The 51,590-nt window shown below is 48.2% G+C and carries 49 protein-coding genes, 1 tRNA gene, 1 pseudogene and 1 riboswitch; of the genes and pseudogenes, 33 read left to right on the forward strand and 18 right to left on the reverse strand.

Annotation, left to right across the window (positions count from 1 at the left end):
- Positions 1 to 123 precede the first annotated feature (123 nt).
- The gene (locus MJ768_RS08780; protein WP_239290499.1) at positions 124 to 588 is read left to right on the forward strand and encodes an MEKHLA domain-containing protein; all 465 of its coding nucleotides are present in this window, start codon (positions 124 to 126) and stop codon (positions 586 to 588) included.
- Between the two features lie 316 nt (positions 589 to 904).
- On the forward strand, positions 905 to 1,279 hold the full coding sequence (locus MJ768_RS08785) for a hypothetical protein (RefSeq protein ID WP_239290501.1): 375 nt from the start codon (positions 905 to 907) through the stop codon (positions 1,277 to 1,279).
- Positions 1,280 to 1,561: 282 nt separating this feature from the next.
- Here MJ768_RS08785 and MJ768_RS08790 read toward each other — a convergent pair whose 3' ends face one another.
- The 5 genes from MJ768_RS08790 to MJ768_RS15420 all read right to left on the reverse strand — a co-directional run bounded on the left by MJ768_RS08790 (position 1,562) and on the right by MJ768_RS15420 (position 5,119).
- A complete protein-coding gene (locus MJ768_RS08790; protein ID WP_239290503.1) occupies positions 1,562 to 1,990 on the reverse strand; it encodes a DUF3293 domain-containing protein in 429 nt (142 codons plus the stop codon).
- Between the two features lie 397 nt (positions 1,991 to 2,387).
- Positions 2,388 to 2,747, reverse strand: coding sequence for a DUF1428 domain-containing protein (locus MJ768_RS08795; RefSeq protein ID WP_239290505.1), 360 nt, complete (start codon positions 2,745 to 2,747; stop codon positions 2,388 to 2,390).
- 273 nt (positions 2,748 to 3,020) lie between these two features.
- The gene (locus MJ768_RS08800; protein ID WP_239290517.1) at positions 3,021 to 3,371 is read right to left on the reverse strand and encodes a PepSY domain-containing protein; all 351 of its coding nucleotides are present in this window, start codon (positions 3,369 to 3,371) and stop codon (positions 3,021 to 3,023) included.
- A 301-nt stretch (positions 3,372 to 3,672) separates the two neighbouring features.
- Positions 3,673 to 4,707, reverse strand: coding sequence for an IS630 family transposase (locus MJ768_RS08805; RefSeq protein WP_239290519.1), 1,035 nt, complete (start codon positions 4,705 to 4,707; stop codon positions 3,673 to 3,675).
- Between the two features lie 181 nt (positions 4,708 to 4,888).
- Entirely contained in the window at positions 4,889 to 5,119 is a 231-nt protein-coding gene (locus MJ768_RS15420) for a hypothetical protein (protein WP_445082984.1), read from the reverse strand.
- A 297-nt stretch (positions 5,120 to 5,416) separates the two neighbouring features.
- Between MJ768_RS15420 and MJ768_RS08815 the strand changes: the two genes are divergently transcribed.
- Together MJ768_RS08815 and MJ768_RS08820 are read left to right on the forward strand one after the other, a co-directional pair.
- Positions 5,417 to 5,755, forward strand: a complete 339-nt coding sequence (locus MJ768_RS08815; protein ID WP_239290521.1) for a hypothetical protein — start codon at positions 5,417 to 5,419, stop codon at positions 5,753 to 5,755.
- A 97-nt stretch (positions 5,756 to 5,852) separates the two neighbouring features.
- Positions 5,853 to 6,677 carry an alpha/beta fold hydrolase gene (locus MJ768_RS08820; RefSeq protein WP_239290523.1) on the forward strand — a complete coding sequence of 275 codons (825 nt, stop codon included), beginning with the start codon at positions 5,853 to 5,855 and terminating at the stop codon, positions 6,675 to 6,677.
- Positions 6,678 to 6,956: 279 nt separating this feature from the next.
- Here MJ768_RS08820 and MJ768_RS08825 read toward each other — a convergent pair whose 3' ends face one another.
- Positions 6,957 to 7,181, reverse strand: coding sequence for a hypothetical protein (locus MJ768_RS08825; RefSeq protein ID WP_239290525.1), 225 nt, complete (start codon positions 7,179 to 7,181; stop codon positions 6,957 to 6,959).
- 99 nt (positions 7,182 to 7,280) lie between these two features.
- The gene (locus tag MJ768_RS08830) at positions 7,281 to 7,556 is read right to left on the reverse strand and encodes a hypothetical protein (protein ID WP_239290527.1); all 276 of its coding nucleotides are present in this window, start codon (positions 7,554 to 7,556) and stop codon (positions 7,281 to 7,283) included.
- A 176-nt stretch (positions 7,557 to 7,732) separates the two neighbouring features.
- On the opposite strand from MJ768_RS08830, the gene MJ768_RS08835 reads away from it, so the two are divergent.
- The 8 genes from MJ768_RS08835 (at position 7,733) to MJ768_RS08870 (ending at position 14,104) form a co-directional block, all read left to right on the forward strand.
- The gene (locus MJ768_RS08835) at positions 7,733 to 8,200 is read left to right on the forward strand and encodes a DUF1993 domain-containing protein (RefSeq protein WP_239290529.1); all 468 of its coding nucleotides are present in this window, start codon (positions 7,733 to 7,735) and stop codon (positions 8,198 to 8,200) included.
- A gap of 405 nt (positions 8,201 to 8,605) precedes the next feature.
- Positions 8,606 to 8,845, forward strand: coding sequence for a hypothetical protein (locus tag MJ768_RS08840; RefSeq protein ID WP_239290531.1), 240 nt, complete (start codon positions 8,606 to 8,608; stop codon positions 8,843 to 8,845).
- 214 nt (positions 8,846 to 9,059) lie between these two features.
- Positions 9,060 to 9,800 (forward strand): glycine zipper family protein, encoded by a 741-nt coding sequence (locus MJ768_RS15235; RefSeq protein WP_320415728.1) that lies wholly within the window; start codon positions 9,060 to 9,062, stop codon positions 9,798 to 9,800.
- Between the two features lie 581 nt (positions 9,801 to 10,381).
- On the forward strand, positions 10,382 to 10,807 hold the full coding sequence (locus MJ768_RS08850; protein ID WP_239290533.1) for a DUF1924 domain-containing protein: 426 nt from the start codon (positions 10,382 to 10,384) through the stop codon (positions 10,805 to 10,807).
- Between the two features lie 14 nt (positions 10,808 to 10,821).
- Positions 10,822 to 11,340, forward strand: a complete 519-nt coding sequence (locus MJ768_RS08855) for a diheme cytochrome c (protein WP_239290535.1) — start codon at positions 10,822 to 10,824, stop codon at positions 11,338 to 11,340.
- Positions 11,341 to 11,352: 12 nt separating this feature from the next.
- Positions 11,353 to 12,018 carry a cytochrome b/b6 domain-containing protein gene (locus MJ768_RS08860; RefSeq protein WP_239290537.1) on the forward strand — a complete coding sequence of 222 codons (666 nt, stop codon included), beginning with the start codon at positions 11,353 to 11,355 and terminating at the stop codon, positions 12,016 to 12,018.
- A 72-nt stretch (positions 12,019 to 12,090) separates the two neighbouring features.
- The gene (locus tag MJ768_RS08865; protein ID WP_239290539.1) at positions 12,091 to 12,771 is read left to right on the forward strand and encodes a response regulator; all 681 of its coding nucleotides are present in this window, start codon (positions 12,091 to 12,093) and stop codon (positions 12,769 to 12,771) included.
- A 1-nt stretch (position 12,772) separates the two neighbouring features.
- Entirely contained in the window at positions 12,773 to 14,104 is a 1,332-nt protein-coding gene (locus tag MJ768_RS08870) for an ATP-binding protein (RefSeq protein WP_239290541.1), read from the forward strand.
- An 86-nt stretch (positions 14,105 to 14,190) separates the two neighbouring features.
- On the opposite strand, the gene ligD is transcribed toward MJ768_RS08870, so the two are convergent.
- A complete protein-coding gene (gene ligD, locus MJ768_RS08875; protein ID WP_239290543.1) occupies positions 14,191 to 16,707 on the reverse strand; it encodes a DNA ligase D in 2,517 nt (838 codons plus the stop codon).
- A 414-nt stretch (positions 16,708 to 17,121) separates the two neighbouring features.
- On the opposite strand from ligD, the gene MJ768_RS08880 reads away from it, so the two are divergent.
- The 4 genes and pseudogenes from MJ768_RS08880 to MJ768_RS08900 form a co-directional block, all read left to right on the forward strand.
- Positions 17,122 to 17,616 carry a Cache 3/Cache 2 fusion domain-containing protein gene (locus MJ768_RS08880; RefSeq protein WP_239290545.1) on the forward strand — a complete coding sequence of 165 codons (495 nt, stop codon included), beginning with the start codon at positions 17,122 to 17,124 and terminating at the stop codon, positions 17,614 to 17,616.
- Positions 17,617 to 17,813: 197 nt separating this feature from the next.
- Positions 17,814 to 18,200, forward strand: coding sequence for a DUF4372 domain-containing protein (locus tag MJ768_RS08885; protein WP_239290547.1), 387 nt, complete (start codon positions 17,814 to 17,816; stop codon positions 18,198 to 18,200).
- A gap of 68 nt (positions 18,201 to 18,268) precedes the next feature.
- Complete coding sequence (locus tag MJ768_RS08890) at positions 18,269 to 18,490, forward strand: hypothetical protein (RefSeq protein WP_239290549.1); 222 nt, start codon at positions 18,269 to 18,271, stop codon at positions 18,488 to 18,490.
- 161 nt (positions 18,491 to 18,651) lie between these two features.
- Positions 18,652 to 18,990 (forward strand): annotated as a pseudogene (locus tag MJ768_RS08900) (transposase); the annotation flags it as partial.
- A gap of 2 nt (positions 18,991 to 18,992) precedes the next feature.
- Here MJ768_RS08900 and MJ768_RS08905 read toward each other — a convergent pair.
- Positions 18,993 to 19,409: a thermonuclease family protein gene (locus MJ768_RS08905; protein WP_239290551.1), complete on the reverse strand. Its 417-nt coding sequence runs from the start codon at positions 19,407 to 19,409 to the stop codon at positions 18,993 to 18,995.
- A gap of 106 nt (positions 19,410 to 19,515) precedes the next feature.
- On the opposite strand from MJ768_RS08905, the gene MJ768_RS08910 reads away from it, so the two are divergent.
- A complete protein-coding gene (locus MJ768_RS08910) occupies positions 19,516 to 19,686 on the forward strand; it encodes a hypothetical protein (protein WP_239290561.1) in 171 nt (56 codons plus the stop codon).
- Positions 19,687 to 19,802: 116 nt separating this feature from the next.
- Complete coding sequence (locus tag MJ768_RS08915) at positions 19,803 to 20,129, forward strand: hypothetical protein (protein WP_239290563.1); 327 nt, start codon at positions 19,803 to 19,805, stop codon at positions 20,127 to 20,129.
- Between the two features lie 281 nt (positions 20,130 to 20,410).
- Here the strand turns inward: MJ768_RS08915 and MJ768_RS08920 are convergent.
- A tRNA-Lys gene (locus MJ768_RS08920) sits at positions 20,411 to 20,486 on the reverse strand.
- A 353-nt stretch (positions 20,487 to 20,839) separates the two neighbouring features.
- On the opposite strand from MJ768_RS08920, the gene MJ768_RS08925 reads away from it, so the two are divergent.
- Complete coding sequence (locus MJ768_RS08925) at positions 20,840 to 21,247, forward strand: RNA-binding S4 domain-containing protein (protein WP_239290565.1); 408 nt, start codon at positions 20,840 to 20,842, stop codon at positions 21,245 to 21,247.
- A gap of 125 nt (positions 21,248 to 21,372) precedes the next feature.
- On the opposite strand, the gene MJ768_RS08930 is transcribed toward MJ768_RS08925, so the two are convergent.
- Genes MJ768_RS08930 through MJ768_RS08945 form a run of 4 tightly spaced genes read right to left on the reverse strand, consistent with a single transcriptional unit; the run spans position 21,373 to position 24,881 of the window.
- The gene (locus tag MJ768_RS08930; protein WP_239290567.1) at positions 21,373 to 22,050 is read right to left on the reverse strand and encodes an ABC-type transport auxiliary lipoprotein family protein; all 678 of its coding nucleotides are present in this window, start codon (positions 22,048 to 22,050) and stop codon (positions 21,373 to 21,375) included.
- On the reverse strand, positions 22,047 to 22,982 hold the full coding sequence (locus tag MJ768_RS08935) for an MlaD family protein (RefSeq protein WP_239290569.1): 936 nt from the start codon (positions 22,980 to 22,982) through the stop codon (positions 22,047 to 22,049). The genes MJ768_RS08930 and MJ768_RS08935 overlap by 4 nt, the downstream gene beginning before the upstream one ends.
- Positions 22,967 to 23,758, reverse strand: coding sequence for an ABC transporter ATP-binding protein (locus MJ768_RS08940; protein ID WP_239290579.1), 792 nt, complete (start codon positions 23,756 to 23,758; stop codon positions 22,967 to 22,969). Before MJ768_RS08940 ends, MJ768_RS08935 begins: the two co-directional genes overlap by 16 nt.
- A gap of 1 nt (position 23,759) precedes the next feature.
- Positions 23,760 to 24,881 (reverse strand): ABC transporter permease, encoded by a 1,122-nt coding sequence (locus MJ768_RS08945; protein ID WP_239290589.1) that lies wholly within the window; start codon positions 24,879 to 24,881, stop codon positions 23,760 to 23,762.
- 780 nt (positions 24,882 to 25,661) lie between these two features.
- Here MJ768_RS08945 and MJ768_RS08950 point away from each other — a divergent pair.
- The 3 genes from MJ768_RS08950 to MJ768_RS08960 all read left to right on the forward strand — a co-directional run bounded on the left by MJ768_RS08950 (position 25,662) and on the right by MJ768_RS08960 (position 30,652).
- Complete coding sequence (locus MJ768_RS08950; protein WP_239290591.1) at positions 25,662 to 26,591, forward strand: SEL1-like repeat protein; 930 nt, start codon at positions 25,662 to 25,664, stop codon at positions 26,589 to 26,591.
- 934 nt (positions 26,592 to 27,525) lie between these two features.
- Positions 27,526 to 27,601: riboswitch (cyclic di-GMP riboswitch) on the forward strand.
- 74 nt (positions 27,602 to 27,675) lie between these two features.
- Positions 27,676 to 29,541: a S8 family serine peptidase gene (locus MJ768_RS08955; RefSeq protein WP_239290609.1), complete on the forward strand. Its 1,866-nt coding sequence runs from the start codon at positions 27,676 to 27,678 to the stop codon at positions 29,539 to 29,541.
- Positions 29,542 to 29,785: 244 nt separating this feature from the next.
- Positions 29,786 to 30,652 carry a choice-of-anchor N protein gene (locus tag MJ768_RS08960; protein WP_239290611.1) on the forward strand — a complete coding sequence of 289 codons (867 nt, stop codon included), beginning with the start codon at positions 29,786 to 29,788 and terminating at the stop codon, positions 30,650 to 30,652.
- 283 nt (positions 30,653 to 30,935) lie between these two features.
- Here MJ768_RS08960 and MJ768_RS08965 read toward each other — a convergent pair whose 3' ends face one another.
- Together MJ768_RS08965 and MJ768_RS08970 are read right to left on the reverse strand one after the other, a co-directional pair.
- Positions 30,936 to 31,883, reverse strand: a complete 948-nt coding sequence (locus MJ768_RS08965) for a DUF5996 family protein (protein WP_239290613.1) — start codon at positions 31,881 to 31,883, stop codon at positions 30,936 to 30,938.
- A 364-nt stretch (positions 31,884 to 32,247) separates the two neighbouring features.
- Positions 32,248 to 32,967: a pirin family protein gene (locus MJ768_RS08970; RefSeq protein ID WP_239290615.1), complete on the reverse strand. Its 720-nt coding sequence runs from the start codon at positions 32,965 to 32,967 to the stop codon at positions 32,248 to 32,250.
- Positions 32,968 to 33,229: 262 nt separating this feature from the next.
- On the opposite strand from MJ768_RS08970, the gene MJ768_RS08975 reads away from it, so the two are divergent.
- The 7 genes from MJ768_RS08975 (at position 33,230) to MJ768_RS09005 (ending at position 42,081) form a co-directional block, all read left to right on the forward strand.
- Positions 33,230 to 33,805, forward strand: a complete 576-nt coding sequence (locus MJ768_RS08975; RefSeq protein ID WP_239290617.1) for a LexA family protein — start codon at positions 33,230 to 33,232, stop codon at positions 33,803 to 33,805.
- 6 nt (positions 33,806 to 33,811) lie between these two features.
- Positions 33,812 to 35,050: a DNA polymerase Y family protein gene (locus MJ768_RS08980; RefSeq protein ID WP_239290619.1), complete on the forward strand. Its 1,239-nt coding sequence runs from the start codon at positions 33,812 to 33,814 to the stop codon at positions 35,048 to 35,050.
- 247 nt (positions 35,051 to 35,297) lie between these two features.
- On the forward strand, positions 35,298 to 35,708 hold the full coding sequence (locus MJ768_RS08985; protein ID WP_239290621.1) for a DUF883 family protein: 411 nt from the start codon (positions 35,298 to 35,300) through the stop codon (positions 35,706 to 35,708).
- A 47-nt stretch (positions 35,709 to 35,755) separates the two neighbouring features.
- Positions 35,756 to 36,124: a phage holin family protein gene (locus MJ768_RS08990; RefSeq protein WP_239290623.1), complete on the forward strand. Its 369-nt coding sequence runs from the start codon at positions 35,756 to 35,758 to the stop codon at positions 36,122 to 36,124.
- Entirely contained in the window at positions 36,121 to 36,474 is a 354-nt protein-coding gene (locus tag MJ768_RS08995; RefSeq protein WP_239290625.1) for a hypothetical protein, read from the forward strand. Before MJ768_RS08990 ends, MJ768_RS08995 begins: the two co-directional genes overlap by 4 nt.
- Positions 36,475 to 36,713: 239 nt before the next feature.
- A complete protein-coding gene (locus MJ768_RS09000; RefSeq protein ID WP_239290627.1) occupies positions 36,714 to 37,952 on the forward strand; it encodes an aspartate kinase in 1,239 nt (412 codons plus the stop codon).
- Between the two features lie 832 nt (positions 37,953 to 38,784).
- The gene (locus tag MJ768_RS09005) at positions 38,785 to 42,081 is read left to right on the forward strand and encodes a VanZ family protein (RefSeq protein ID WP_239290629.1); all 3,297 of its coding nucleotides are present in this window, start codon (positions 38,785 to 38,787) and stop codon (positions 42,079 to 42,081) included.
- A gap of 80 nt (positions 42,082 to 42,161) precedes the next feature.
- On the opposite strand, the gene MJ768_RS09010 is transcribed toward MJ768_RS09005, so the two are convergent.
- A complete protein-coding gene (locus tag MJ768_RS09010; RefSeq protein ID WP_239290638.1) occupies positions 42,162 to 45,227 on the reverse strand; it encodes a transglycosylase domain-containing protein in 3,066 nt (1,021 codons plus the stop codon).
- A gap of 610 nt (positions 45,228 to 45,837) precedes the next feature.
- On the opposite strand from MJ768_RS09010, the gene MJ768_RS09015 reads away from it, so the two are divergent.
- From MJ768_RS09015 to MJ768_RS09025, 3 genes are all read left to right on the forward strand, one after another.
- A complete protein-coding gene (locus MJ768_RS09015; RefSeq protein ID WP_239290640.1) occupies positions 45,838 to 47,883 on the forward strand; it encodes a thioredoxin domain-containing protein in 2,046 nt (681 codons plus the stop codon).
- A gap of 66 nt (positions 47,884 to 47,949) precedes the next feature.
- Positions 47,950 to 48,498 carry an NUDIX domain-containing protein gene (locus MJ768_RS09020; RefSeq protein ID WP_239290642.1) on the forward strand — a complete coding sequence of 183 codons (549 nt, stop codon included), beginning with the start codon at positions 47,950 to 47,952 and terminating at the stop codon, positions 48,496 to 48,498.
- A gap of 197 nt (positions 48,499 to 48,695) precedes the next feature.
- A complete protein-coding gene (locus MJ768_RS09025; RefSeq protein WP_239290644.1) occupies positions 48,696 to 49,907 on the forward strand; it encodes an ammonium transporter in 1,212 nt (403 codons plus the stop codon).
- Between the two features lie 429 nt (positions 49,908 to 50,336).
- Here the strand turns inward: MJ768_RS09025 and MJ768_RS15425 are convergent, their stop codons facing one another.
- Complete coding sequence (locus tag MJ768_RS15425; protein ID WP_445082983.1) at positions 50,337 to 50,915, reverse strand: midcut-by-XrtH protein; 579 nt, start codon at positions 50,913 to 50,915, stop codon at positions 50,337 to 50,339.
- 501 nt (positions 50,916 to 51,416) lie between these two features.
- Between MJ768_RS15425 and MJ768_RS09030 the strand changes: the two genes are divergently transcribed.
- Entirely contained in the window at positions 51,417 to 51,566 is a 150-nt protein-coding gene (locus MJ768_RS09030) for a hypothetical protein (RefSeq protein WP_239290646.1), read from the forward strand.
- The last annotated feature ends 24 nt before the right edge of the window (positions 51,567 to 51,590 follow it).

The following is a 51,590-nucleotide window of genomic DNA, read 5'->3' on the forward strand; positions in this document are numbered from 1 at the left end:
AGCTCGCCACCTAAATTCACTTACAAAAGTTGCACTTCAGAGTTGAATCCGCCTCGTAAAACGATGAGCTATACTAAGTCATTAGCTGTTGCACCTCGAACTTGAATCTGCCTATAGTTGTCTATGACATACGAAAATAAATTAACCTTCCTAACCCATCATGTTGAAATCCTGCGCTCCAGCTATCAACACTGGACTGGGATACCCAATTTTGATAGCGGCATCAGTCAAGAAAATGCTGTTGAGGCACTTTTTTTGGCGCCATTTGCGGTTCTTTCCCACGGCATCGGGGTAGACCCAATATTCAATTATGGTAACCAGCGAGCGCTGGATATGTTCGAAATGAGCTGGGAGGCGTTTACTGTCCTGCCATCACGCCTATCGGCTGAAACAGTAAATCAAAAAGAGAGGGTTAAGCTGCTGGATGCAGTTACCAGACATGGATACATCAATAACTATTCTGGTATCCGTATCTCGAAGTCCGGTCGGCGTTTCATGATCCGTGACGCCACAGTATGGAATTTGATGACACCAGATGGTCAGTTTTATGGCCAAGCTGCACTCATCCGAGACTGGGAACACCTTTAATTTCTACGATGGCACCGTTAAATACTTCACAGGCTTTCTCTCAAATCGCTCCTATTAGGTAGTTGATTCGCAATAACGAGGCAGCAGATTTTTATCGTTATGCTACAAGAGGTACTGCCTTTTACGGGTAGCGTCGAAAATACTCACAGTCCGATGGAATGCTGATTAGAAACTGCGACCATTGAAATTCATGAATACCTTCATTAACAAGAAATATTTTTTAACTTTAAACATTCTAGACCGATAACAAGTTCGTGGATATCGAACTTGAATCCACTTAATTAAAACTTAGACAATTAAGGTGCGAGGATTGGATATGGATAGCAAAATTACATTTATCAAAACCAGCAAGGGTGAGGAAGAAAGTAAAAGGATAACTAATTATTTATCCAATGATATCAAGCGTGCATTCTGTTTAATTGATAACAGGTCCACTGTGAAAGAGCTGATGAAACGGGCTGCGCCCAGCTTACGTGAATCGCTTAAATATATGCTACAGGAACTGATCAATGGAGGCTTTATTCAAGACAAAGACAAGGTGGATTGCATTGCTAATATTGCGATTCCACGCGATAGACGTGTGAATAGTGCTGACAAGATTCATATTGGCCGAGATCGGCGGAAGGCGACACCGTTACGACTTAGTGAGTGCCAGATAAGCTCACAGAAACAGAAAATACGGCCTGGTTAATTAATGCAACAAAACCATAGTGACGACAAACGGTCGTATATCGGCCACTCTCGTGGCGATCGAGCTTGAGCGTCTGCCATAAAATAGTACGATTAGTCATTCCCACGAAGGCTGGAACCCAAATGTTCTAATCAATCTATTTTGATGGCTAACTCTATAATTTTTCCGCCGTTGGCTACCATGATGGAGAAGTGCACCCGTCTTCTGCCCAACGACCAACAATTATTTCAACGATTCCAAACATTTCATTATTAGCAGCATGCACTAACCGACCAAATTCAATTACTTCAGCAGAACTAGCTGTGGCAGAGCATCGGAGCCGCACCAGACAATGGCGTTTTGTTCGTACTCTTTTCCAAGAGCTTTGGCAGCCTCAAGTGAAAGGCCAAGAATCAGATAACTTGCCTCACCAGGCCAGTCACCTAAAGGATGCTTGCCTTCTCCTTGAAAAAATTTCAGACCACGGCGTTGAAGTTCTAGACCCAGTTCATTATGCCGGTCCGCGTTGGCTGCAGCGCTCAAGCTCTTGCTGTACGGATTGCAAGCCGTGATGTAGGCACACGAATCCACCTTGTTGGATATATATAGGCGAGATAGTGACTCGTTGTGCTTGGCAATACGCAGGACAAAAGACTGTTCACCGGTAACCCGGTACTCAGTCTCGCGGTATGCCTGAATCGTTTCTGGCTGAATTACTGATTCTGAAAACAAAAAATCCTTCCTCTGCTGGGTGGCTGACGCATATCGCGTTTGGTTGGCACCTCAGTAATCGACAATATCTTCAGGCGCTTAAATAGGATGCGTTTCAGGCATCGTCAAATTAAAAAATTAAAGGGGCAAGAGTTAAAGGCGCCAGGCACGGATTATTCACGAATATTCATGGTGCTTGTAATCATAATCCCAATTCCCCTTGTTCTACGTCGCGCGCTGGGGTGCGAAAAGCGCGCGAACCAGCAGCCAGCCTAGGAGAGGCATCCTGGTATTACTTCGCCATTAACCTTAGCTTGGTCTTTTCACAGGCAACCAATTAAGCAATGATGAGAGGTGCGCCAATTTGTGCACTAGACCTGTCAGTACACTTCTCCAGCCAAGTTCACTTCGTATCTTTTTAAAGATCAACCAATACCTCAAACCCACCATAAATCAATCGCTTTCCATCAAAGGGCATGGAGGCTGGTTTCATCATGTCGCTCATGCGTGGATCTTTCATTACTTTGTCATTAACCTCGTCGCGGTGGGCGCGCGATTCATACACGATCCAGGAGAAAATGACGGTTTCGTCGGCTTCGAGATTCACACTTTGCGGGAACGAAGTAAGCTTGCCAGGCTTCACGTCCTCAGCAATACACTCGCGGTATTGCAGCGCGCCATGCTCGCGCCAGATCGCGCCGCATTTACTGGCAACTTCACGGTAAGCCTCTATATTCTTTTTTGGAAGCGGCAAAACGAAACCATCGACATAGGCCATTACATTCTCCTTAACAAATAAATCTTTTGAACGGACGGTGCATGTGCTGCTTGTTTCGGTCAACTTGGCATGAACCGAACTGGAGCCGAACTTAAACTGTTAAAAATTGCACTGTTTTACTGAAATTTTAATCAAAAACAACAAATTATGAATAACGTCTACCGAGCGGGTACTGAACTATTCACGGACTTGCCGCCGTTCTAGTGGAACCGAAGTTGCAGGGTGGCCCAGAGAAGTCTGCTCGGAGTATTGGATGGGGTCCGTTTATAGGTATTACCTCTTCTCTTCTTTTTCGCCTTCCTTCTTGTCTTTCTTCTCTTCCTGGTCTTTTATTACATCACCAGTAGCGGCATCACATTTAACTTCCCATTTTTTTTCGTCTTTACCCTGGACCTCAACTTCAAATATGAACTTATCATCTTTATTTTCAAATTCCACCTCGATTACACCGCCAGGATGTTTCTCTAGTGCAGTTTTAATACATTGATTCATATTTTTATTGTGTTCATCGAAGTTGTTGATCTTTATATTTAATTTAGCCTCTGATCCTTGATCAGAATAGACTGGTGCGACACCTAGTCCCAATCCACTTAAAACAACTATTACGCTCATCAGTTTTTTCATTGTCAGTTTCCTCGTGATTTAGCAAAAATTTAAATGCTCTCCATTTTTAGGCAGGAGTATGGGAGTACTCAAAAGCTACCAATAAACATAGTTAAATATTTGCACTCATAGTCAAAATGGGGAGCGCTCAAATATTAAATTTTTTCACTTCAGGTCATCTGTGCGGTATCGAACTCATATCTTTAAAAAGCTTATTTCTTAGGAGGTCAGTGCCATGCGTGTTGCCAAGCCAATCCAGTTGAGTTCCGACGATGATCGCCGCCTACGAATTCTTTCCTATTGACTCGGCCATTAAATAGTTTCAAGCGGCATATTTTACGCGTGGGTCTTGAAAGTAAGAAGTGACGCGTCTTGGGTTGCTCTCCAGCATCGTCATATGATCGTTGGCAGCGGCACGCAATTTTTCCTTGGTACGCACCTGCACTTTCGATCCGATAGCCTGCTTCAGGTCTGAATTTAACCGCTCTTCCGGATTCAATTCCGGACTGTAGCTGGGCAAATAAAAGCATTCGATTTTTTCCTTGTTTTTTTCCAGCCAAGCCTTCATGGGTTTGCTGTGGTGCACTCTCAAATTATCCAGAATCAAGAACACTTTTCTCCCCGCATCCTTGATCAGTAGTTCGAGGAATTCAATGAGTCGCTCCGAGTCGAAATTCCCGTCGATAATCTGCCAACGTGCACAGCCTTTGTTGGTTACAGTGGCAATCATCGACAGCCGCTGCCGCGTACCGGGTGCATAGGCCACCGGCGTCTTTCCCTTAGGCGCAAAACCACGCCCGCGTACATCGGTATTAACCAGTGCCGTCTCATCACCCCAGTGAATTTCTCCGCCCTCGGTACGGGCACGCCTGGCAATCTCCGGATACTGCTCGTCGAGCCATTGCTTTACCGCCTCAGGTCGCTGTTCGTAAGCTTTCTTGATCGGCTTTTGCGGTGTAAATCCCCAACGTTTGAGATAATGTCCCACCGTCCGGATCGGCATGGAAATAGGGCACTCCTGCTTGATTAACTGACTTACCGCAGCACGATTCCACAACGCAAAATCCATTTTCATCTGCTCAGGGCGCTTCTCGCAAATGAACCGTTGCAATAACCGCTCTTGTTCTTCCGTCAGGCTGCGGTTCTCACCTGTACGACGGCCTCGCTTACCAGGTTTTATTCCAGCCACGCCGCCTGTTTCATAGAGTCGTATGATCTTCCTTACAGCAGGGTAGCTCAACTCCGAAACTTGAGCTATTTGCGTGGGGCTGCCACCACGCTTATGTAGTCGGATGACTTGCCTGCGGCGTTCATGCAGTGCTTCGTCTTTGAGGGTTCTTGCATCTATTTTTTCCATGCAACTATGGCATGCAAAATCACCAAAAGCTCAAACTATTTAATGGCCGGATCTATAGCGCAAACGTGTTGAAGCGCGCGTTCAAATTCGCAGTTGCATCGTGCTGTAAGCTGCGGCCGGGATGACGGACAAGGACATCGCGCAGAAGCTTGACATACTAGAGCACGTGCACCTTGGCTGCTCACTTTGGCACCAGCGCTTCTGCCGTCGCCCGCATCTGGCGCCCCATGGACTCAAGCCGCATCGGGTCGAGTCTTTCAAACGTTCTAACGATACACATTTTATTGAAAAACTTGAGGGCATCGTTGGCCTGTACTTGATCCGCCCGAGCACGAACATCAAAGACAAACGCATTCGTCGTGCATAACGCCAAACCGAAGCCGTTTATCTGTACAACAAAGGCCAGCAACATGCTCGCCACGGTCACCCGCGCTCGTACTACCTTGAATAAATACACTTCTGATTGACGCACTACACTAGCGCACGGCCTACTCCCGAAATTCTGCGTATAAGTCCTTCTTGGTATCCGTTGGATCTCAGCCCTCCGTTTCAGTATTTTACAAAAACGTCGAACCCCATTTTTCCAGCCTACCTCAAACAAACATAATGTACGCCACCGTACAGACGTAATTACTTTTCCTGATTAAATTTGAAAAAGCATGAAGCGAACTTATTTCAAATTTATATAGCGGCGAAGGCGGGTGCTAACGTGAAGATTGTGGTGCCCAAGGTAGGTGGCACGAAACTTGCCGATGGCTCGATGCTGGTGGCTAATGGACAACTGGCTGCTACGCCTTCTGTGTTATTCGACGCAGTCGCCATCATTCTCTCCGACGAAGGCGCAAAAGCACTGTCAATGGATGGCGCCACGATCGGTTTCGTACAAGATGCTTTCGGTCGTCTCAAGGCAATGGCCCTTGACAAAGGCGGTCAGGCGCTTTTGAAAATAGCGAATATCGGACAAGACGCGGGCATCATGGATTCCAACGACAAGGACGCATTTATTGCTGCGGCAAAGACGCCAATGGGATCGGGACAAGTCTGTTAAGAAATTGACATAGCATACGGTTGTACAACGTCTGAAAGCTGGCGTTAGACGTACACGAGAGGTCGGCGACCTCCACTAATAAACAAGGAGACTAACAATGAACACTATCACGACGAAAGACGGTACGCGGATCTATTACAAGGACTGGGGCACAGGACAGCCTGTAGTATTCAGTCACGGCTGGCCCCTCAGTGCGGATAGCTGGGAGGCTCAGATGCTCTTCTTGGCCTCCAGCGGCTATCGTTGCATTGCCCATGACCGTCGCGGTCATGGCCGGTCGAGTCAGCCCTGGACTGGCAATGAGATGGATACCTATGCTGACGATCTCTCGGAGCTCATTGAAGCGCTCGATCTAAAGAGCGTCGTCCTGATCGGCTTCTCTGCGGGTGGCGGCGAAGTTGCCCGCTATATCGGGCGCCACGGCACGAAACGGCTAGCCAAGGCTGCGTTGATCTCAGCAGTCCCGCCGCTAATGCTGAAGACAGCAGCCAATCCCGCCGGCTTGCCGATTGAGAAATTTAACGAAATTCGCCAAGGCTCTATCGCCGACCGCTCGCAGCTCTATAAGGATATCGCCAGCGGCCCTTTCTTCGGAGCCAACAGACCTGGCGCCAAGGTTTCGCAGGGCATGATTGATTCGTTCTGGCTCCAAGGAATGCAGGCCGGTCACAAGAATACCTTCGATTGCATCAAGGCGTTCTCCGAGACGGATTTTACCGAAGACCTCAAAAAGTTCGACGTGCCAACTCTGATCCTTCATGGCGACGACGACCAGATCGTACCGATCGGTGCCGCAGCTCTCTGCTCATCGAAACTTGTCAAGAACGCTACCCTGAAGATCTACACGGGCGCACCCCACGGGCTCGCTGACACACACAAAGATCAACTCAACGCTGATCTGCTGGCATTCATCAAAACATAAGATCGCTTTGCCTGTGCCTGTTTGGCTGGCTTGGGGCAAGTGCTAGCCGCACGGCCTTACTTTATCGACAGTCCGGGTCCGGGCTGTGTTCGGATCCAGTGTGCAGTTTAAGTCACTTGCTTTCCATACTTTCTGCACCGTTGCGTTGCTGATACCCATCAACTTCACCGGCATGCGCGAATTCAAATGCGTTGCGTCTTCTGACTCGTTTGGATCGTCAATCATACAAACCCGGCAACATCAATTTTCAACTTGCGACCGCACCGTGGCAGATCGGATTCAATGGCGGTCATGGTTGTGGCCATGACGCGGCTCGATGCGATATATTTCAACTGTTCTCTGCGGAGCATGGCGTGACAACCAGATCGTGCGGCATACTCGTGTGCTCAAGCTCAGAGGGGGTGGCTCACCTGGCAAACGCCATTCGATACCGTGATCTTCGAGCAGCGCGATCAGGCGGGCGTTTTCGCCTTGCAGTGCGGCCAATTGATCGCGTTCAATCATCGGCCCCCATACTCGGCAAGCAGTTCCTCCATGACATCGCCGACGCAGTAGCCGAAGTTGTGGCTGATCCGGCGGACCTCATTCAGGCGTGCCCAGAATTCAGGCTTCTGAACCTCCGGCACGCTGGCGATGGCTTTCAATGCCTTGCTCAAACATCCGCACCAGCGCGTCGAAGTAGCCCTCATCCTGTAGGCCGACATCATTGCTGAACCGCGCTGCCCGTTCGCAATAGAACACCATCAGTTCGGCCAGCTCTTCCGTTTGGCCGATGGCTTTCTTGTAATCGGCGATAGGCTTTTTTGTCTTGGCGACAGAGGTGTCCTGATTCTTGAACACATCGGGCCACAGCCAGCGGTTGATGGTGGTTTCAGGCAAGTCAGTTTCATCGTGCGTACCTTTTCAGCCGCGACCAGCGCTATCTCACAGAATGTATATGCTCACCCTATTCGAGAAGATGCCCTTGCAGCAAGCGTTTCCGGGTGGCGACTACATTCCACCAGAGGGCGTGCCTCACAACCAGATGAATCTATTCACATTTTAACCGGACAGCAGTGACTTTAAGTAACTTAAGGGCTATATTAGAAAAAGTTGGCGCGTATGCTGACGTTAGAAAGATTGCCCCCTCGGTTCTAGTAGATGCTCGGCTCTACCCAGATATGCTTCCGCTTTCACGCCAGGTTCAGATTGCATCAGACATTGCCAAGAGTGGCGCTTGCCGCCTTGCAGGAGTTGAGCCGCCAAAATATGAAGACAACGAATCCACTTTCCCAGAGTTAGTGGCACGACTAGACAAGACGATTGCCTTGCTTGAAACCTTCAAGCCCGAACAAATTGATGGCACGGAGGATAAAACCATCAACCTGCCTTTGCACGACAGGACACTCACCTTTAAAGGTTTGCCCTACTTGCTCGATTCCGTGCTGCCCAATGTCTATTTTCATGTAACTACCGCCTACGCAATCTTGCGTCATAACGGTGTGGAGATCGGCAAACAGGATTTTTTAGGAAAGTTTGAATAGCCTAAAAGGCTAGACTTAGCCACCAAACATGTTAAGCAGCATCCAATAATTATTACTTCCGACATCCATTTTTACCAGGATTATAAATATAAAATCCGCGCACTTGGTCAACGGTCATTGAAGTCATGCGTTTTAGAAAGAAGATGATCTGAATTTTTCGAGTCACTCCAGAATTGTTCGGAACTAAGTATTTATTTTTTGTCTCCGTCTACTAGTTAAAATGCTTTATGGGACCAGATCGGAATTGCTTCTCAAGTCTATCGGATAGTAGTTATAATTCAACAAATTAGATTGTTACATATGCTAAATTGAGGAGTACGGAAATAATGAAGACATCGAGAATAAGCCTGTCTTTAAGTTTAGTCACGATCCTTTTGGTGGGAACGTCGACCAGCGAGGCAGTGTTTGCAGCAGGCGGATGGCATGGTGGTGGACGCGGCGGTGGTGGCTGGTACAGTGGCGGTGGATGGCGTGGAGGCGGTGGTTGGCACGGAGGTGGGCGCGTGGGCATATATCTCGGCGCGCCGATTGGTTTTAACTTTGGATATTACCCGTACCCATACTACGGAGCACCGTACTATGGGTCGCCCTATTATTATTCGCCGGCGCCCGTTTATTACCCTCCGGTGCAGCCTGCGCCGGTAATTTACACCGAACGAAGGGATGACCCACAGATAAGAACACAGGTAGCGCCGAGAAATTCGTCGCAAAATGTTCAGGCCTCTTGGTGGTATTACTGCGTCGATTCAAATGCCTACTATCCGTATGTTAATAAATGTCCAGGAGGTTGGCTGCGAGTCGCACCGCAACCTGCACCCGATTCAGATGACCAACCCGCTGCAAATAGAGTACCTTCGCCATGACCCATAAATTACAACTCTCTTCCGTGCTAGTGGCAATCCTCGTGCTGAGCGCTTGTACGTCGATACCAACTGGTCCGGGTATGCTTGCGCTGCCGGGCACGGGAAAAAGCTTTAACCAGTTCCGATTTGACGATGCCGATTGCAGGCAATATGCCAGCGCTCAGGTCGGTGGCCGCACGGCAAATGAAGCAGCGGCCGATAGTGGTGTGCGAAGCGCAGTGGTTGGAACTGCAGTTGGTGCCACAGCGGGCGCATTGTTAGGCGGACACAGTGGCGCTGGCGTGGGCGCCGGATCTGGATTGCTCATTGGTTCCATGGTAGGAGTGGGCACTGGTGAAAGTTCAGGACTCAGCCTTCAGCAGCGTTATGACTTTGCTTATCACCAATGCATGTATGCGAAAGGCCATCGTGTCCCGGTATCGGGCCGCTTGGAACATTCGCGGCAACCTGTCAGAAATAGCAATTATGCACCTCCACCAGCTCTTAGCGGAATTCCATCGTTGCCTTCTGCTGGTGCTTTCGTGCCTCCGCCGCCTCCCCGCGGGACTCCGCCTCCACCTCCTCCTGATATTTACACACCACCGATGACTCCTGAAGACATTCCGCAACTAATGCCTCCTGACGATATTCTGCCACTAACGACTCCTGACGACACATTACCACTAATGCCTTCTGATGATTTTCAGCCACCGATGCCTCCAAGCGGCAATCCGCCATCGCCACCTCCCGATGCTTAAATATTAATGTTGTCCCCGAGAGCATCGGGCTTCTAAATACATAGCCTGGTATTAAGATATGCCAGGAACGCAGCAGTCCAACGATCTGCGTCAGCCCCTGTTTCAGCAGCGTGTCAAGGTATCTGTTCCATCCTAGCCCTCCATTTCCAGCATTTTGCAGGAACGTCGAACTCAATTTTTTTCATCCTACCTCTGTCGAACTTAGAAGCCCAAAAACGAAATGTTCGCAAATGAGGATGAGTCCACATCTCAGACATTCAAACACTTCCACTTGGAAATCATAATATTGATTCCAAGTGTCTATTTTTTTAAAACCCTTCAAAAATATTTGTTCTTAAGGGCGCCTCTAAAATTCAAGTTTCTAAGCAAGACAAGGCACGAGTAAAAAATTTTAGCGCTGCATATAGTTGATATGTGAGCGATAATTTTTTTCGAGTAACGCCGTATTGTGACGAAACGGGGTAAGCAGGCAAGTCGCAAAGCGGCTGCTCGCAAAATTGGATTTTAGAGGTGCCCTTAAGCAATCCTTAAGCTTGGTCTTTTATGCTACGCACCTCTTAATGCAATAAAGGAGGTTAAAAATGTTCCGCGAATTTAATGTCACGCTGGTTTTAGCGCTGGTGGCTGTCGCCGGGTTAATTTCAGGCCCAGCTTTCGCGCAAACGCCTGAAGAGGCGCTGGCTTCCATTCAAAGCGATGCGGCAAAGGCTACTTCGGGTTTCAAGGGGTTTTCAGCTGCGCGCGGGGAGAGTTTTTTCAAGACAAGACACGGCAATGAATGGAGCTGCGCCTCCTGCCATACAGAAAATCCGGCTACACCAGGCAAGCATGCGAAGACCGGCAAAGTCATACAGCCGTTTGCGCCATCTGCCAATGCAGAGCGATTCACTGACCCGGGCAAGGTAGCAAAATGGTTCAAGCGCAACTGTAACGACGTGCTTGATCGCGTCTGCACTCCGCAGGAAAAAGGCGATGTACTTACTTATCTGTTAACCGTTAAAAAATAATCAAGGAGATTGATATGTCGAAATGTTATAAAAATTTTCCACGTAGACTTGTTGCGGCCTTGCTGGTGATGGGTGTGACAATATCCATCGCACAGGCAGGTGATCGCGCTGAAAAATTCAGCGGCGAAAATCGCGGCAAACCAGTTCAACCTGCACAAATTAACGCAAAATTTCAGCAGGAATGTTCTACCTGCCACATCGCATATTCGCCGGGATTGCTGCCTGCTACATCTTGGCGCAAGGTCATGAGCGGTCTAGATAAACACTTCGGTTCGGATGCTTCGCTGACAGATCAGGAAAACAAGGAGATCACCACTTTTCTGGTTAACAATGCTTCCAACCGCTGGAGTGCGTCGACAGCGCCATTGCGGATCACTGAGACTGCCTGGTTTAAGCACAAGCACGATAGCCACGAAATTCCCCAAGCTATTTGGAAAAATCCGAAGGTGAAGAGCCCGGCTAATTGTGCGGCCTGCCACCAACAGGCGGATCGGGGTGATTTCAGTGAACGTAATATAAAAATTCCCAAGTAAAAGGAGATCATCATGAGTCAACGTATTTTGGTTTGGGATGTGCCGACGCGGGTTTTCCATTGGCTGCTGGTGCTGTCATTCAGCGGCGCGTTTTTAACTGCTGAGACGGAGCGTTACCGCGATATCCATGTGGTGCTCGGCTACACCCTGCTAGGCTTAATCGCGTTCAGGTTGCTGTGGGGATTTTTCGGCACGCGTTATGCAAAATTCCGCTCTTTTGTGTTCAAACCCGACGAAATTGTTGCTTATTTGTTATCTCTGCTCAAGGGCAAACCCCCGCATTATGTGGGACACAATCCGGCGGGAAGTGTGGCGATCTGGCTGCTACTGACTCTGGGTATCTTGTCCGGTGTGACCGGGGTGATATTGTTTCAAGACATCGGTGGCTTTGTGATGGAGGGGTTGCATGAGGTCACATCCAATGCCATGCTGGCTATAGTATTTATCCACATAGCCGGGGTGGTGGTGAACAGCTTAATGCACCGCGAGAATCTGGTGCGCTCCATGGTAACCGGTTTCAAATCCGCAGAGCCAAATGAAGGCATCCGTCGCTCATATCTCTGGCTGGGTGTCATAATGCTGGTCGGTGTTGTGACATTCTGGGCTGGTTACCCAGCAACCGGACTGGTGACAACAAGTGAGAAAGTGGCACAAGCCGGGCAACACAGCAATGACTGAAAATTGTCACTTGTTTGCGAGCAATAATTTAAAACAAAATCGCAAGTTCTGCGCCATTGTTTAGGTGAAAAAATGCGCATATTGGTGGTCGAAGACGATGCCCTGCTGGGCGATGCGATCCAGGCTGGTTTGAGACAATCCGGCTATGCCGTGGACTGGATGAAAGACGGGGCCTCGGCAGAGCAGGCACTCACTACTGAGCCCTACGCGGCAGTGGTTCTGGATTTGGGGCTGCCGCGTCTTTCCGGATTGGAAGTGCTGCACCGTCTGCGCAGCCGAAATATCCAAACAAATGCCCAGACACCCGTGTTGATTTTGACCGCGATGGATACGGTGGATGACCGCATCAAAGGGCTGGATACCGGTGCAGATGATTACATGGTCAAGCCATTTGACATGGGGGAGTTGGCGGCTCGCTTGCGCGCACTGGTGCGCCGCGCCAGCGGGAAGACTGCCCCGTTACTGCAGGTTTCCGGGGTCAAACTTGATCCTGCTGCTCATTGTGTGCTGTACCAGGACAAACCGGTTGAGCTTTCGGCCAAGGAATTCGCGTTGTTGCACGCCCTGATGCTCAACTCGGGAAAAGTGCTTTCACGCGCCCGACTTGAAGAACAGCTTTATGCTTGGGGCGATGAGGTCGAAAGCAATACGGTGGAAGTGCATATCCATCATCTGCGCCGCAAGCTTTTCCCTGAACTGATCGAAACCATACGCGGCGTGGGTTACCTGATGCCGCGCGACAAGGCAATCTGAAATGTGGCGACGCGCATCGCTTAAACAGCGGCTGCTTGTTTTGGCGCTGACGGCGATCACACTGGTCTGGCTCGGCGCGACTGCATTTACCTACCATAATGCGCGCAAGGAGTTCGACGAGGTGCTAGATGCACACCTGGCGCAGGCGGCTACGCTTCTGGTTGTCCAAGCATCGCATGATCTTGACGAACTTGAAACAGAACATGCGCCCCTGCCGCACAAGTACGCCCGCCGGGTCGCGTTTCAGGTATGGGATAAAGGACACCAGCTCCGCCTGCATTCCGCCAACGCTCCGCAACAACCTTTGGCCAACGAGGAGCGCGGCTTCAGCGACCATACCATCGACGGGCACCGCTGGCGCGTATTCAGCACATGGAATGAATCCGCCGAATATCTGATCCAGGTGGCGGAACGCGCCGATATGCGCGACGAGCTGGCGCGCGGCATCGCTGGCAATCTGCTCAAACCGCTGTTTATTTCGTTGCCGTTGCTGGCAATTCTGCTATGGATCGCGGTTGCGCGAGGCTTGCGCCCGCTAGACAAGCTGACCCGCGAAGTCGAACAGCGCGAGCCTGACAACCTTGCCGCGCTGGATGCGTCATCCGCCCCGCGCGAAGTGGTGCCGCTGATCGAACGGCTCAACCGGCTATTCACACGCATCGAAGCTTCCATGCAAAAAGAGCGGCGCTTTACCGCAGACGCCGCGCATGAGTTGCGCACCCCGGTGGCCGCGATCAAGGCGCAAGCGCAGGTGGCCAGAGCGGCTTGCAGCGAAGCGGAGCGCACCCATGCGCTCGACAACGCGATTCTCGGTTGTGACCGAGCTGCCCATCTGATCGATCAATTGCTGACCCTTGCCCGCATCGACACCTTGGGCAATGACGTGACTGAAGTCTGCCAACTCAGAGTTGTTGCCGCTGAGGTAATCGCCGCAATCGCCCCGGCTGCACTGAGCCAACACGTACGACTAGAATTGACAGAAGGCACCGAAGTGGAGGTGCGCTGCAACCCGATATTACTGCGAATCCTATTGCGCAATTTGATTGACAATGCCGTGCGTCACACACAGCCGGGAACGTCGGTTTGGGTCAGCATCACCCATCAGCAAGGGCTGACTTGTCTGTCGGTGAATGACAATGGGCCCGGCATCCCGGAAGCGGAACTGACAAGGGTCTCGGAAAGGTTCTATCGCCCCATTGGCACAAGTGCCAGCGGTAGTGGTTTGGGGCTATCTATCGTCAATCGTATCGCCGAGATTCATGGTGCTTCTCTGCGAATCGCACCACAGAATGAAGGGAAAGGGCTGAGCGTAACGGTAATCTTCAAACCATGATGTTGGGCTGGAATGACTGGGTTGTCCGTTGGAATATTTTGTGTCTCTGCGTATAGAAAATTTAATCTGATGTCAGATTCACCTTATTATTTACGCATCTTAGGCTTAACTCCCAAGGTCTTCAATGCGGATAATATAGACTGAGGGCTGGCGTCATAGCCTGCCCATGGAGCATTCCCTTTATCCAGACGACTGTGAATATTTGATACAGTCCAGTGAGCACTACCTGTAAGCGATTCGAGTTCTTCCCAGGCTACAGGCACGCTAACTCCCATGCCCGGACGAGCGCGAGCTGACCAGGCCGACACAGTAGTAGCCCTAAAACCGTTACGTATGTAATCAATAAAGATTTTTCCAACACGATTATCGGGCCTACTCTTAGATACAAAGCGCTGCGGTAGGGTTGCAGCCAGATGTTTAACAATGGTGTGAGAGAAATCCTTAACGGTTCCCCAGTCGCTCAGTTGTTTGATGGGTACTACCACGTGCAAGCCTTTGCTCCCGCTGGTTTTTAGAAAAGAATGCAGACCAATCTCATTAAGAAACACGCGGACAAGCTGCGCTGATTCTTGCATGATATTCCATGTCACTCCCTCACCAGGATCAAGATCAAATATCATCCTGTCAGGTTTGCCAATAGCATCCTTTGTAGCGTTCCAGGTGTGAAACTCAATCACATTCATTTGAGCTGCAGACAGAATCCCCTCAGCGGTCGAAATTTCAAGTAATGCCGCATGCTCAGGGTCAAGGTCAGCGTCAAGCTGTTTGACTCCTGGCATGCTGTTTTTTTCCAAATGTTTTTGGAAAAAAAGTTGGCCTGTGACGCCAGCAGGTGCGCGTACCAAAGAAACTGGCCGCCCCCTCAGATGTTCCAAGATTAAAGGAGTAACCAGATTGTAGTAGCGTATGAGGTCAATTTTCGTCAATCCACTGGATGAATCTATGACGCGGCCAGGGTTCGTGACATGTAAAGAGGCTTGAAGCGAAGTCAGCCTTACAGGCTTTGCGGAAATGGAATGCACAGGTTTTTCACGAATAATGGCCTTGGCATTTTTGTCAGCTCTGAGGCTATGGAAAACAGAGTGACGAATGTGGCCACTCTTCGTCCACTCACCAAATGAAACTTCAGCCACTAGTGTTGGCATGACCCAGTGTGCCTTATAATCGATTTGAGTAGCATTGCTAAATGGGCTGCGGTCGGCAGGAATGCTATCCAGCTTCGCCTTCAAATCTCTGAGAGACTTTTCATCAAATCCAGTGCCCACATTGCCAGTGTATTGCAACTCTTCATTTTCATCATATACACCAAGCAGCAGTGAGCCGATAAGCAATCGGGAGCCTTGCGGGTCCGTATAGCCACCAATAACAAATTCTTGTCGCTGGTTGCACTTCAGTTTTATCCAATCAGTTGACCGGCCTGAGACGTAAGTGGACCCTTTACGTTTGCCGATGACACCTTCCAATCCCAGATGACATGCTGCAGCAACAATATCGTCTGGTGGCGCAGCAAAAACATCACTGAAACGTATCTGTTCTGGTGTTGGATTTTCAAATAGTGTTTTCAGTAGTGCTCTACGCTCGATCAAGGGGACCGATCTTAAGTCACGCCCGCCATAGAATGGCAGGTCAAAAAGGTAGTAAATAACACTTTGAGTCCTGGAGCTATCAAAGGCACCTTGCAAAGCTTGAAAATCAGGAATTCCCTTCTCATTGAGTATTACGATTTCGCCATCAAGCCAACCTGGCTTTAAATCCATTTCAGCTATGGCCTTTACCAACATTGGTAACTTATGCGACCAATCATTCCCGTTACGCGTGAATAGCTGAATATTCTTGCCATTTATCCTGGTCAACATCCTGTATCCATCAAATTTTATTTCATATATCCATTCAGCCGAGTCATTTGGTGGTTCATCTACGAGTGTTGCAAGTTGAGGCTGAAGCATCAGCGGTAGCTCCGCTTTACCGCCTTTTTCGGAAATGCCCGAAATTATTTTTTTTTTGGACGCTGGTAATTCCTCAGCTAGCTTTTCAACCTTTTGGGTTTCGGACACAAATTTGGCAACGCTGTCAGGCATTTCATCCACAACGCTGAATTCACTTGAGGGACGAACATACTCATCTTTTTCTTTGATAAGCAACCATGACTCTTGCTTTTCCCGATTATTTTTCATGCGGACCAGCGCCCAAAGGCCATGTAGCTTAAATCCACGCAGCTCAAATTTGAGTTTGCCCTCCAGGTAATTTTTCCGGGGATCTTCAAGTGGAATCCACGTTCCCTTGTCCCAAATGATGACCTTGCCTGCGCCATATTGCCCCGCTGGAATCTCCCCTTCAAAGCTGTTATATGAAATAGGATGATCCTCAACATGGATTGCCATGCGCTTGTCTCTGGAATCAAAGCTGGGTCCCTTGGGAATAGCCCAACTTTTCATCGTCCCGTCAAGTTCAAGCCTGAAATCGTAATGCAGACGAGTGGCCCAGTGTTTTTGAACAACAAACGAAAGAGCTTTCTCATTAGCTTGACCGCCTTCAGCGGGTTCAGAAGTTATAGAGAAATTGCGTTTGGTTTTATAGGTCTTAAGTGGATCTAGCTTTACCATGTTCTCTAACGTTTAGGGCGTACGTGATTTATACCTTGCTATCGAATTGGTCAATACCTTTTTGCTGTAGTATTGCGAGTTTTTGATTTGTCCGGTTTTGTAGCGCTTGTGTCGGTTTCATATCGCCCTCCTAAGGCAATATGACAACCGGACAGATTGCGCGCTACAAAACCGGACAGATCAAAAACTCGCAACAGATATTTCTATTTAGCGTTGACAATTAATGAAATGATACTTTCAAAAATACTGAATCTTGAGTATTCTAAAAAAAGTAAATATAAAAATATCAATAATGTATATGTTATTTTAATTAGAATGCTTATTAAATGTATATTTGTTAATATTAATATTTAAAATGCAATAATTGTCAATTCATTTATTTGAATCAAAATTATTTAAAAAGGACAATTTTTTATGAAAAAAACAATTTTTTTTACAACATTAATGTTTATGGCCACTGCGTTTATGGCCACCGCGAGTACAAATGACCCCAGAAAAACAGTTGATGAGCTTAAAGCAAAATTTACAAAAATGGGCGAACCTAGAATAGAAGGCGTAGAAAAATCTGGAAATATAATTGCTCCAGTCATTTATTTCGGTAAACAAAAAATAAACAATAATTTTAGTGTGGTTGATGAAATTAAAAAGTCGTCTGGTGCATATTCTACTGTCTTTGTTAAAGATGGCGTCGAATTTATTCGGGTTAGTACAAACGTATTAACGCCTAAAGGAGTTCGCGGGGTTGGAACTAAACTTGCTCACAACAAGGCTTATGACGCAGTAATCAAGGGTGAAGCATATTGTGGGGATATCGATATTTTAGGTAATTCTTTCTACACTTGTTATGATCCAATTAAAGATAAAGAGGGAAAAGTTATCGGTATATACCTTATTGGATTTAAAAAATAATTATGAACCTTAAAGAAAGACGCGTTAGAATTTAAATTCGCCCAAACATAAGGAATATTACTGCTGTCCGGTTAAACGAGAGGGCGAACCGCTGAAAGCCATGAAGGACGCTGGATTCCAAGCGACGAAGGGTGGTGTCGGTTTGAACGGCGCAAGGCGGTTCTGGCAGTCTTCCGGTTTTTCTCCCGGAGGCTGCCATGAATACTGGCAAGACGCTGTTCGCCCAACTGATGGATTTTCTGCCTTGGACCACATTTACCCGAATCGTCGAGCGACATGGTGGCAACCGCTACGTGAAATTGCTGGCATGTACTGATCAATTCCGCGTGATGGCTTTTGCGCAACTGACTTACCACGAGAGTCTGCGCGATATCGAAGTCTGCCTTTCGGCGCAGGCTGCCAAGCTCTACCACATGGGATTCCGGCATGAGATCAAACGCTCGACGCTGGCCGATACAAACGAAACGCGGGATTGGCGCATCTATTCCGAATTTATCCAGTGCTTGATCGTGCAGGCGCGCAAGCTCTACATTGGCGACAGCTTCGGCATCGAGTTGGAGAACACGGCCTACGCTCTGGATTAGACCACCATCGACCTGTGTCTGTCTCTCTTCCCTGGGCGTTGTTTCGCACGACTAAATCGACGGTGAAAATGCATACATTGCTCGACTTGCGCTGCAACATCCCCGGCTTCATTCACATCTCGGACGGCAAGCTGGGCGACGTAAATATCCTCGATGTGCTGGTACTGGAACCCGGAGCGATCAGACACACGCCTTCTTTGTCACCCGCGCCAAGTCGAACACCCGCCTTCGGCGCGTCTATTCGGCACCCGTGGATCGCAGCACGGGAATCGTCTGCGATCAGACCATAGCACTGACCGGCACTACCAGCCGCAAGGATTATCCAGAACATCTGCATCGTATCTGATTCAAGGATACCGAGACGGGCAAGACACTGGTGTTTCTCACCAACAACTTCACCTTTCCGGCAGCCACCATCTGCGCGCTCTACAAGCGTCGCTGGCAAGTGGAACGTGCACGTCTGGTTTGGAGCTACGTAGAGCAGCAGAACCTCAAAGGCATGTATGACGCCATCAAAGCACGACAAGGTAGTGCCGGGCGCAGCGCGATTGCGCCGGAGATAGTGTTTGCCTTGTGGCTTTATGCCACTCTCGATCATGTTGGCAACGCACGCGAACTGGCACGATTGGCTTTGGCGCATGACGCCTATCGCTGGATTTGCGGCGGAGTGCAAGTCAACTACCACACGCTGTCAGACTTCCGTGTTGACCACGGCACGATGCTCGACGAACTGCTCACCGACAACGTGGCCGCTTTGATGGTCGTGGGTGTCGTCAAACTCAAGTGTGTCCCCTAACGCTTCGATTTACGTTGATGCCGCCAGTCCCACGGTGTGGTGGGGTCAGAATCAATCCATAATCCCTGCTTTTCTGTACGTGCTTGTTCCTCAGCCTGAGCATAGATTGTGCGGTCTTCTACGGATTGCTCTTTATGGTATTTCTTGTAGTGCCAAGCTAGAACCGCTTTGACCTGCTGAAGATTGGCATCTGTACCATCCACCAATATCTTGCCCACAGTGCGACCATATTTGTCCTGCTTGCTGTATTCAACCGTCACCTGATTATTGAACACCAGAGAGGAAAGATGCTCTTTGGACTTGTTACCGAATGCCTGCATCTTTTCGGGGGAATCAATACCCATTAGGCGGATTTTCCATTGAGTGTTGGTGGCATCCAATACAGGCACAGTATCGCCATCAGCAATGCCCATAATGCGTCCGTATAGTGTGTCTGCGGTAAGACGTATTAGCAAATATTAGAAAGGCTGCCAGGAGCAGAATTCGGATAAAGTTCGATTTCATTTTTGGAGAACCGTTATGACCGATTTGGTGGAGCTTGCACACTACTACAATCTTGCTAACCAGTTAATTGAAAAAGCGAGTAAGCAGGACATTGCCGAGACCGCAAGACTGTTGGCAGTGAATCTAGCGCATTACAAAATGAAATATGGTGAACTGCCGTTGGACGAAACTCTCGCCATGTATTGATATGGATAAATCCAACTCTGAGCAAACCCAAATGTTGGTGAACGGTATCGAGGTCCTTATTGGTGTGCTGGGGAATATCGTTATGGGTATCGGACAAGAAAAACACTGACTAAAAAATGTCCCGCCGCATCCACTATCACGTATATGTTATTGAGTTGTCCAAGGACGTGCTGTACGAAGGCAAGTTCAAGAAATGCAACCCCGGCTACATCTCAGGCAAGTCTTGCGTATATGTCGGCATGACGGGATTAGACCCTGATGTGCGCTTCGATAAACACAAGGCAGGTATCCAGTCTAACAGGTACGTCAAACAATATGGATTACGGTTGTTGCCTGACCTCTACGAAGGATTTAATCCAATGTCCTATGAAGAGGCTTGTGACAAGGAAATAGAGTTAGGGATTGATTTGCGGAGTGCAGGGTTTGGAGTTTGGCAAGCGTAAGAGGCGCGAAATTAAAGGAGTAACCCTCTTTATCATCAAACTCAGGGAATAATCGCCTCAACGTGCAAATAACACGTCTATGAGTCAATCTAATGGGATTCATCCTCTTACGTTTTCAATATCAGTCGTTTTTGCCAATCCCAAGGCCATGAATTCTGTGACAGCAATTTAAAATCCATGGGAGGTCTTCAGCATTCACTTGAAAATCCTACGCTGACCCTACACAGGCTAGAATTTAAAAAATAAAAAAGGCCCGCATCGCTGTAGGCCTTTGTTTTTATTGGTGGGTTGTGTGTGACTCGAACACACGACCAACGGATTAAGAGTCCGATGCTCTACCAACTGAGCTAACAACCCAAAAGATAAATCTGAGGAGCGAATTGTAGGCAGACTGGTGAAATTGTCAAATTTTTTTCTGTTAAAAATCCTGTTCTTGGTGAATTGTTGTGCCGGGTTATTGTGCTATGTTATAGTTTTTATCGAATAACTATTTCTTTTGGCGCAGCCAAAAAAGTAATGGGCGGAACACTATGCAGCATAGATTTTCTAATGGTCCCAATAAGAAATCCTATAATAAAATTGATCTATACCTACATCGGTTTGGTATATTGAAGGAAATAAGCCTAATGGAAATTTTGGTTAAGAACTAATTTATTGCTTGGAACGCTGTCCTAGCTTTCTATCCATCACAACTTTAATTTATCTAAATTATGAATACCGTTGACGAAAAAGACGATAACGCCAAGTTTCGCATAGACAAATGGTTATGGGCTGCACGTTTCTTCAAAACACGATCTTTATCCGTAGATGCTTTAGAGTGCGGTAAGGTTTTATGCAATGGCGTGCGTGTTAAGCCAGCAAAATCGGTAGCAGTAGGCGATATGCTTTCTATCCGCATTGGGCCATATCAATTTGTAGTAGAGATATTAGCTCTGTCCAGCAAACGAGGACCAGCTCCCCAAGCGCAGATGCTTTACAGTGAAACGGAAGAAAGTCTCCTGCGAAGGAAAGCTCTGTCTGATGAATTAAAAGCACAGCCGATGCCCACTTTTCTCAGAGGGAGGCCGACCAAACGCGACCGAAGAGAAATTGAGAAGCTGAAGGGTAGTGTTTGGTAATATTCACGTTGAGTACTTGGTAAAGATCCTGTTTGCTCATGGCATTATTCTTGTTCTAAATTGAAAATACATATTTCATCTTCTATATTCCCAGCGTTTGATCAGCCAGCTGATGCGTTATATATTTATCTGGACTCCCCGGTTGTGCTGCGTATGCTGGTTACTTTTTCGGCACAGAAGGTAGCCAGCTCTGCAAGCACGGTACTTACCGCTTGATTGGCAGCCACTACGCCGCCATAGGGATCTTCACTGGTAGCGACAACGAGTGCATCGAACTCACGCGATGCTAGCACTCGACGGGTTGCGCTGTTTACGATGTAGGCGCGCAGAGTGAAACGAACCCGACTAGGCTGACTCAGGAACTCATGTTGTAACCGCACAACCTCGGTGTCTAGTCTTAGTTCACCGGCTGCTGGGCTGGGCATTTGAATTACGGCACGAAACGCCCTGCTGTGCTCAATAGCGGTGACAATTAGCGGCACTAGCATGCGCGCCGGCGTATCGACCCATTCGCTATATGCATAGTATTCCGGTTTGTGAGGTTTGCGTACATAGATGATGCGTTGGCTATCGAAACCTGCTGCCGCGCGCGTTGGACTGATAATTAATGTAGGCGCTGAGGCTGGTGCCGGCAACAAGGGTCGTACAACGGTTCGCACATTGTCGAGCGAGTAAAAAGTGGGTTGGGGGAGGTGTTCCGGACGCAGAGCAGCGCAGCCGCAGACTAGTGTAAGCATTAGACACATGGCGCTGAGTTGGCACCAGTGTGCAAAAGAAATTCTGTGCATGACTGTTTTAGTCATTTTTTAGATTCTCCCGGTCCTGTTGGCACTGGCTTGTGACCAAATATAAAACCACTAGGATTACGTTCGGTCTGCTCGCTTAGTCGCCGCAGGGAGGTAGTCAGAACGTTTATTTCGCCGAGCAGCCGTTCTACTTCCGGCAGTGTTTCCGCAGTGAAATGCTTCATGTCTGCGCCAATAGCGTCAACAGTTTTTCTTATAGTAGCACTGGCAAGTGCTGTTTCGTTTCCCATTTTTTCAAGGGCGTCAGCGCTGCGGCTGATGCGCGCGATCACCGGTCCGAGCTGCGCTGTTACACGAGCACTGTTGTCGAAAGTACGCGCGGCGCTGACAATGCCCGTATCAAGCGTATCCTTGTGCATTTCGAGTGTGTGCGCTACGGCCGCGATATCGGCAAGCGCGCTTTTGATCGCTGCCTGATTCTCCGCGCTGAGTATCGCATTGACATTGGTTGAAGTACTGTCAAGCTTGGCCAGCACTGAAATAAGCACATTTTCCAGACGAGTGCTGAGTGATGGCTTGGTGTGAATCACCGGATATTCACCTTTCACTGCTGCGCGCAATGGGGGCGATGTTGCCACGCCTCCAGTAAGCTCGATAAAGGCTATGCCAGTCAAACCTTGCGTCTTGAGCATCGCTACAGTATCAACTTTGATCGGTGTGCCGCGCTCAATTGCGAGTGTAAGTTGCACATGATTTGGGTTGCCTGGATCGAGCCGAATTTCTCGAACCTTGCCGATCTCAACGCCACTGTATTTGACCGGAGCATTAAGATTAAGACCGGATACCGATTCGTTGACAAATGCCAGATAAAGGTCGTATTTTTTCTGGAACGCACCACCCGTGCCGAGCCATATTGCGCCGACGATGGATACCGCGGCAAGGACGAGTACGAATAGACCAACCGCAACATAGTTTACTTTGTTTTCCATGGCTGCTTATGCTCACGTTGTCCAACTTTGCCTCGCGGGCCTTCAAAAAACTGCCGGACGGCGGGATTATCCACGTGCGAAAGCTCTTCCATTGAGCCGACGCCCTGCACTTTGCCTTCACCTAGGACTGCAACGCGGTCAGTCACCTGCCATAATAAGTCAAGGTCGTGCGTGATCATAACGATGGTCAAGTCGTATAGGTCACGTAGCTTGAGTACCAACTTGTCGACGTCGCTTGCGCTGGCCGGGTCGAGGCCAGACGTCGGTTCGTCAAGAAACAGCAACTCAGGATCAAGCGCGAGTGCGCGCGCGAGCGATGCCCGCTTGAGCATGCCACCGCTCAACTCGGCCGGATACTGCATTGCAGTTTCCGGCGCGAGGCCAATTAGCGCCAATTTAAAAGCTGCAATATCATCAATCAGTGCGTCACCAAGATCGGTATGCTCGCGTAGCGGCAAGCCGATATTTTCCAGCACGTTAAGCGAGCTGAATAAACCGCCGTGCTGGAACATTACGCCCAAGCGCTGGCGTAGCGCGAGTGCTGCATCCTCTCCGAGCGACTGAATATCTTCACCAAACACTTTAATTGTGCCGGAATCTGGGCGCTGTAACAGAATCATTTCGCGCAGTAAAGTCGACTTGCCGGAGCCTATGCCGCCGACAATCGCGAAGATCTCCGCGCGGCGTATTTCAAGGTCGAGGCCGGCATGCACGACGTGATTACCGAAACGTGTCGATACGTTGTAGACCTCGATCACTGCAGTGTCTCTTAGCATGTCAGAGGCCCATCAAGCTGAATATAACTGAGAATAACGCATCGGTGACAATTACCAGAAAGATTGCCTGCACGACGCTGTGCGTTGCCTGTCGGCCGACGCTGTCGCCCCCACCCTTTGTGCGGAAACCCTGAAAACAACCAACCATTGTGATAATAGCCGCGAACACCGGCGCCTTGCCGAAGCCGATTAAATAGTCGGAGAGATCAACGTTGTTGACGAAGCGGTCTAAAAAATCCTCATAGCTGACGCCAAGCTGCGCACGCGCCGTGATCATGCCACCGAATACACCAAGTACGTCGGCATATACGGTTAGGAGTGGCAGCGCGATTAGCAATGCGAATACCTTTGGAATCACCAACAGATCCAGCGGCGGAATACCAATAGTGCGCATCGCGTCGATCTCTTCGGTCACGACCATCGTGCCGATCTGTGCGGCGTAGGCCGAGCCAGAGCGTCCGGCAACGATGATGGCCGTGATCAGCGGCGCAAATTCGCGCAACACCGACAAGCCTACAAGATCAACTACGAATATGTTGGCGCCATAACGCCGGAGTTGACTGGCAACCTGATAAGCAATGACGACTCCCACCAGAAAGGACAGCAAGCCGATAATGGGCAGCGCGCTGAAGCCAGCGCTATAAATATTGTGAAGGATTGGGCGCCAGCGTAAGCGGGTGGGCTGCCTGAGGATGCCTGTAACTGCGACCGCGCTTTCTCCAACGAAACTTAACAACGCGAAAATTTCTTCCAGAATCGCTGCAACGCTTCGGCCAAGTTGTTCAAGCGCGGGGCGGCGCGAAATTTTTATTTTCGGTGTGTCAGAGTATTGCGAAACCAATTCCAGCAACTTTGTGAACTCGGGGCGCCAGCCGCGCAGGCTCAGCGCAATGCCTTGGCCGCGTAGTCGTTGCATCAGCCGATGCAATATACACATACCTGCGGTATCTAATGCTTCAATGCGCATACCGTCAATGATGATTTCCGTATTGTTAGCAACGGGCAATACGTCGAGATGCTGGCCAAGGGTACCTATCCCGCGCGCAGTCCAACACCCTGACAATGCGAGTTCGTGCAAGGTCGGCTGAGAGATAGCTGCGGGCGTTAACTGCGGCGGGTTCATAAAAGACCTTCACAAGACTGAAAAGCTAATCCACATTCAATTGGCAAGCTGGTAGAGAATGCGTTGCAAATAGGGTATGGAACGTGGTTGGTATGGAGTCTCAGCGCGATTATCAAGGTTCGTGCTTTCATCACTTATAGATGCGGGAATATTGCTCGTAAGCATTTTTGTATAAATCATAAATCTCGCGAATTTCATAGCGCATTTTCATCTCCAGCCAATGAAATATTTGTGGAACTATTTCATGTCCCCCAAGCACCCCGCAAATCTAAAAGTCGGCGTATTAATAAAAAACTGTATATTTTTATAATCAATCAAAAACTGCGAAAAATCGGTGCGCTATCGTACATAGCAAGCGAGGGTGTCGCCGTGAGCAGTTAAAATAACCATTAGATTCAGGCGGGGGACGATTTTTAATCGATCAGAGAAAAGGATGGAGGATGGTGTGTTGCCAATCGGCTAGACGCTCGGTTTGCGGTGCAGTTTGAAGCCCGTTCCTCAATCCTCCGTCATCACCAAGGTCTGTAGTTTTATTGCCGTTTACCTTGTTCGTTTTTCAGATTATCTTTGACGCATTAAATGTGGAGAGGGTGAACTTAATCAACATGGCCTTAACATGATTTTATCCTGATTTCAGGATAGGTCTTTTAGCGCAATCGTTTAATATAATGGAATAATATTCTGGAAGAAAGGTGCGCTACAATACCGCAATTGTTCATTTTGCTTCACGTTGAATTCAAGGAAAAAAATTATGCGTCTATTAATGGGAAGGGTAATTTCATGGCAGCACTGACACCTCAAGATTTCGCAAAAGACTTTGAGGATGGGATGAAATTTGTCGACCGCAAGGACTATATCAAAGCTGCTGAATCATTAAAAAAAGCTGCGGAGCATGGACATGTGGAAGCGCAATTTTATCTGGCAGGTATGTATGCCGATGGTCAAGGGGTTAAGAAGGACTACCAACAGGCTATGCATTGGTATCGTAAGGTCGCAGATCAGGGTTTTGCGGAGGCACAATTCAATTTGGGAGTGATGTATTACAAAGGCCAGGGCGTTACACAAGACTACGAGCAGGCTGTGCATTGGTATAACAAGGCTGTAGAGAAAGGAGACGCATTGGCGCAATACACGCTAGGTCTCATGTACGAAAAAGGCCAAGGCGTTACCCAGGACTACAAGCAGGCAGTGTCTTGGTATGGCAAGGCCGCAGAGCAGGGGATTGCGCAGGCACAATACAAACTGGGCGTTATGTACGAAGAGGGCAACGGCGTTGTTCAGGATGACGAGCAGGCTGTGTTCTGGTATAGCAAGGCAGCAGAGCAGGGCGTCGTACACGCGCAATTTAAACTGGGGTTCATGTATGACAACGGCATAGGCGTTCCTCAGGATACTCAGCAAGCTGTGTTTTGGTGGAACAAGGCTGCAGAACAGGGTGATGTGGAAGCCCAAAACAATCTGGGAGTCATGTACGACATGGGTTTGGGAGTTCCCCGGGACTACATCGAAGCCCATAAGTGGTTCAATATTGCTGGCGCAGGTGGTAAGTGGTTTAAAGTTGCTGGTGAATGGGTCAATAATATCGCTGGCATGGGCGATGATGCAGATATAGGAAGCGGGCTGGGGATTGTGGAATCATTCATGACGCCAGCAGAAATTGCCGAAGCTCAGCGACGTGCCAGTGAGTGGATGAAGAAACATAAAAAATAATACGTTATTTCAACGAACCCAATATCCGGGCTTCAAGGAACCCTTCCAAGCCATCAATACAGATGATGAATTGATCGCGAGCCACGCGTTTGCCGTCAGTCCCGGCATGAATTCATAACCCGCTTCACCAATCCGTTCCCGCAATCGCGCTGTCTGCGATGGATCAATCGGCAACTGATGCTGAAAGTACATCTCGCCGCAGAAACGCTGCCAATACTGATTCTCTATAGGGCACCTCAAAAAATCCAATTTTCGTCACAATACGGCGTTACTCGAAAAAAATTATCGCTTACATATCAATTATATGCCGCGCTCAAATTTTTTACTCGTGCCTTGTCTTGCTTAGAAACTTGAATTTTTAGAGGCGCCCTATAGCGGTTCTCACGCTTGATGTGCGAAAGGATTCTATATTAACGACAAAAATTTAATTGTTTATTCATTGCCTTAAATAAATTTAAGGCAATTTTGTCTACAAAAAGCGACAATTTATAATTTACAGTCGGCCGTTCTTAATAAAAATACTATAAATAAACATCTAACTTATTGTTTAAATAGATTTTACAAAATATGGCACGTACTTTGCTTAATATTAAAATGCTGGTATGTTTACCAGCATTTTTTAAGAATAATTTTCGAAGGAACATAACTGCCGGCATTTACAAATGAACTCCAGGATTCTGAAAGACTGCCAAAATTTCTATGCCGGCGACGATGAAAAGGTAATAGTTTGAGCTTGCACTGTGCAGGCTCAAGAAGATTCTTACCCCGCAAAAGAAATTTAGCCTGCTCCTTTACTCCCTGATCTGTTTAATAAATCCTTGATATCCGGGGTAACCATTTGCATGCACCATTGAGGATGCATCCCCGGGAAATTTTATGGGGATTTCTTTATTGATACCCTAAAGTTTACAAAAAGATTGCCGATCTATTAGATAGCTGAAAAAGGCAAACCCATCGCGAGGTGGGGACGCAAAGCTTCCGGTCTTAGAAAAGATAGCGGGGTTACCAGAATGCTCAGGCTTTAAATCCTTGGTGTGTTCATTTGCTTTATCAGCAGACCATTAATATAACCAAGGAGTCTGATATGCCACGCCAACATCAATTTCCAGTTCAATTTTCTGACAATAATTGTTGCGATCATTCGGGCGCCACGCCCAGTTTCGCACGTTCGCTTCTCCTGGCTGCCATTTTGGCTGGATGTGCCAGTTTGAGCCATGCTGCGCCATCCACATCGGCCCAGGGAGGGGGGCTGGTAGTTGCACAAGATGCCGGGCCTACCCGCACCCAACCCTTTGCCGGTTGGGCAAAAGGCCGTTTGCTGATTGCGCCACGCGCTGGTTTGGCCGCTGGTGAGTTTGAGAATGCATTGAAGCCCCACAACGGCAAATCCAGAATCCACCTCAAAAAACTCAATGCCCATATAGTCGAACTGCCGGAAGATGCCGATGAAGTGGCAGTTATGCGCGAGTTGAAAAAAGACCACAGACTGAAATACGTCGAGTTGGATATGGCGGTCACACATGATGTAGTTGTGTCCGATCCCTATTACAGTAGCAGTTGGGCTCTGCCGAAAATCCAGGCCCCTCTCGCTTGGGACAGTGCCAACGGTAGCGGCGTGACCATTGCCATTTTGGATACCGGGGTGGATAGTACACATCCCGATCTTGCCTCCAATATAGTTCCCGGCTGGAACATATATAACAACAATGCCGACACCAGCGACGTGCATGGCCATGGCACCATGGTCGCCGGTACCGCGGCGATGATAGCCAACGATGGTATCGGTAGTGCCGGTGTGGCCTGGGGGGCCAAAATTATGCCAGTGCGGATATCCGCTCCTGATGGTAGCGTAGCGTACTACAGCACCGTGGCGCAAGGCATCTATTGGGCAGCCGATCATGGCGCCAGGGTCGTGAACATAAGCTATAGCGGAATATTGGCCAGCTCCACCATTCAGTCTGCGGCGCAATACTTGCGCAACAAGGGTGGCGTGGTTGTGGTGTCTGCCGGCAATACCGGCGGGTTGTTGGGTTATGCTGCAAGTGATTCCATATTAGTCGCCGCGGCCACCGGCAGTAACGACCAGCGCGCTAGCTGGTCCAGCTATGGTTCTTACGTGGATATTTCCGCACCTGGTGTCAGTATTTACACCACTCTTCGCGGCGGCGGATATGGCAATGTTTCGGGCACCTCTATCTCTAGCCCGATAGTGGCAGCGACAGCCGCCTTGATGATCTCAGCCAACAACAATCTAAGCCTCGCTGATATTGACCAGATTTTAAAAGCCACCGCAGTTGATCTGGGCACAACTGGATACGATAACTATTATGGCGCGGGTCGGGTTGATGCAGCCAAAGCCGTGGTAGCCGCTCAATCAATAATCAAGACAGCAATTAGCTTGGATACCCAGGCACCGGCTATTCTCATCACTTCACCGGTGGGCAGCAAGGTGGCCGGTAGTGTTCCCGTCGATGTCAATTATTCCGACAATGTCGGCGTAACCCGTGCCGAGCTGTATGTTAACGGCCAAAAGTTTGCTACTGACGACATTGCGCCCTTTGCATTTGCCTGGGATACATCAGTGCTCAAGGACGGTGCATACACCCTTGTCGCTTATGCCTATGACGCGGCAGGTAACTCAGGTGTTTCACCCACCGTTTCGGTAACCATTGGCAGTGACACCGTTGCACCCGTAATCAGCAGCTTCAACTTAGCGGATGGCATGACAGTCTCCAATAAGCAGACTGTGCAAGTATCGGCAACCGACAATCAGAGTATCGCCAAAATCGCCCTGAGCATCGACGGCAAGCAAGTCGCCGTCGCTTATGGCAGCTCTTTGAGTTACAGCTGGAATACCCGCAACATAGCTAAAGGTGCGCATATTGCAACTGTGCAAGCATACGATGCTGCGAATAACACAACCAGCAAGACCGTAACTGTTTATAAATAGATAGCAAATTTTTGCGGACTGTTCAGGCGCCCTTCGGGGCGCTTTTTTTGTCGAAAAATTTTACACTGATGGCCGCGATGAAGATTTGCTATTGGCTTCTGTAAATATATGTATTAATTAAATCAATATATTGTGTTAATTAATACATAATTGGCATGTAATTTGCTTTATGTTAACCGTAAAGATTTATTTGTAATAGCTAAGCGTGCATAGCTTGAAAAAATAATTTAAGGGGAGCACTAAAATGAAAAAGTCAATATTGTCTATCGCTTTCGGAGGGTTGCTTGCCGTCACGCAGGCTTGGGCGGTTAATACCCTGCAACTAGGAGTGCCCGGAGCAACCCCAGGAACTTATGTCACCAATACAACAAGTTCTACCATTCCAACTGAGGATGATACTGTCATTACTTCAGGCAACACGTTGCTTGTGGCTGGGTCTTGGAAATTGCCTGATACTTTAGGCGGGCAGTCGCTTGGGGGGGACGACTGGTCTACTTTTACAAATAAGCTTTCCGTTTTCGATGATAAAGGTGCGATTTTGGTAGTATCTGTGCCTAATAACACATTGACATTATTGACATCACTCCAGCTGGCCTCAATTCAAGTGGGGGGCGTTAGCGCTTTCGTCTCGGATGCAGATAACAGTCATTTAACGAATAATGCCAATGACGCTAGTGGCCATGATCCAGCGAAGGGATCCATTTCAGATTTTCTCTTCTTCGATATTGGAAATTTCTCAAATGCATCACATACAGTAAATGGGGTGCCGAATTTTCAATCATCTCCACTCGATTTTGGTGATGGCCTGATAAAAGAACTTACCCTTTCTGGTTTTGGTTCTCTTGCTTGGGCGCACTTTGATGTCATGGCATTGGAAACGACAATTGATAGAGATAAAGATGGGAATATTATATTAGATAAAGATGGAAATATTAAAAAAGTTACTACTGTGGTTCAGAATAATCCCTTTTCCCATGATGTGACTTGGAAGCCGGGGGATCCCCCCTGCACAGACTGTAACCCCGTAACCATCCCAGAACCAACTACTTTGCTATTGATGAGTGCGGGGCTGTTTGGTTTTGGTTTTGCGCGTCGTCGTAGATCAGCCTAAAACATCCGAGAACTATGAAGTTCTGAATAAAGCACTAGGCGACTAGTGCTTTATTAGTTTTTTAGGACAGGTCTTGCATGCCAAGAGAGGGTTTATGATATGAGGCCGAAAAAGCGCCTGTGACCAAAGGTTCGCCCCGATATATCTCAACGAGGAGCAAATTAAAGGCTGGGCATACAATGCGCTGTCGTGGGCGCGACATCATTATATTTATATTTCCGGTTGCAAGGGGTAGTAACAGGTTAATGAGCATTAACCTGTCGGCAAAAATGAAGCCGGTGATTTAAAGTTGCGCAATTCGCTCAAGCGCTGAACGATCCCAACCGCCCAGGTTGGCGGCTGCCTCGTAGCTGCTCTGCAGGAAGTCAAGCAGCATCGTATCGGGTGACTCTGCGAGTCGCACGTCATCATATGGCAAAATAAACTCGCGCAATATAGAGTTGTAGGTGGCCCCATCGGGACGCAACCGGGCCATATTGTATCCCTGCGGCTCGGGATAAGCATACGCATAGAACACGGGGTAGGGTACCGGCCCGCCTCCCGGCCAAAATCCGCAGCTGCTTACCTCGTGCGAGTATGCTTCGCGTGCGACCCAATTGGGCAGATTGGGCACGCCGCCAGGGTGACTGGGGGCTGGGCGTCCGGAAAAGCGGGTCAGGGCAAGGTCGAAGCTTCCCCAAAAAAAGTGCACGGGACTGGACTTGCCGATGAAACGGGCACGGAATTCCCTGAATACGCGATCCACTTGCACCAGAACGCGCCAGAATCGGTTGGCGTACTCTGCGTCATAGGACGCATGGATATGATCTTTCTCAAAGGGGATGGCATCGGCTATTTCGTTAGGCGTTGTGTGAATTTTGACGTCGATGCCAAGGTCGGACAGATTCGCAAGCAGTTCTTTGTAAAAATCAGCAACTGAGCGAGGCTGAAGTGCCAGCGTTTTAATAGCCCCCTCACTCGTCTGGATCACGAGCCGGTGGTCGATAAAGTCAAAATCAATCTGAAACGTGCGCGTACCGTATGTGATGGGCGATGTGGTCAGACCGCGCGTTGTTACATAGAGGGTTACGTGCCAGGAGTGATTGACCCATGGCGTCTGAACGAGCCGGATTTTGCCGACAATCTGAGTCCACAGGTGTAGCGTCGCGTAGGTGTCCATCCATGCTTCAAAAGCCAAGCTTGGCCACTGTTCGGATCGGGGCGTATTGTTCGATAAATTTGAATGAGTCATTGGTTCCTCCAATGTTAATACATCAACAACCTGACGGGGTATATAAAGGGCACCTCTAAAAATCCAATTTTTGTCACAATATGGCGTTACTCGAAAAAAATTATCGCTTACATATCAACTATATGCCGCGCTCAAATGTTTTATTCGTGCCTTATCTTGTTTAGAAACTTGAATTTTTAGAGGCACCCTAAAATCAATTATTCCCAGCGAATATGACCGTTTACATCAAACCATTTACACCTTTGCCAACCTAGAAATACCGGAGTCTTCAGCGGCTAACGCATCCTTACGCTCTAAAACGTTTTCATTCAGGCATTAATATTTTATGTTGTACCCATTCCACAAACAATTTCATAAACGTGCATCAAAAGTCGGGCAATTCGCGAGCTCGCAAATCAAATACGAGAACCTCAGCATCGTGCCCATCGCTTAGAAATAGTGAATGTTCCTTCCGTACACGCAGTCCGTCTCCTTCTGACAATTCCAGACCGTTAACTTTTATACTTCCACGGGCTATGTGCACGTATGCATACCGCCCTTCATTAAGGTTTAGTGTAGCCGATTCTCCATCAGAAAAAAAACCTGCATATATGCGTACATCTTGGTGCACGCCCAAAGAGCCTTCTTCACCTTCAGGTGAAATAATGAGCCGTAACTTTCCTCTTTTCTCTTTTAAAGAAAAGTGTATCTGCTGATAGCGTGGGGCTACCATCTTTTTATCAGGAACAATCCAGATCTGGAGAAAGTGAACCGGCTCACTTTTTGAGTGGTTAAATTCACTATGAGCGATACCAGTGCCTGCGCTCATCATCTGGACGTCACCGGGCTTGATTACCGATCCTGTTCCCATTGTGTCTTCGTGTTCCAGAGCGCCGTCCAGGACATAAGTAAAAATTTCCATGTCCTTGTGTGGATGTTTGCCAAAGCCTTTTCCTGGCGCAACTCGATCGTCATTAATAACGAGTAAATCCGAGAATCCTACTTGGGAGGGGTCATGGTATTGGCCAAAAGAAAACGTGTGTCGCGAACTGAGCCATCCGTGCTCCGCTATTCCTCGTTCGCTAGCCTTGCGAATTTCCAGCATGGTTGTTCTCCTGTAAAGTTAGACGCCCCGGAAAATTATTTAAGTGCTTCTCTGTAAATTAATTTCGATGCGTATCTGAGGCGACGATCAAGCTTTGTTGTTTCGCTAATTCAAGTTGATTATAGATTTATATATTAGTATATTGATTGTGAATATATATTGTTTTTATTTTTAAAAATACTTCTCTCTACATCTGACCGAGTCTGGATTAATTCATGAAAGAGTTGACATAAGAACGTTCGTTCCATAGAATGGTTTTTCTATGAAAAATAATGCTGATTACCTTGCCAAGCTTCAGGACTATTATGCTGACAATGGCGTATTGCCGCCATATTCTACTATCATGTTGTTGATTGGATTTAAATCAAAATCGCCTGTGGCCGCTCTGGTAGCCAGATTGAAGCTGGCAGGTTTTCTTGAGGCAACACCTGAAAAGCGCCTCAAGCCAGGCAAGCGTTTCTTCGAACGTCCCATTTATGACAGTGTGCGTGCGGGATTTCCTAGTCCGGCAGGGGATATGAGCCATGATACCCTCAGCATTGATGAGTATCTTGTTAGCCACCCGTCCAGTACAGTACTGGTGACGGTCAAGGGCGATTCAATGATTGATGTTGGCATTATGCCAGGCGATACCGTGATAGTAGAAAAACGCACCGTGGCGAATGTGGGCGACATGGTCATTGCCATCGTGGATAACGAATTTACCCTTAAAACCCTCGGCCAGGAGAAGGAGAAATTCATCCTGATTCCCGCCAATCCAGCGTATCCCATTATTCGTCCCAAGGGGGATCTGGAAATTTTTGGCATCGTTGTCGGTCAATTTCGCAAATACAAGTGACATCTCATGCTTGTTTCCAACTGGCCTAATGCCATCGCGCATGTGGATGCGGATTGTTTCTACGCTTCCTGTGAGCAGTTGCGCAGACCCGATTTAAAAGGCAAGCCACTCTGCGTCCTCTCTAGCCAAGATGCCTGTGTCGTTGCAAAAACCTATGATGCCAAGGCGGCAGGCATCTCCACCGGCATGACTGTCTGGGATGCCAGGAAGCTGCTGCCCAACGCTATTTTTCTGTCTGCCGATTTTCGTTACTACGGCCAAATTTCCGACAAGCTGTTTTCCATTTTGCGGCGCTTTAGCCCGACCATTGAGGAATATTCCATTGATGAAGCCTTCATGGATATGATGGGTCTGCGTAGCCTTTATCGCAAACCATATCAGAGAATTGCCGACGATATCCGCGAGATCATCCATCAGGAAGTGGGGATAACAGTTTCCATTGGCATTTCCGTCACACGTACTCTCGCTAAGATGGCGTCTGAATACAACAAGCCAAACGGAACCACCATTGTGGCGGGCAGGCGCATCAATGATTTCCTGCAACACGTCAGTGTGCGTGACATCCCGGGAGTAGGGCGCAACCGCGAGGCATTGCTAAATAAATTTGGCATCCACACGGCGCTTGACTTTGCTAATGGCAAAGAACATTACATCAAGCAGTTGCTGGGGAAAGCGGGGACCGATCTATGGCACGAACTCAATGGCACAGCCATCTACCAGGTTGAAACTGAACTCAAGCTGCCCAAGAGCGTAGCGCGTACGGCATCAATGGGTCAAATAACACAAGACAAAGCGATCATCTATGCACACCTTACTCGGCACGCCATGCGGCTTTCGAAGGAATTGATTGAAAAACGCTTGGCTTCCAAGCGGCTAACCGTTTTTCTGACGCTGAAATCGTTCGACAGACAGGCTACTACAGTCCATTTGCCTTATCCGACGGCAGATTATTTTTTACTTATGGAGGAGATGAGCAAGATGGTGGAGCATCTGTTTGACTCAAGCCAGATGTACCGGGCCTGCGGGTTGGTTGCCACCGATATTGCTATTCGGCAGAGTGGAAACTTCGATATGTTCCAGCAAGCAGAACAGCAGTTTGAGGATAAACACCTTAAGTTGCTGAAGACTGTGCATAGGGTCAATCAAAAATACGGTAGCGACATGTTATTCATTTGTGCTGCCATTAAGCCCGTAGGGTGCATGAAACATATGCGGTTTAAGTACCCGGTGCTGGAATGTTTTTAATTGGCATATCTAATTGTGGCCACAGTTGTATGACCTATTAAGACATTGTATTAGAAGTTTTTTGTAGATAATAACAACCATCTTGGCGGCTGTTCCAGAATGCATGCGTTTGGATGTATCGCATATTTCCAGTTAGCATTGGAAATATGTGTGCCAGCGAACAGACCGAAATTAATAAATGTAAGAAACTGATATCGAGTTTGATTACCGTAAATTTCATACCAACAAATAAAAGGAGTTAGTAATTATGCAGAATACAATTTCAAATAAAGCAGAAGGCGCAGTGGCAGCCGCAGAAAACATGGCTCAGCGGACTGGAACGGCAGTAGGGAATGTTTTGGATGCTACAAAATCCGCCGGAAAGCAAATAGGAGCAGCCGCCAGTAGCGAAATGTCCAACCTGCGGGCCGATTTAGACGATTTGGTTGCTCGCCTGCCTAGTTTATCGGATATTGATATAGAGGAGGCCAAGGAAAGGTTGATGGCAAAAATGGCATCTGCAAAGGAAGTTGCGAAAATTGTGGCAGCCGATGCGCGCAAACATTTCAATGAGGGAGTCGATTGCTCCAGAGGATATGTAAAAGAACACCCTCTGCAAGCAGTGGGATATGCAGCTGCAATTGGTTTTTTGCTTGGTTTGTTAGTTTCGCGGCGCTAATTTGATTCACTGCAAAGCACTTAAATTCCTAAGTTGAGATAAATGTCATGTTTGAAAAAATCAAAAAAGCTAAACAGCTTGGCATAATTGCTCGTGATCGTATGGGCGATTATATGGAATTGGTGCCGATCTTAATAAAGATCCAATGGCATTATTTTAGTGCCCAGATAATTAGTTATGTTGTTTTGTTTGTTTTGGCATTATTAGGCCTGACTTTTTTAGGTGTGGCTATTATCGTTAGCTTCTGGGAGACCCCATATCGGGTGGCATCTGCATGGAGTGTCGTGGTTTTATATGCATTGGCAGCCTTTGGGGTTTTCCTGGTAAGTCAGGGTAGAGCACGTCCAATATCTCCATTTGAAACATTACGCACCGAATTAGAGAAAGATGCAAAGCTGGTAAAGGATACGATATGACAATGTCATTGTCTCTCGAAGAGCAAAAAAAAATCCTCTTGGATCGGATGGAGGAAAATCGACGCAACTATCGAAATAATTTTACTCAGCAATTTGCTAGTGCTGAGGGTTCAACGGTTGTGTCTGGTAATTCGGGAGTGTTTCCACGAAGCCATACTTTTAAACTTTTAACGCATCATCCCTATTTTATTGGCATAGCATTATTTGCAGCTCTGGCAGTATCGCGTGGGTCATTGAGAAATCTTTTAAAGAAGAATCTTGCATTCACTACAGGAATGTTAACAAGCAAGGTAAAAATGTTGGCTGTGCCCGCAATAATTCGTTTGTTTCGATCATATACTCGCCACTAATAGCCTGAAGGTTTATCGGCCCTATAGTTATTTTTTTTTGAAAAAATCTAACTATAGAGAGGGTGTCTCTGTTAGCCGCTTGCCAATCGTAAAAAAAACATTTCAGTTTTTTAAATGAAGCAGATGCCATGGCACAGCGCTTCATGGCATATTGCCGTGCCAGAAGCATTTGGAGCTTGGGTTGTAATCTGGTTTTAGGTTAGAATTCACTTCGTTTTGTAATCGGGGTATAGGAATTCGTGGCATTGATTGTTCAGAAATATGGTGGCACTTCGGTAGGCAGTCCGGAACGCATTAAAAACGTGGTGCGTCGCGTGGCGAAATACAATGCACTCGGACATCAAATAATCGTCGTGGTTTCCGCCATGAGCGGTGAGACCAATCGACTTATCGGGTTAGCGAAAGAAATGCAAGCACAGCCTGATCCGCGTGAACTTGATATGGTGGTTTCCACCGGCGAACAAGTGACAGTCGGATTAGTGTCTATGGGTCTGATGCAAGAGGGATTGAAGGCTAAAAGCTACACGGGCGCACAAGTCAAGATTATCACCGACAGTGCTTTTACCAAGGCACGTATTCTTAGCATAGATGAGCAAAACATTCGCGCCGATTTAGCCAACGGATACGTGGTTGTAGTAGCTGGGTTTCAAGGCATAGACAAAGAGGGAAACATTACCACCTTGGGACGCGGCGGCTCTGATACTACTGGGGTGGCTATTGCTGCAGCGCTTCACGCTGACGAATGCCAGATTTATACCGATGTTGATGGCGTATACACTACCGATCCTCGCGTGGTGCCGGAAGCGCGTCGCCTCAAGACCATTACCTTCGAGGAGATGCTAGAAATGGCCAGCCTCGGTTCCAAGGTATTGCAAATCCGTGCAGTTGAATTTGCCGGGAAATACAAGGTTAAGTTGCGCGTGCTATCGAGCTTTGAAGAAGAAGGCGATGGTACGCTGATTACTTTTGAGGAAGATGAAAAGATGGAACAGGCGATTATTTCAGGTATAGCCTTCAACCGTGACGAAGCCAAGATCACCGTGCGTGGTGTACCGGATAAACCGGGCATTGCTTACCAGATACTGGGGCCCATAAGTGAAGCCAATGTTGATGTAGATATGATAATTCAGAACGTCGGCGTGGATGGTTCCACCGATTTTTCTTTTACCGTGCATCGCAATGAATTCGATAAGGCGATGGATATTCTGAAAAACCAGGTGCAAAATCACATTGGTGCTCGTAATGTGGTGGGTGACAATAAAACTGCCAAAGTATCGGTAGTTGGAGTCGGAATGCGTTCGCACGTCGGCATTGCCAGCAAAATGTTTCGCACCTTGGCGGAGGAGGGAATTAACATTCAGATGATTTCCACTTCGGAAATTAAAATCTCAGTTGTTATTGATGAAAAATACCTTGAATTGGCTGTACGCGTGCTTCATAAGGCATTCGATCTGGATCTGGACCAGGAGCCTGCATAGCCGTAGTATTTTCCAATACACGAATGAATCTGAATGAAGAATTTTGAGTCTCAGTAACTAAACTTTGTTCTGATTCTATATTTTTTGATTAAAGCAAAGACGTCTTTAAACAATTTTTTTCTTGCATTATTCAGTGCCAAGGCGGCCTCATTTTCGCTCATCATTACTGTTTGTGGATCCAGTTGTTAGAAGGTCACGTTAGCTTTGCGTTCCGTCCAAAAAAACTTTGATCTGCTCAAACGGGATGGCTGCTTTCACGGCCTCACCAATGTCGCAGACGTGACCTGTGACCACGCTCATTTACGGGCAGGGACGCTCCAGTGACTGTTCGGTCTTCGCCGTCGCGATATTCCACTTTACCTCACGTCTCGCCGCATCGTGTTTCTTCTAAACGCATTGCGGCCGAAGGTCGATTACTACGCTCATTTCATATTGGAAGAGGCTGTTAGTTCCATACCTTCTCCTTTCGAATTACAATCGGAAGCGGAAGATGACGGATGCTGGAACTGAAAGTAACTGAAAGTGCCTGGAGACGATAAGTCGCCAAAAGCCTGTTTAACGTGTGCGCTCTATGGAAGCAATCTGAGGTTCGAGTCAATTCGGCGGGTCACGTTAGATTGCGGGATGAGCCACAAAAATTCGCGCCTTCTATCACCACCTTTCAACCCATAGCTTTTTTCATTATCAGGGGTGGCTGCAATTGCAATGAATGTTAGAAGACTGGGATCACGATTCCAACTGCAGGCAACAACAGGATAATGTTTGCAGGCGCAAACATAAGTAATAGTGCCAATCCTGATGGCTATGTTTAACCCTATATAAATTTTCATTTATGCTTGATTTGCACGCAACTCCGAAATATCTCAAGCAGAACCCGGACGGTGACTCGCTTAGCATTTCCTCAGCTCGGTTTTCTATACTAGCTCTTGCCGTTGCATATACACTGTTTGCGATCTACGGTAGCCTCGTGCCCTTGAATTTCCAGCATTATTCATGGCAGGAAGCATCTGAAGTATTCAAAAATATACGCTATCTTATCTTGGGAATTGGTTCCCGCGCAGACTGGGTGGCAAACATTCTACTGTTCGTGCCTTTGGCTTTTGTGTGGCTTGGCACACTGTGGCACTCAACAAGCGTGGCTTGGCGTATCGTAGCAATGCTATTCGTGCTGCTTGCCTGCACCAGTCTAAGTATAGCGATCGAATTCACCCAGATTTTCTTCCCGCCGCGCACTGTTTCGCTGAATGATATTTTTGCCGAGATTATTGGCACTGCATTGGGCATCGTGCTATGGCCCGTTATGGGCATGCGCTTTGCACATTTGGTGCGAGCGATATTTCAGGGTGGCATGATTGCGCGCTATGCTGTTCTGATTGTGTATGCACTCGCATATGCAGCATTGAGTTTATTTCCTTACGATTTTTTGCTGACCTATGACGAGTGGCAAGCGCATTTAGCATCGGACAAAGTGGGGTGGCTATTTGTACCGAGTTGCGGCGGTGGGTGCATGTGGAAGTTGATTCCAGAAATTCTAGCGTTTGTTCCCTTGGGTATATCGGGTGTACTAGCCATCGGGCAGAAGAAACGTTTTTCGCTTTTGCTGGCGGCAGCAGTTGGGATGTTGTTGGGAGTGCTGATCGAAGGATTGCAACTGACGATAGCATCCGGCATCAGTCAAGGTGCCTCGATTGGCACAAGAGCTGTAGGCATGATGCTAGGGGTATGGCTGGCACAGTCAGCACATGGTGTTGATTGGCACAGAGCGAGCCCGTTTGTGCGTGGCATGCTAGTTCTTGGCATGCTTCCCTACCTTATCATGCTTACTTGGTTGAGCAACTGGTTCTCGAGTAGCTGGCTCGGCATGTCAGAAGGGTTAGTGCGGCTTGGGAATATGCATTTTTTACCGTTTTATTACCACTACTACACCTCCGAGGCGGTGGCACTTGTGAGCCTCCTGTTTCAGGCGGGACTCTATTTACCCATTGGTGCGGGGATGTGGTTCTGGCACTGGGCTGGTCAATCAGGCAAGCCGAAGCGTTTTCTCATATGGCCGGCAATCACTGCAGGTATGCTCGCCAGTGTAGTTGAAGGGGGGAAACTTTTTATTGCTGGTCAACACCCGGATCCGACTAATGTTTTAATAGCTGCGGCAGCAGCACTGTTGGCGTACCAGCTGTTGCAGATGCTATTTGCGACGCCGGGTCAAACCGCAGCCCTTATGCAACCAGTGCGTGAACCTACCACCACAGTACGGCGACCCCACTGGTCAGGGATGCTTATTGGTACTGCAGCTTTGTGTTTGGCGATAATGGCAGCATTGGTCAGTCCGCTTGGTCCAGTTTGGGTCGTGCCGCTGCTCTTGGCTTATATTGTGTTGTTGTGGTGGCGACCAGATTTATGGTTGGTATGGATTCTCGCCTTGTTGCCTCTGCTGGATTTGACGCCATGGAGTGGCCGTTTGTATTGGACCGAGTACGACACCTTGCTATTGGTGACGATAGGTGTTGGATACTTGCGTCTTAGGCCGAGCGCGCAACTCGCGCTGCGCAAGCCGGCAAAGCTATTGTTGGCGCTATTTACGCTATCCGCAGTTATCAGCTTGGGGATTGGTATATGGCCTTTGGGTGCACTCGATCACAATGCATTTGCGAGCTATACCAGTTCCTACAATGCGCTGCGCGCGGCGAAAGGGCTGCTTTTCGCTTTAGCATTTATCCCATTGTTGGTGCATGAATGGAATGAGCCGGCAAAAGCCGCGCGGCGGCTGGCATTCGGCATGACGCTGGGACTAGCGGCAGAAGTGCTATACGTGCTTTGGGAGCGCACGACATTTTCCGGGCTATTCAATTTTGACACTGACTACCGCATTACGGGTTCTTTCCCCGGCATGCATATTGGCGGTGCATATATAGAGGCTTATTTGGTGACTGCATTGCCATTCGTGGCACTATGGGCCTGGCAGCAGCGGCATATGGGAGCCACCGTGCTGGCAGCCGGATTATATGGCTTAGGTGCATATAGTGTCATGGTGACCTTCTCACGGGGAGGACAGGCAGCTTTTGTATTGGCGACGCTAATAATATTATTTGGTTTCGTGCGTCTCGTGCTACGCGACCGCATGCGCAGTTTTCTCGGGGTGGGTGCTGTAATCTTGATTGGCAGCGTGATAATAGCAGTTGCCTGGCCTGTTTTTATTGGAAAATATAGCCAGTCACGCTTGGCAACAATTAAGCAGGATATTGTGATACGTACCGACCATTGGGCGGATGCGCTGCATATCCTTCGGGTGCGGGATGCCCCAATTTTTGGGGTTGGTTTAGGCACATTCCCTGCAGCCTATTTTTGGGACTCGAGCGAAGTCTCGCGCCCCTCAACGTATGCATTCGTCACGCAAAATGGGAATACTTTCTTGCGGCTGGGTAGTGGAGAAACCCTGTATGTTGAGCAACCAGTGGCGATAGTACCGGAACAACCCTACACGTTCTCGATGGACTTGCGCAGCAGCGTTAATAATGCCGAATTGACTGTACCCATCTGCGAAAAAGCGCTACTTTATTCATTTACTTGCGTCTGGACAACGCTGCAAGTTAAAGGGCCATCTGGCCAGTGGGGACATTATGAGGCTCATATCTATGCCAAGAATTTCGGCCCGCCGAACAGCCTGTTCCCACGCCCGGTCAAGTTATCAATCTACAATGGTCGTGCCGGTACATTAGTGGATGTAGCCAATGTAGCACTGCTGGATTCGGCGGGCAGAGATCTGGTGCGTAACGGCGATTTTTCTGAAGGGATGCATCATTGGTTTTTTTCTACTGATAGCCACCTGCCGTGGCATATAAAGAATTTATACATCCATGTTCTGTTTGAGCAGGGGTGGCTCGGACTTATTTGTTTCATGGCTCTAATCACTTATGTCATAGGACGGTTGCTACCGCGTGCTTGGGGCAATGAGCCAGCTAGTCTGGCATTATTTACAGCTCTCACTGCTTTTCTCGTTGTAGGCTTGGTGGATAGCCTGATTGATGAGACCCGCCTCGGCTTTTTGTTTTACTTGCTGCTGATTGCAGGACTAATGGTAGATAAGGGTTCGACTCGATATGGCAACTATCAAACCGGGCGCTTTACTTAATGTTGGGGAAGACGTTTGCCACAACAGTGATACCGTGGCGACAAACACTGCCCGCTGGAACTTGGAAAAAACCTCATCTATCAAGGTAGTTGATCGTCTACCAAAGCTGGTTGTTGGCTGGAATTCACAGCCTCATCTCCTCCCTCTTCTTTTGGCGACCTGTGTTTGACAATTGGTTTTGATGAGGTTTGTTCGGGCAGAGGTTGAGCTTTATCAATGAGCGGTTTCAAAGTGGGCAAGAGGTATTTCAAAACTTGCGTAGAGAGTGCTGAAGTAAACTGATAGTTGGCCGCGTCCGCGCCCGGCACAAATGCGGTTAGCGTTCCGAAGAATCGATCCCCGATGAAGAACACAAAAGTGGCAGAGCGGTTTACCGCATGGGATTCCTTAATAACACCCGCCGAGGAAAAAGTGACATAACGATGATCGCCGGTTCCAGTCTTGCCGCCTATCGGAATCCAGGTGCCATCCTCTTTCACTATGGAGTGGGCGAGTCGCGAAGCTGTGCCTTTTTCCACTACTCCGGTCAATACGTCACGCACCACAGCAGCCAGGTCGGGTGAGAACATTTTTTCGCCTTGGTCAGGGGTGCGTTCCATAATGGTTTCAAAGGGAGTGCCCGCTGCAAAGTGTAGACGTTCGATGAGCATCGCGGGTACCCGAGCCCCATTGTTCAAGATAATGCCCATCAGTTCGGCGAGTGCGGCAGGGCGGTCAGCCGAACTGCCTATAGCCGTGGCTAGCGATGGTACAAGTGCATCGAAGGGATAGCCGAGGCGTTTCCAACCGCGGTAAATCTCTAGAAAGGCTTCCAGTTCCAGCAGGCTGCGGATTCGGATGTCCTGTGCATTTTTGTGGATAGTCTTGAAAAGCCAGCGATAGACAGCCACACGCTCCTCGGCGCTGGCTTTGATCACGTCCTTATGTTTCGCATTCGGGTGATTACTTAAATAGTGCACCAGCCATAGTTCCAAGGGGTGTACAGCTACAATATAACCCTGGTCCGCCAGCGAGTATTTGCCTGGCGCATAGCGCTGATACTGGTCATGGAGAACGCGCTCGTCCGGCCTCTGGCCAGGAAGACGAGATGTCATGAATTTATTGAACTGAGCGGGGGTAGCCTCGGGGTGAATATAACGGTAAGCGGCGGCAAGCCGGCGCGGCGTGTGCCGAAAGCTGGAAAAAAATATCTCGTTAATCTCGCTTGCCGTTTTATTCTTGTATTTAAGATAAAAGCGGTTGATGAATTCCGTGCCTTCCTTGTCTGCAAATCGCCTGAGGTATGTTTCGCGATCAGGATGGTCAGCATCCATGAGTATCTTGGCAGACGAACCCTTGATATGAAGCATATGGTAGCGCACGATATCGCGCATTAGGCGGATGTAAACAAGGTTGACAGAATTGAGCGTCGCTTCGCGCACACTCAGTATCCTGCTGTCGTCTTCATGTTTGAAATTTTGAAAATAATGTGCTCCGCCACCGGTAAAGAACTGTTCATAAGGGTTAGCAGAATATTGGCGTTCCAGGGCAGCTCCCAGCATGGCTGCCAAACTTTTATCCGTGCTTTGCAGCAGATATTCGATCGCCCAGCGACTGAGGACGTCGTTAGGATCGCTCACTTCTTTATGTAATGCTTCCGGCTCGAGTGCAGCATATTTTCGATGCAGTGCTTCGATAATTTCAAGATAAGTTACCAACGTCCTTAGTTTTGCTGTAGATCCAAGGTCCAGCTTAGTGCCTTTATTGATGTCTAAGGGTTGATCGAAGTTGTCGGCCTGAATTCGAAATTTTGCACCCTGCGGCGTCAGCTCAGAAAGCGTGAAGCTGTAGATGATTTTGCCCGGATCCGCTTCGCCTAGCAGGCGATTGCCATAGAGTCCCGCAGCGCGCGCATATTCCGGGTTCTTGAGCTGACGCAAGATATCGGTAGTCTTTTTTTGCAATTCGCCGTCGAGCGTGCTTTGCACCGATAGATCCAGACGATCCAGTTCATACAGACGTTGTAGTCCCATTTGGGAAGCAAGACGCACACGCACCGCATTAGCAGCCTTTGAGGCAGAGAAATTTCTGGTTTCCTCTGGCACAGCGGCATAGCGGAAGCGAAGCGGTACATTCAGCGCAGCCTCACTGAGGCTGGGCGATATTACGCCGGCCTGCGCCAGCACACGCAAGTGGCTATTGGTAAGCTCATTCAGCGCTTTGCGATCGCTAGTCAAATAGCCGGAAGGCCTGCGCTGAGCGATCATGAGACTTAGCACATGTTTATAGTAACGTGCCGTCTCGGCAAGGTCCGTGCCGCTTGCAGACCAGGCTTTCAGGATGCGATTGGTCCGTTCGAAATCCAGGCCGTACCATGCCCACAACCCGTCTCCCAGTCCATTTGCTTCCCCGAAACCCGAGGCAGCGGAAAGTGGAACTGTATTAAGATAATCTACTACGATGCGCTTGCGGGCAGGCATTGTTTCCTCACCATCCAGATAAGCGCGCACGGAGGCGGATGCGATCTGTTGCACCTTGTCATTGGGGCTGAGGGTCATCCCGTGGGGAGAATGCCGGTATTTCTCAATTTGAGTTGCAAGCGTGCTACCGCCCGGTACGTCGTGTTCGGGGCGAACGAACTGAATCGTCTTGTCCAGCATAGCCTTTCCAAGCCGGGTCCACTCGATGGCCGGATTTTTTTTGGGTTGGGCCGGGTCCAACAGCTCGCGATTCTCGATAAATAGCAGGCTGTCCGTTACCAGTGGCGGGACCGATTCAAAGTTTTCATAAACGCGGGTTGGGAAAACAGCACGGTAAAGTGGCTGACCGTTGCCGTCGACAATTTCGAGACCGGCCTGCGATTTTTCCCGGTAGGGAACGAATAGTCCCTGTTCAACGAGTTTCTTCATACGAGGGGAAATTCTTGCCTGAGCATGCACATGGAAGCCGCGTTCGGTCAGATTCTTAAGCAATTCTGGTAACCGACTATATCCAAGGCGCATGTCATATGGCCCTGCTTGTGGTAAATGTAAACCACCATTTGGACCGCTTTTCACCTCCCAGCGAAGATCATTGGCCAGTTTTGCTAGACGGCGTGCCTGGTATGCAGAGGTTTCTGTTTCTCGATAAATAAAGAAGGCGGTAAGGGCCAGTGCAATAAGAAGCAAGATAAGAACAGCAAGGGCAAAAAACTTGTACGTGCGCTTTATGATTGAGTTACCAGGATGATTGAGAAGCACTTGTTGAGTTCTTCTTGGAAAAATAGACGTGTGGATTCAAACTAAAATTGCACCAAATAATTAGACGGATTCAAATCTGATGGATCTCTTTGAAAATTCAGAGTTTGCCGGAATGCAAGTCATGGGAATAATTTCAGGGCGCCGCATTTATCTGACTATATAAACAAGATTTTCTTAACACAATATTGGGCGGAAATCGCGTTTTAGAGATGCCCAGAGAAGCGCAAATATCACTTCTTTAAGTATAGCTGATCCAATAAAATATCGTGAAGCGTTCAACTCTATTCAGGTTGAAAAAAATGCTTTCAGCAGTGGGTGTCCTGAATTTTGCATACACGGAATTGTTAATGCTGCGGCATTCATTCCTTCGAACTGGATAGTAAAGAGACAATGTGCGCTTTTAAGGCGGCAAAGTCAGCACGAGTGAATAGGGTGCTCATCCCGTAGTGATGGTGACGGTAATGTTGTATAACTATAAGCCCGGCGTCAAGCAAGCATCAGTGCTGACATGATCGAAATATTTTTTATTGAGCCCAATATGCCTAATCGCCTTGCCCAAGAGACTAGCCCCTATTTGCAGCAGCATGCCGACAACCCAGTTGACTGGTTTCCGTGGGGCGAGGAAGCACTGAGGTGTGCTCGCGAACAGAATAAGCCGATCCTGCTATCCATCGGCTATTCGGCCTGCCACTGGTGCCATGTCATGGCACACGAGTCGTTTGAGGATGCAGACGTCGCTGCAGTGATGAACCAAAATTTCATCAATATCAAGGTGGATCGTGAAGAGCGTCCCGATCTGGATCACATTTATCAGGCTGCCCATAATATGCTGACCCGGCGTAATGGCGGATGGCCGCTCACCTTATTTTTAACGCCCGATCAAGTACCGTTTTTTGGCGGCACTTATTTTCCAAAAGAGGCACGTTACAACCTGCCTGGCTTTGTGCCTTTGCTCGAACGCGTGGCTGAGCTTTACCGCACACGTCAGGATGACATTGTCAAACAAAGTGCGTCGCTGATGCAAGTGTTCGGCACCAGTCTGCCGAGCACAGAAAATCAGGTTAGTTTCAATAAAACGTCATTAGAAGATGCATTCAGCGGATTGCAGCAATCTTTTGATCCCATTCACGGTGGTTTCGGCGGTGCGCCCAAGTTTCCGCTCCCGACCGAAATGGAATTTTTGTTACGGTATGCGTCGCGCGGCGGTAATCCCGACGCGCGACGCATGGTGCTCCACACTCTGCGCAAAATGGCGGACGGCGGGATCTACGATCAGCTGGGTGGCGGTTTTTGCCGCTATAGTGTGGATGATCGTTGGGAAATTCCCCATTTTGAAAAAATGCTCTACGACAATGGTCCACTGCTGGCACTTTACACTGACGCGTATGTGCTGTCGGGCGAGGCATCGTTCAAGCGCGTGGTGCAAGGCGTTTCGGGTTGGGTCATGCGTGAGATGCAGTCGCCGCAAGGCGGTTATTATTCCAGCCTGGATGCGGATTCAGAACACGAAGAAGGCAAATTTTATGTGTGGACGCCGGAGCAAGCCGCAAGCCTGTTGAGCGTGGAAGAATATGCCATCGTAGCCGCTCACTACGGTCTGGATCATCCGCCTAATTTCGAAAATAAGCATTGGAATTTGATAGTTGTCCAGCCGCTAGCCAGCATAGCGGAAGCGCGACATCTGCCCCTTGAGCAAATCACGCAGCAACTTACCAGTGCGCAAAAAAAAATGTTCGCCGCGCGTGCAAACCGAGTGCGCCCAGGACGTGACGAAAAAATACTGGTCAGCTGGAACGCTCTTATGATCAAAGGCATGGCGCGTGCCGGCAGGAGACTGGGCGAGTCAGAGTGGATATTGTCGGCGCAACGCGCGGTGGATTTTATACATGCCACAATGTGGCAAAATGGTCGCCTGTTTGCTACTAGCAAGGACGGCAAAGCGCATCTGAATGCCTATCTTGATGACTATGCATTCATGCTGGACGCCTTGCTGGAATTGCTGCAAACGCAGTTCCGTCTGGTTGATCTGGAATTTGCCCGAGCGCTCGCCGATGTGTTACTGGAACAATTCGAAGATCAGCAAGCGGGTGGGTTTTTCTTTACCAGCCACGACCACGAAAAGCTCATTCATCGCCCCAAGCCGGAGCATGATAATGCCATGCCTTCCGGTAATGGCATCGCTGCGCTCGCGTTACAGCGCCTCGGCCATATTTTGGGAGAAAAGCGCTATCTTAAGGCTGCCGAGCGCACGCTGACGCTTTATTATCCGTTTTTTGCAAAGCAACCAATGAGCTTTACTAGCCTTCTAATGACTTTGCAAGAATATCTCATGCCGCCGCAAATCGTTATTTTGCGTGGTGCTCCAGGAGCAAGCGCAGAGTGGTGTCAGCAATTATTTCAGCATTATTGGCCTGGTACCTTGATCCTGGCTTTGGAAGGCGAGCTTGTCGGACTACCGGAAACGCTGACGAAGCCTTTCACACAAGGCGTTAGCGCTTGGGTCTGCCAGGGAGTGCAATGTTTGCCGGTAATTGACGACTGCCAAAAATTGATAAATATTTGCAAATCTGGCGAAACGGGTTAAGACATTATTAATGCATAGTCACCTGCGTGTGCCATGCATATCGTTGATAAGATTTAAGGAGCATTTATGGATTTAAAAGAAACGCGTATTGATTCGATGGCCATGTATGAAGGTAATTTCATCAAGGTGTTTAAAGACAATGTGCAGTTGCCAGATGGAAGTGTAAGTACGCGTGAACATATAGCCCATCCTGGTGCGGTGGCAGTGCTGGCGATTCTGGATAATGGTGATCTATTGATGGAACGGCAATTTCGTTATGCGCCGCAACGCGAATTCATCGAGCTTCCTGCCGGAAAAATTGATCATGGTGAAGATATTTTGCTCACTGCGCAACGCGAATTGTTGGAGGAAACCGGCTACATTGCCAGTAACTGGGCGCATTTGACCACGGCTTGGCCGTGCATAGGTTATGCCGATGAACGCATGGAATATTTTCTGGCGCGAGATCTGACCTACCAAGGTAGACAATTAGACGATGGCGAGTTTCTCGAAGTATTTGAGCTATCGCTCACCGATGCACTGGACTGGATAAGACAAGGCAAAATCAATGACAGTAAAACCATGGTTGGCATTTTCTGGCTGGAAAAGATGTTAAATGGCTGGAAAAAATATTAAATGGCTGAAAATCTTCATAGCGTTACTCGAGATGACGCTCCAATATGAAGCATGAATGAGGTACCAATGCACCAAACTGGTGAACATATTCATGTATGAATATTAATTTCCCATGAATATGTATGCAAATCAAGGCACAATAAAACTGGAACGAAATTTGCATATACCTCAGGGATAGTTCATATATGGAGTAAGAAATGGAAAATATTGGAAGCCTGAAAGCGGGCAGTGACGCGTTGTTTATTCTGCTCGGCGCTATCATGGTCCTTGCGATGCACGCAGGGTTTGCCTTTCTTGAATTGGGCACGGTGCGCAAGAAAAATCAGGTGAACGCATTGGTGAAAATTCTCACCGACTTCGGCATTTCCACGCTGGCATATTTTTTTATCGGCTACGGCATCGCCTACGGTGTCAGTTTTTTCACCGATGCTGAGCAGTTGGCGCAGAAAAATGGCTATGAACTGATCAAATTTTTCTTCCTCCTTACCTTCGCTGCAGCCATTCCCGCGATTGTTTCCGGTGGTGTGGCAGAGCGTGCCAAATTCAATCCGCAATTAGCCGCCACCTTTCTACTGGTCGGCTTTGTTTATCCCTTTTTCGAGGGCATTGCCTGGAACCATCGCTTTGGTGTGCAGAGTTGGCTGCAAACCAAATTCGGCGCGGAGTTCCACGATTTTGCCGGTTCTGTTGTGGTGCATGCAGTGGGTGGCTGGATAGCGCTCGCGGCCGTTTTACTGCTTGGTGCGAGGCGCGGACGCTACACCAAGGAAGGGCGCATCTCGGCACATCCACCTTCCAGTATTCCTTTTCTTGCACTAGGCGCATGGATCCTCACCGTTGGCTGGTTCGGTTTTAATGTCATGTCAGCGCAAGAAATTGGCAAGATTAGTGGCCTGGTTGCAGTTAACTCGCTGATGGCGATGGTGGGTGGCACACTGGTTGCACTTTTTGCTGGCAAAAACGACCCCGGTTTCGTACATAACGGTCCGCTGGCCGGATTGGTAGCCGTATGTGCCGGCTCTGATGTGATGCACCCCCTTGGCGCATTGTTGACTGGCGGCATTGCGGGTGGGTTGTTTGTATGGATGTTTACGTTAACGCAGAACCGGTGGAAAATCGACGACGTGCTCGGCGTCTGGCCGCTTCATGGAATATGTGGAGCATGGGGCGGTATCGCAGCAGGCATTTTCGGGCTAAAGGCATGGGGAGGACTTGGCGGGATCAGTTTTATGGCACAAATAATCGGTACGCTGCTGGGTATCGCCATTGCATTTGGCGGCGGTTTTTTAGTCTATGTTGTTCTGAAGAAAACAGTAGGTATTCGACTGAGTGCGGAAGAAGAATTCAATGGTTCGGATTTAAGCATACACAAGATTACGGCAACACCGGAACGCGAATCGGGGTGGTAGCTTCGGGTTTGTTTCATGCATGAATTGTAAAACAAAATTTTAGAATGCGGGCAGGCTCTGAGGTCTCCCCATGTGTTCATTCCCTTGTGATGTTGGGCTTCGCAAGCTCAGCGCCAACCTACATTAGCCCAGGCTACGCTTGCTCGTAAAACGAGATCTATACACTATTCCAAGTAACATATAACTGTTTTAAGTTAAACACAAAAATCATGATACGTGCAAGAACAGTTGAAAACCACAGAGAGCAATTGTTGTCCAAACTACGCTACACCAAGCAACCACTGGCTGTTGCACTTTGAACTTGAATCCGCGATCTTCAAAAAGCTAAAATTTAATGGATTCAATCAGCATTACAAGCGCCACACCGCCAAATACTGTCCCCAGTAAAATCTGGGCGCTGTTGGCGATGATGACATCTACAATGGCCTGTTATGCTGGCGGAACAGGACCACCAGGTTCATAAGGAGGGGAAGGTCCATCATAAGTAAAATTCATATAGCAGGAGGAGTTATTCTGCACTGACAACCCTACGGTACACCTCGGTTGTTGAGAAGTTGGGTTGTCCACGAATAGCGGGGATACTGTCACGCTTATGACCCGTTGGGGCTGGCCGCTGTTATTCAAAATCAGGAACTCTCCGGTATAATATACATTGAGGATACCACCGGACGGGTTACTGAAGGATAAAGAAGGGGGTGGAGGGAGGATTACTGCCTGTGCATTCTGGATGAGTTGATTTCCGGATGCCGCACTCAGGACCATAACTCCCGAAGCCACAATGGATGCAAGCGGTTTACTGGCCGAATGAGCTCGAAGTACTCGAAAAGCCAATACTGCAAATAACAATCCGAGAATCACGAGCATAAATCCAGACAGGGTGGGAATCGACTGCGGGACAGGCCCATAGACAATGGTTCCAATAGGCGCGCCAGCTATGGCATCGGCACAGGACAGCATGGAGGCTAGTGTGGGGGCTATGTATATTAGTTTTTTAGTATGTCGAATCATGGGTTGATTATCCTTATCCTTATCGTTATTTTTGTTAAAAAATCTTGATACTACAGATCTACATTTCTCGTAAAACGAGATCTATACACTATTCCAAGTAACATGTAACTGTTTTAAGTTAAACATAAAAATCATGATATGTATAAGAGTAATTGAAAACCACGGAGAGTAACTGTTGTCCAAACTACGTTACACCAAATAACTACTGGCTGTTGCACTTCAAACTTGAATCCGCGATCTTCAAAAAGCTAAAATTTACTCGCTATTTTTGCGCTAGAGTTCTATTCCAGAATGTCACACATCGTGATATTTTGGATTGGGGGAGCAGAAGATGTGCGTTGTGCGGAACCCGCAGAAGCAAAACTAAATTTCTTTAGGTCTGATTTTAACAAGCGTGGAATTACGATCACCCAGAATCATGGAAATTAACGATTCGGTAACAGGAAAAATATTTGTGGTGCACGTACTGAAAATTCAGCGATTTCCTTGCAGGCACTAAATATGAATACCGATCTTTTTGATGGTCTGCCAGACCTCAATCTGCAACAGGTTTGTCTTGATGGCGGCGCATATTTGTTGCGCGGCTTTGCCAAAAATGTGGATGCTGACTTGATGAGTGCGCTAGCAGCCTGTCGGACTTCCCCCCATTAAAAATAACAAATTGCAAGTGTAAAA

The sequence above is a fragment of the Candidatus Nitrotoga sp. 1052 genome, assembly GCF_927312905.1.
Classification (GTDB): Bacteria; Pseudomonadota; Gammaproteobacteria; order Burkholderiales; family Gallionellaceae; genus Nitrotoga.

Coding starts and splice junctions, on each gene's coding strand:
- MJ768_RS15425 (WP_445082983.1), bottom strand. CDS start 50,915: ATGATTCGACATACTAAAAAACTAATATACATAGCCCCCACACTAGCC.
- MJ768_RS08825 (WP_239290525.1), bottom strand. CDS start 7,181: ATGATTGAACGCGATCAATTGGCCGCACTGCAAGGCGAAAACGCCCGC.
- MJ768_RS08925 (WP_239290565.1), top strand. CDS start 20,840: ATGAATACCGTTGACGAAAAAGACGATAACGCCAAGTTTCGCATAGAC.
- MJ768_RS15420 (WP_445082984.1), bottom strand. CDS start 5,119: ATGTTGCTGGCCTTTGTTGTACAGATAAACGGCTTCGGTTTGGCGTTA.
- MJ768_RS09005 (WP_239290629.1), top strand. CDS start 38,785: ATGCTTGATTTGCACGCAACTCCGAAATATCTCAAGCAGAACCCGGAC.
- MJ768_RS08980 (WP_239290619.1), top strand. CDS start 33,812: ATGCTTGTTTCCAACTGGCCTAATGCCATCGCGCATGTGGATGCGGAT.
- MJ768_RS09025 (WP_239290644.1), top strand. CDS start 48,696: ATGGAAAATATTGGAAGCCTGAAAGCGGGCAGTGACGCGTTGTTTATT.
- MJ768_RS08870 (WP_239290541.1), top strand. CDS start 12,773: ATGTGGCGACGCGCATCGCTTAAACAGCGGCTGCTTGTTTTGGCGCTG.
- MJ768_RS08820 (WP_239290523.1), top strand. CDS start 5,853: ATGAACACTATCACGACGAAAGACGGTACGCGGATCTATTACAAGGAC.
- ligD (WP_239290543.1), bottom strand. CDS start 16,707: ATGGTAAAGCTAGATCCACTTAAGACCTATAAAACCAAACGCAATTTC.
- MJ768_RS08915 (WP_239290563.1), top strand. CDS start 19,803: ATGTCCCGCCGCATCCACTATCACGTATATGTTATTGAGTTGTCCAAG.
- MJ768_RS08785 (WP_239290501.1), top strand. CDS start 905: ATGGATAGCAAAATTACATTTATCAAAACCAGCAAGGGTGAGGAAGAA.
- MJ768_RS08950 (WP_239290591.1), top strand. CDS start 25,662: ATGGCAGCACTGACACCTCAAGATTTCGCAAAAGACTTTGAGGATGGG.
- MJ768_RS09020 (WP_239290642.1), top strand. CDS start 47,950: ATGGATTTAAAAGAAACGCGTATTGATTCGATGGCCATGTATGAAGGT.
- MJ768_RS08865 (WP_239290539.1), top strand. CDS start 12,091: ATGCGCATATTGGTGGTCGAAGACGATGCCCTGCTGGGCGATGCGATC.
- MJ768_RS08800 (WP_239290517.1), bottom strand. CDS start 3,371: ATGAAAAAACTGATGAGCGTAATAGTTGTTTTAAGTGGATTGGGACTA.
- MJ768_RS09015 (WP_239290640.1), top strand. CDS start 45,838: ATGCCTAATCGCCTTGCCCAAGAGACTAGCCCCTATTTGCAGCAGCAT.
- MJ768_RS08935 (WP_239290569.1), bottom strand. CDS start 22,982: ATGGAAAACAAAGTAAACTATGTTGCGGTTGGTCTATTCGTACTCGTC.
- MJ768_RS08880 (WP_239290545.1), top strand. CDS start 17,122: ATGAAAAAAACAATTTTTTTTACAACATTAATGTTTATGGCCACTGCG.
- MJ768_RS08890 (WP_239290549.1), top strand. CDS start 18,269: ATGCATACATTGCTCGACTTGCGCTGCAACATCCCCGGCTTCATTCAC.
- MJ768_RS08945 (WP_239290589.1), bottom strand. CDS start 24,881: ATGAACCCGCCGCAGTTAACGCCCGCAGCTATCTCTCAGCCGACCTTG.
- MJ768_RS08855 (WP_239290535.1), top strand. CDS start 10,822: ATGTCGAAATGTTATAAAAATTTTCCACGTAGACTTGTTGCGGCCTTG.
- MJ768_RS08970 (WP_239290615.1), bottom strand. CDS start 32,967: ATGCTGGAAATTCGCAAGGCTAGCGAACGAGGAATAGCGGAGCACGGA.
- MJ768_RS08860 (WP_239290537.1), top strand. CDS start 11,353: ATGAGTCAACGTATTTTGGTTTGGGATGTGCCGACGCGGGTTTTCCAT.
- MJ768_RS08985 (WP_239290621.1), top strand. CDS start 35,298: ATGCAGAATACAATTTCAAATAAAGCAGAAGGCGCAGTGGCAGCCGCA.
- MJ768_RS08930 (WP_239290567.1), bottom strand. CDS start 22,050: ATGACTAAAACAGTCATGCACAGAATTTCTTTTGCACACTGGTGCCAA.
- MJ768_RS08990 (WP_239290623.1), top strand. CDS start 35,756: ATGTTTGAAAAAATCAAAAAAGCTAAACAGCTTGGCATAATTGCTCGT.
- MJ768_RS09030 (WP_239290646.1), top strand. CDS start 51,417: ATGAATACCGATCTTTTTGATGGTCTGCCAGACCTCAATCTGCAACAG.
- MJ768_RS08850 (WP_239290533.1), top strand. CDS start 10,382: ATGTTCCGCGAATTTAATGTCACGCTGGTTTTAGCGCTGGTGGCTGTC.
- MJ768_RS08960 (WP_239290611.1), top strand. CDS start 29,786: ATGAAAAAGTCAATATTGTCTATCGCTTTCGGAGGGTTGCTTGCCGTC.
- MJ768_RS08995 (WP_239290625.1), top strand. CDS start 36,121: ATGACAATGTCATTGTCTCTCGAAGAGCAAAAAAAAATCCTCTTGGAT.
- MJ768_RS08965 (WP_239290613.1), bottom strand. CDS start 31,883: ATGACTCATTCAAATTTATCGAACAATACGCCCCGATCCGAACAGTGG.
- MJ768_RS08940 (WP_239290579.1), bottom strand. CDS start 23,758: ATGCTAAGAGACACTGCAGTGATCGAGGTCTACAACGTATCGACACGT.
- MJ768_RS08805 (WP_239290519.1), bottom strand. CDS start 4,707: ATGGAAAAAATAGATGCAAGAACCCTCAAAGACGAAGCACTGCATGAA.
- MJ768_RS08955 (WP_239290609.1), top strand. CDS start 27,676: ATGCCACGCCAACATCAATTTCCAGTTCAATTTTCTGACAATAATTGT.
- MJ768_RS15235 (WP_320415728.1), top strand. CDS start 9,060: ATGACCCATAAATTACAACTCTCTTCCGTGCTAGTGGCAATCCTCGTG.
- MJ768_RS08975 (WP_239290617.1), top strand. CDS start 33,230: ATGAAAAATAATGCTGATTACCTTGCCAAGCTTCAGGACTATTATGCT.
- MJ768_RS08905 (WP_239290551.1), bottom strand. CDS start 19,409: ATGGGCATTGCTGATGGCGATACTGTGCCTGTATTGGATGCCACCAAC.
- MJ768_RS08795 (WP_239290505.1), bottom strand. CDS start 2,747: ATGGCCTATGTCGATGGTTTCGTTTTGCCGCTTCCAAAAAAGAATATA.
- MJ768_RS08885 (WP_239290547.1), top strand. CDS start 17,814: ATGAATACTGGCAAGACGCTGTTCGCCCAACTGATGGATTTTCTGCCT.
- MJ768_RS08910 (WP_239290561.1), top strand. CDS start 19,516: ATGACCGATTTGGTGGAGCTTGCACACTACTACAATCTTGCTAACCAG.
- MJ768_RS08780 (WP_239290499.1), top strand. CDS start 124: ATGACATACGAAAATAAATTAACCTTCCTAACCCATCATGTTGAAATC.